Consider the following 57671-nt stretch of genomic DNA (forward strand, 5'->3'; position numbering starts at 1 on the left):
TTTCGTCTTTCCGTCCAAAGCCCCGGTCTGTCCGCCCGGCGGTGATAATTCGGGACGACCCTGAATACACTTGGTCATGAACGGTTGGATAAGCACTAGTTGCCGCCGGAAGCCATAAACGACCGGGAGGGGAATGGAGAGTCATGGAACAAAAAAGTTGGCACAGGCTCAGCAGCGAGGAGCTGCTGAAGACATTTGCGGTGTCGCCGCAGCGGGGGCTTGGGCCGGAGGAGGCTGAAGCCAGACTCAAGGAGCACGGCCCCAATGAATTGTCGGAAGGGGAACGGATTTCACCGCTTACGATTCTGCTCAACCAGTTCAAGGATTTCATGGTCCTTGTGCTCATGGGAGCGACGCTGGTATCGGGACTTCTGGGTGAATACCTGGACGCTATCACGATCGTCGCCATCATCGTGCTGAACGGCATTCTTGGCTTCGTTCAGGAATTTCGGGCGGAGCGGTCGCTGCGGGCGCTCAAGCAGTTGTCGGCGCCTTCCGCCAAAGCGCTGCGCGACGGAACGGTGGAGCATATCCCGGCCAGCCGGCTTGTGCCAGGCGATATCGTCCTGCTCGAGAGCGGAGACCGGGTACCGGCCGACGTCCGCTGGCTGGAATGCAGCGCGCTGACCTGCGAGGAATCGGCGCTGACCGGGGAGTCGCTGCCGGTCTCGAAGCACGCTGACCCTATTCCCGCCGAAGAGGTGCCGGTCGGCGATCAGAAGAACATCGGCTTCATGGGCACGATGGTCACTCGCGGGACCGGGCGGGCCATTGTCGTCCGCACCGGCATGGACACGGAGATGGGCACAATCGCCGATCTGATCCAGAACACCGATTCCCAGGAGACGCCGCTTCAGCGCCGCCTGGAGCAGCTCGGCAAAATCCTGATTTATTTATCGCTGGCGCTCACCGTGGTCGTCGTACTTGCGGGCATTCTGCACGGCCAGCCGGCCGTCTCGATGTTCCTGGCGGGCGTCAGCCTGGCGGTGGCAGCCATCCCGGAAGGACTGCCTGCCATCGTTACGATCGCATTGGCGCTGGGCGTCCAGCGGATGATCAAGCGCAATGCGATCGTCCGGAAGCTTCCTTCGGTCGAGACGCTGGGCTGCGCATCGGTCATCTGCTCCGACAAGACGGGGACGCTGACCCAGAACAAGATGACGGTAACCCGGGTCTGGAACGGCGGACGCGCGCTGGAGGTCACAGGAGAGGGCTACGCACCGACAGGGGCGGTGCTGGACAAGGGCAAGCCGGCGGATATGAAGCATGATCCCAGTCTACGCCGGCTCCTGCAGATCGGCGCCTTGTGCAACAACGCCGAGATTTACGAGACAGCTGCTGCTCAGGGGCAGGCCAAGAAGAAAGGGAAAGGCAAGGGCAAGGAGGAGCGTTCGGAGACGGTGCCTTCCGGAACTCAGGTCTGGGAGCTAAAGGGCGATCCGACGGAAGGCGCGCTCGTCACCCTCGCGGCCAAAATGGGTCTGACTACTTCATCTTTGTCCGCTTCCTATACACGGGATAAGGAGTTTCCGTTCGATTCCGAGCGCAAGCTGATGTCCGTCATCGTCAGCCATGCGGGCGGACGCACCGTCTGCACAAAGGGAGCGCCGGATGTGCTGCTGAGCCGCTGCGCCTATATGCTGTGGGAAGGCCAGGTCGTCCCCTGCACGCCCACGCTGCGGCAAAAAGCGCTCGACGCCAACGAAGCGATGGCATCGGACGCGCTGCGCGTGCTCGGTCTGGCATACCGAGATATAAGAACCGGAGAGCTGCCCGATTCGGACAAGGACGCCGAGAGCCAGCTGATATTCGCCGGTTTGGCCGGGATGATCGACCCGCCGCGGCGCGAGGTCCGGGATGCTATCAGCATCACCCGCCGGGCGGGCATTAAGACGGTGATGATCACCGGCGACCATGGCACCACGGCCGAAGCAATCGCCCATCAGCTCGGCATTCTGCAGCGCGGAGGCAAGGTGCTGACAGGCAGCCAGCTGACACGTATGGACGACGATGCGCTCGACAAGGTCTCGGATGACGTCTGTGTCTATGCCCGTGTCTCGCCTGAGCACAAGCTGCGCATCGTGAAGTCGCTGCAGCGCAAGGGCCATGTCGTCGCAATGACAGGCGACGGCGTCAACGACGCCCCGGCCATCAAGGCGGCCGACATCGGAATTGCAATGGGCATCACGGGCACCGACGTGACCAAGGAGGCGTCGGCGCTCATCCTGGGCGACGACAACTTCTCCACGATCGTTGCGGCGATCGAGGAAGGGCGGAGCATTTACGAGAATATCCGCAAATTTATCCGGTACCTGCTGGCTTCGAATGTCGGGGAAATCCTGACCATGTTCTTCGCCATGCTGATCGGCCTTCCGCTGCCGCTCGTGCCGATCCAGATTCTCTGGGTCAACCTCGTGACGGACGGCCTTCCCGCAATGGCGCTCGGGGTAGATCAGCCCGAGAAGGATCTCATGGAGCACAAGCCCCGCGGTGCGAAAGAGAACATCTTCGCCCGCCGGCTCGGCTGGAAGATCATCAGCCGCGGTCTGCTCATCGGCCTGTGCACATTGGCAGCCTTCTGGCTAACCCTGCGCGGTGCGCCGAATGATCCGGCGAAGCTTGTTCAGGCGCAGTCGGTTGCCTTCGCCACGCTGGTCATGGCCCAGCTGATCCATGTGTTCGACTGCCGGAGCTCGCGCTCCGTCTTTCACCGGAATCCGTTCCAGAACCGCTACCTGGTCCTTGCCGTCCTGTCGTCCGTCCTCCTGATGTTGGCCGTCATGTATATTCCGGCCCTCCAGCCGGTCTTCAAGACCGTGCCGCTCGGCTTCCGGGACTGGGCGCTGACGATTGTCGCCGCGGGCATTCCGACCTTCGCAATGGGGGCCGGCAGCGTCTGGGGAGGCAAGCGGAGCCGCAAGCACACCCGAAGCGGGGGAAGCGGCGGCGGATCATCCATGCTGAAAAGTACAAAAATTTCGGCATAGAATCAATAGCTTTGTCCCGTTCCTTGCGTTATGCTTGTGGCATAATATTTGGAGGAGTGGACCTAGCAATGGAATTTACCAAGATGCACGGACTCGGCAACGACTTCATCGTCGTCTTCGGCGAGCAGAAGCTGCCGGACAATGCGGCCGAGCTTGCCATTAAACTCTGCAACCGGTTCTTCGGCATCGGAGCCGACGGATTTGTCTATATTCTGCCGTCCGACCGCGGCGACTACATGATGCGTATCATCAACTCGGACGGCTCCGAAGCGGAGCAGTGCGGCAACGCCATCCGCTGTGTAGCCAAATACGTCTACGATCACGGGCATGTGAACTCGGAGGAGATCGTCATTGTCACGATCGGGGCCGGAGAGCAGAAAGTGAAACTGAAGGTCAAAGACGGAGTTGTTGAGACAGTAACCGTCGACATGGGTGAGCCTGTGCTGAACGGTCCGCAAATTCCCGTTAACGTCGATTCCAATCCAGTTGTGGGCCAGCCGATCGAAAGTGACGGCCGGGAGTTCACCTACACAGCCGTATCGATGGGCAATCCGCACTGCGTTATTTATGTGGATGATGCCGTATCCTTTGACCTGTTGACATGGGGGCCGAAGCTGGAGGTTCATCCGCTGTTCCCCCGCAAGGTGAACGTGGAATTCGCCACGGTCAAGGACCGCGGCCGGATTGATATGCGGGTGTGGGAGCGGGGAGCGGGACCGACGCTTGCTTGCGGAACCGGCGCCTGCGCAACGCTCGTCTCATCCGTGCTGAACGGAGTAAGCGACCGTGCCGCATGGGTGAGCCTGAAGGGCGGCGACCTCTTCATAGAATGGAATGAGGAAGACAATCATGTGTATATGACCGGCCCGGCGGAAGCGGTCTTCACCGGAACGGTCGAAGCATAAGAGAATCTAAGAGATTGATTATCAGTTTGTTCAGTCTATTTAGTCTGTTTAGTTTGTTCAGTATGTTCACATGGAAACGGGTGCCCCTCGTAAGAGGAAGGCGCCCGTTTCTTGTTATTTTGTCCGCATAATGAAGAGGGCTTCCGCAAATAATGGAAATAGTCACCCTGGTTTGAAGGAGCATGGATATGAAGAAATGGGGTTATTCCGGGTTCGGACGGACAAGCGTTGGAGCCGGCGGTTCGCCAGGAAGATCGCATCCGGTTCGCATGATCTCTGCGGATTTGGAACAGACGCTCTCCGCCATAATGAGTGAATTGGGAAACAGCGAAGATGTGAAAATCCGGCGGTTATCGGTCGGTATTCGTCCCGCTGTTGCCGTGGCGGTCGTTCGTCTGAGCACTCTTGCGGACAGCGTGACTATCAATGATTTCGTGATCGGCTCTCTTTTGAAATTCGACCGCATAATCCCGGAAGAATATGGGGAGAAGGCCGAAGGGCTTCAGAACATGATGCTCGAACGGATGCTGGAGTCAGGAGAAGCTACGGTCAAGGACGATTGGAACGATATGATCCTTGGCTTGCTGTCGGGGGATACAGCCGTGTTGTTGAACGGATGCGCCTCATCGATCATATGCGATACCCGGTCCTCGGAAGGCCGGGCGATTGAAGCGCCGACTACCCAGCTTGTCGTGCGGGGTCCCCGGGACAGCTTCGTGGAGTCCGTCGGCACGAATGTTATGCTGATCCGCCGGCGGGTCAAATCACCGAATCTATGGATGGAGCGCTTGACCGTAGGAGAAGTAACTAAGACCGATATCGCACTGCTCTATATTAAAGGAACATGCGACGACAAGCTACTGGATGAAGTCAAGGCCCGGATCGGCAAAATCAAAACCGACAGCATACTGGAATCCGGATATATTGAAGAATGGATTCAGGACAAGACGCTAACGCCGTTTCCTACTATTTATAACACCGAACGGCCGGATACAGTTGCGGCCAATCTGCTGGAAGGCCGGGTTGTTGTTGTTGTGGACGGCTCTCCTTTTGTCCTGATCCTGCCGGCTGTATTTTCCCAGTTCTTCGAATCACCTGCCGACTATTCTCAGCGTTTTGAAGTCGTAATTGTTATGCGCCTAATCCGTTATTTAAGCTATATTATCTTACTATTTGGTCCATCCATTTTCGTAGCACTGACAACCTTCCATTACGATATGATTCCGACAACGCTGTTGATCAGCCTGCTTGCCCAGCGGGAGAATGTGCCCTTTCCGGCTCTGGCGGAAGCGCTGTTGATGATCGGAGCCTTTGAAATCATGCAGGAGGCCGGTATCCGCATGCCCAGAGCCGTCGGTCAAACCGTATCTGTGGTTGGAGGGCTCGTTGTGGGGCAGGCAGCAGTGGAAGCGGGGATCGTCACTCCAGCCATGGTCATTGTGGTCGCACTGACGGGGATTGCGGTCTTTGCCATTCCGGCATATAACATGGCCATTGCGGGACGGATTATCAGTCAGGGGTTTCTTCTCCTTGGAGGGATGTTCGGATTCTACGGCATTACACTGGGGCTGATTTTGCTGACGGCTCACCTGAACAGCCTCCGTTCCTTTGGCTTGCCTTATTTGACGCCAGTCGTTCCCCTTTCAATAAATGGGCTTCGGGAGTCTCTGTTGAGGCTTCCGTCGAGCTTTAGCCGGTCGGGTTCCGTTTCAATGGGCAGCTCTGCAGACCGTTCGAATCCTGGCTCTGATAAGGACAGTTCAGCTCCTGAGGCTGATCAATCCCCCTCGATCCGTGTGAAAGACAGCGAGGCCAATAGGAGGAGCCGCGGCGCAGCGAAAAAGGGAGGACAGCAGGATGGGCATCTGTAAGCGGATCGCCGCTCTGGTCGCCGCGGTATGCTTAATCTTGCCGACTGCCGGGTGCTGGGACAGCGTTGAATTGAACCGGCGTGCGATCGTGTCGGGTGTGGCGGTTGATAGAGGGCCTGCTCCCGAACAGGCTTATGTCCTTACTTTTCAAGTAATTGTAGCCGATGAAATCTCCGGAAAAAACACGCGCGGAAATCCTCCCGTCGTCCTGTACACGGGTACGGGCCGATCCATGTTCGAAGCGTTATCGAATGCTTCCCGCAAAGTTTCGAGGTTCTTGTCACTGGCTCATATCCGGGTCATCGTCATCTCCGAGGAATGGGCAAGAAACGGAATCAATAATATTCTGGATGTCCTCGAACGGGATAATGAGTCACGTCTGACCACCAATATATTTGTGTCGAAGAAGCAATCGGCCAAAGACATTTTGTCCGTGCTGACTGTGTTCGGTAGAATACCTTCTATGGATTTAGTTGGCAAGCTGGAAACGACCTCCAGAACCTTCGGGTACAACTTTATTAAAGAAGTCGACGATGTAGTTCGTGATATTCAGATCGCTGGCGGAGGGGGACTTATCAATGGTGTTCATGTGACTGGAGCACTGGAGGAAGGACAATCGCTTGATAACCTGAAGAGGGTTAACCCCCATGCAATTTTGAACTTGAGCGGTCTTGCAGCATTCAAAGGCGACCGCCTGATTGCATGGCTGGACGGCAGTGAGGCGAGAGGTTCGGCTCTGCTTCTGAATAAGGTTAAACAGACTCCTGCTTTTGTCCGTTCACCAGAATATGGAATGATCTCTTTTGATATCTACAATAACAAAGTCAAGCTGGAGACAACAAGCACTGAATCCGGGCATCCCGCGTTTACAGTCCGGATATTGCAGCAGGCCTCAATCAAAGAAATCGCGAACGGTCCGGATCTGACAAATCCTAATACTTTGGTAAAGATTGAGAAACTGGTCGAGCAGTTTACGCAGAATCAAGTCGCAAGCGCGGTCTCCAGGGCCAAAGAGCTGAAAAGCGACTATCTCGGCTTCGGAGCGGCTTATGAGCGCAGTAATCCGAAAGGCTGGAAGAAGATAAAGGGAAGCTGGGATACCGTATTCTCCGGCTGTGAAGTGAAAATAAAGATCGACGCGGTCATACGTCACACAGATATGAGAACCAATTCGATCCATTAATATAGTAGGAGGGGCAGGCATGGGCAAGATAAAAATCGGGCACTTGCAGTTCTTCGCTTTAACTGTTTTGTTTGAGCTGGGAACTTCACTTGCCCTCAATTTGGGTTATCCGACGGGGAACGCTGCATGGGTTTCCATTCTTCTCGGCTGCCTGGCTGGAGTTGTTGCTTTTATCGGCTATATTTACCTATACCGGATGTACCCTGACGATCCTCTAAGCGGTTACGCAAGAAAGCTCCTAGGCAAGTATCCCGGCGGCATCGTCGCGGTTATGTATATCGTTTTATTTATAAATTTGGCAAGCCGCAATTTGCGGGACGGCAGCACGATGCTAGCCATTTCAACCATGCACCGGACGCCGATGTTCTTCCTCAGCGCATTGATGATAATTTCCTGCGCGTATATGATGCATAAAGGGGTTGAAGTGCTCGCCCGCACCTCCCAGCTGTTCGTGTTGTTTGTCGTAATAGTCGGCGTATTTTACACGATACTGCTGTTCTTCTCGGATGCGGTGCAGTTGTCGCGGCTTCGGCCGTTGTTTGAAAATGGACTGAAGCCTGTACTGATGACGGTTATACGTCAAGAGTACATGTTTCCCTTCGGTGAAATGATTTCTTTCACTATGCTAATGCCCTTTATGTTGGATTTGAAAAAGGGACCGCGTATGATCATAGCCGGAATGCTCGTTTCCGGATTGCTGTTAAGCTATACAACGGCGCTTAATCTTTCCGTTCTGGGCAGCGATATTGTGGAACGCTCTCCGCTGCCGATGATGTCAACGGTCAGCAAGATATCGATCTCCGATTTCATTCAGCGAGTGGACGTGTTGGCCGTGATGGTGCTGATTATCGGTATTTTTTTCAAAATATCCGTATTTTACGCGGCTGCACTTGTAGGCATTTCCGATCTGTTCGGCCTGCCGTACCGTAAAATGGTATATCCGTCCGCTCTGATTATTTTATTCAGCTCTATGCTTGACGCACGCAGTTTCATCGAGCACTTGGATCAGGGAGAAAAGCTTCTGTATACGGTGTATCCGGTCTTCACAATTGGAATACCCGTGCTTCTGATCGCGGCAAGCCTCATCAGGAATCACCGTTCCGCGTCACGCGATGACTGATTGCCTGCAATCCAGGCATACAGATCCGGAATAAGCAGGAACAGCAGCATGAACAAGGTGGCCAATTTCTCTTCTAGGGTAGACAATAAGTAGTTCAGAATATATGAAATGTTGCCAAGGCCGTAACCGAACAGCCAATCCTCAAAATAAAGATACGCAAGGCTGAGGCATCCCAGGAGCACAATCGTCCCGTATTTCCGCAGCAGTTGTTTTCGCATTGTATGATTGTTGTTCATCCAGGCTGCCCCTTTCCGCAACTGAAGTCAAAGACCGGTATTTCATCTAGTATGATGCTACTGACGCCAGAGCATTCACCATGATGCCGTGCAGCTTCAAATACCGCTGGAACATTGCTTATCTTTCCTGCCGATTTATGTTACATTAGTATGAAACACATGTCAGGGGAGGAGCTGCATTCGTGAAGCCGGATTTACGGACCGCTTGGGGCGCCAAGGTGCTGGTCGGCGATGGAGCGATGGGGACCTTTTTATATCAAAAGGGATTTCCGGTCGGAATATCATATGAAGAATTGAATTTGACCTCGCCGGAGGTTATTGAAGAGGTGCACCGCAGCTATATCGAAGCGGGTGCGCAGCTGCTGGAGAGCAACACCTACTCGGCGAACTACGATAAACTGTCCAAGTTTGGCCTGGAATCGAAGGTGGAAGAGATCAACCGGGCGGGGGTACGGATTGCCCGCAAAGCGGCGGGAGAATACGGCTATGTCGTCGGTGCCGTCGGCTCGATCCGGGCTGGCAAGCGCGCCAGTCTGTCCGCTTCGGAGCTGAAGCGCTATTTCAGCCAGCAGATCGGCGCCTTGCTTGAAGAGCAGGCTGACGGCATCATGCTGGAGACTTTCTACGATCTGGAGGAAATGCATCTGGCGCTGCGGACCGCACGCAAGCTGAGTCCGGATATCCCGGTAATCTGCCAGTTCGCAGTTGACGAGACGGCGATGACGATGGACGGCTTGACGCTGCCGGAAGCGTTCCGGATTCTGGAAGAGGACGGCGCCGACGTTATCGGCTTCAACTGCCGGACAGGCCCGTTCGGAATCAAGCGGGCGCTGCGCACGCTGCAGGACAGCCTGCACCTTCCGGTCTCCGTCTTTCCGAATGCAGGTTTGGCCGATTATGTGGACGGCCATTATAAATATGGAGCGTCTCCCGAATATTTCGGACAAATGGTAGAGAGCTTCGCCGATATGGGCTGCCGGATCATCGGGGGCTGCTGCGGTACGACTCCACAGCATATCGCCGAGATATCGGAAGCGATCAAGGATTATTCGCCGAAGCCGCTGCCGGAGCGCACAGAACGGAGCAAGATTAGCATCCGCATTCAGGAGAGCCTGGCGGAACATGACGGGGACGGCGGACAGGAGCCGACGCTCGTCGATCTTGTCAAGGAACGCCATACGGTCATTGTCGAGCTTGATCCTCCCCGGGATTTAGATATAACGAAGTTTATGACGGGAGCTGAGGCACTGCGCCGTGCTGGCGCTGATGCGCTGACGATGGCGGACAATTCGCTGGCTGTGACGCGCATGAGCAATATGGCGCTCGGTGCGCTCGTGCAGCAGAAGACGGGCCTTCGGCCGCTTGTCCATGTCACTTGCCGCGACCGCAATCTGATCGGCACCCAATCGCATCTGATGGGCTTCGATGCACTGGGCATTGATCATGTGCTCGCAGTGACCGGGGACCCTGCGAGATTCGGAGATTTGCCGGGCTCAAGCTCCGTGTATGATCTGACCTCTTTTGAAATCATCCGGATGATCAAGCAGCTGAACGACGGCGTCGCTTTTTCCGGCAAGGCGTTGAAGCAGAAGGCGAAGTTCGTAATAGGCGCAGCATTCAACCCCAATGTGAAGCATCTGGGCAAAGCGGTGGAGCGGCTTGAGAAGAAGCTGGCCTTCGGCGCCGATTATATTATGACCCAGCCGGTCTACGACAAGGCGCTTATCCATACCATAGCCGATGCAACAGCTCATCTTCATGTTCCGATCTTCATTGGCATCATGCCGCTGGCAAGCGGACGGAACGCCGAGTACCTGCACAATGAAGTGCCTGGCATTCAATTGTCCGACGAGGTGCGCAGCCGGATGAACGGGCTCGAAGGCGAGGCCGGCAGAGCCGAAGGCGTGGCGATCGCCAAGGAGCTGCTGGATGCGGCGATGGAACGCTTCAACGGCATCTATCTGATGACGCCTTTCATGTTCTACGGGATGAGCGTTCAGCTGCTTGAGCATGTATGGGCCAAGACCGGGCGTCAATTGTCCCCCTTGTTTCGCTAGAGAGAATCATTTACAATAGTGTAACGGATGTGATGCCGATGTCATTTAGCATGACCGGATACGGCCAATCGTCCAGGCCATACGGCGGAGGCGAGATCAGGTTTGAGGTGAAGACAGTGAATCACCGATATACCGAGATCTCTCTCCGGGTGCCGCGGGAATGGACGTGTTTCGAAGACTCGCTGCGCAAGAAAGTCCAGGAATATGTAAGACGCGGACGCGTGGATGTCGCCATTATCAAGGAGCTGCCTGAAGAATCGGGCGGACTGGTGCTGAACCGGCGCGCCGTGAAGGCATACCTGGATTCGGCGGAAATCCTCGCGAAGGAATTTGGCATCAGCGGTGAACTGGATATGCACAGCATCCTGTCTCTACCCGGTGTGATGGACCAACAAGGTGAGCCGCCGGTTGAGCCGATGAGCAGCGAAGCTCTGGAACAGCTGCTGACGGAAGGGCTTCAAGAGAGCCTGAAGGCTCTTAGCGAAATGCGGGCCCGGGAGGGGCGCTTCCTAGCCGGTGATATTGCCGCCAAGGTTGATGCGCTCGAGGAGCTGCAGCGGGAGATGAAGGGTCTCGCTCCTGCGGTGGTAACCGAGTACCGGGACAAGCTCCGCCAGCGGCTGGAACATCTTCGTGACGGCTCGTTCCCTTTCGACGAATACAAATTCGGAATGGAAGTGGCCATTTTTGCGGAACGCTCCAATATCGATGAAGAATTGACCCGTCTGCAGAGCCATTTTGAGCAGTGCCGGGCCCTTTTGCTGACCGACGAGCCGATGGGACGGAAACTGGATTTTCTCATTCAGGAGATGAACCGGGAGACGAATACAATCGGCTCCAAATGCAGTCATTTGGCAATCGGGAACCGTGTGCTGGAGATAAAGGCGCTGCTGGAGAAAATTCGCGAGCAGGCTGCGAATCTCGAATAGGACGGGGCAACCGAAGATGTAACTTATGGGGGGAACAACCGGATCATGGCAATCAAACTCATCAATATCGGCTTTGGAAATATTGTCTCGGCCAATCGGATTATTTCCATTGTCAGCCCGGAGTCGGCGCCGATCAAGCGGATTATCCAGGAAGCAAGAGACCGGCATATGCTGATCGACGCGACTTACGGGAGAAGAACCCGCGCCGTTATTATTACGGACAGCGACCATGTCATTCTATCGGCCGTCCAGCCGGAGACCGTAGCACACAGACTTTCCAGCAAAGACGACGATAATGACGAATAACAAGTAATGGAGTGTACTATGTCAAAAGGATTGCTGATCGTATTGTCCGGCCCTTCCGGAGTCGGTAAAGGAACGGTATGCACCGCACTGCGGCCCAGAATACCCGAGCTGATCTACTCCGTTTCGGCGACGACGCGGAATCCCCGCGCGGGCGAACAGGATGGAGTCAACTATTTTTTCAAGTCACAGGAGCAGTTCCGCGACATGATCGAGCGCGACGAACTGCTGGAATACGCGGAATACGTAGGCAACTATTACGGCACGCCGCGAGATTTTGTGGAGAAGACCTTGGCCAGCGGCAGGGATATCATCCTTGAGATTGAGGTTCAGGGCGCGCTTAAGGTGAAGGAGAAGTTCCCGGAAGGCATTTTTGTGTTCCTGCTGCCTCCTTCGATGGATGAACTGAAAGACCGGATCCGTGGACGCGGAACCGAGCATGACGATATCATCAACCACCGGATGACGGTAGCGGAGGACGAAATCAGCCTGATGCGCCATTATGACTACGGCGTAGTCAACGATGAGATCGATCTGGCCTGCAAGCGAATAGAAAGCATCATTATTGCCGAACATTGTAAAATCAGATAGACATTCGTGCCGCAACTCGCGGCTCATTAAATATTGAAGAGGTGTACCTGTGCTATATCCATCCATTGACGAAATGATGAACAAGGTTGACAGTAAATACTCTCTGGTAGTCGCGGCTGCACGCCGGGCGAGACAGCTTCGCGAAGGCAGCAAGTCCGAGCTCAAATCACCGCATTCCCACAAGTATGTAGGCGTTGCTCTTGAAGAAGTGTACAAGGATTATATCAGCGTTTCTCCGGTAGAAGACAAACCAGAGGAATAAAGGGTTCCCTTACATTTTTTCAAGCTACACTCAATTATGTCTGGCCCGGAGGGGCTACTAGTGACAACCGGAAGGTTGTCATTTTTTTCAAGTGCTTATGTTTGGTCTTACTATAGAGGTCCGCTACGCTTAATCGAAGACTCCTGGAATGGCTCTCTCTATAATATAGAAAGAACAAACCTTGTCCCTTGCGGAGTGTGCTTGACGGCGCTGCGATAGAGGGATACCGGGAACGGAGGGAAGCAAATGTTAAAAGGAAAAACCATTCTGCTCGGCATTACGGGCGGAATTGCAGCGTATAAGGCAGCGGCGCTGTGCAGCAAGCTTACCCAGAAAGGCGCCGAGGTTCATGTAATCATGACGGCGTCGGCGAAGCAATTTATTACTGAACTGACCTTACAATCACTGTCGAAACAGCGGGTATACAGCGATACGTTCCAGGAACGCGATCCGTCCTCGATTTCGCATATCGATCTCGCTGACGCAGCTGATCTGGTGCTGATTGCGCCTGCAACCGCCAATATCATCGCCAAAATGGCACACGGGCTTGCCGATGACATGCTTTCGACGGTTCTGTTAGCCGCTACTGCGCCCATTATGGTTGCTCCGGCAATGAACGTGCATATGTATCAGCATCCCGCCGTACTTCATAATATGAACATTCTGGCGGACCGGGGCATTCACTTTATCGAGCCGGGAGAAGGGCTGCTGGCCTGCGGCTATGTCGGCAAGGGCCGGATGGAAGAACCGGAGACGATCGTTAGCTGTGTCGAAGCTTTTTTCGAGCGGAAGTCGGAGACGAGCCGTAAGCTGGAGGGTAAAAAAGTGGTGATTACCGCCGGAGGCACGGTGGAGCGAATTGACCCGGTGCGCTACATCTCCAACGACTCCTCGGGCAAAATGGGCTTCGCCCTGGCGCGCGCGGCCAAAGAAATGGGAGCTGAGGTTACGCTGATCGCTGCCCGGACCGACGAAGCGCCTCCACGGGATATTCGCGTGATCCGCGTTCAATCAGCCGACGACATGCTTCAGGCAGTAACCGCCGAATGGGATGACTGCGATATTCTGGTCAAGGCGGCGGCCGTCGCCGACTATCGTCCGAAAGAAAGGGCCGAGACGAAGATCAAGAAGGCGGGCGATACAATGACGCTGGAGCTGGTCAAGACGGTGGATATTCTGGAATCGCTCGGCCAGCGCAAAACCTCGCAGGTGCTGGTTGGCTTCGCCGCAGAGACCGGCAATGCCGAGATGTATGCCAGAGACAAGCTTGTACGCAAAAATCTGGATCTGATCGTCGCGAATGATGTCGGTTTGCCCGGAGCCGGTTTTGGCGTTGATACCAACATCGTCTCGATTTATGACCGGAGCGGACTGGTGGAAGAGCTTCCGCTGCTCTCCAAGGATGAAGTTGCAGAGCGGATTCTGAGCGCCGCCGTAGATCGTCTGAAAGAAGAATGCCGGTAATGGATATCGCCAAGGTGATTGTTGATGTTCCCGTCCGCAGCACCGACCGGCCTTTTGATTATTCCATCCCCGAGGACCTCAAAGTCTGGATCGAGGTCGGCAGCAGAGTGGCGGTTCCCTTCGGACATCGCACGGTACAAGGTTTCGTTGTCTCCCTTGAATACGGCGATGTCCAGGCAGTCAAAGGGATCAAGCCCATTCAGGAAGTACTGGATCTCATTCCGCCGCTGTCTCCGGAGCTTGTGGAGCTGGCGGACTGGATGAGCGAGCGATATGCCTGCAGACGGATCTCGGCGCTGCAGGCGATGCTGCCGACGGCGCTTAAGGGCAAAGCCGAACGGCTTATTTCGCTTGGCGAAGAGCCGGAGTCGGCGCTACAAGGGGAGTCGTTATTCCCCGATGAGGAGTTCTTCCCGGTATTTCCGGGAATGGACCAGGTGGAACGGGCAATCATCGAGTTCGTCCGGCGCGGCGGTGAGGTGACCATGAAGCAGCTGACCCGCGCATTCCCGGAAGAAGCGGAGACGATCAAGTTCATGCTCCGGCGCGGCATTCTGCGGGAAAGCCAGTTCATCAAGGACAAGATGGGCAAAAAGAAGTTGAAGGCGGTGGACCTCGCAATGAAGCCGGAGTCCGCCCGTGAAGCCTTGAACAGCATGCCCGCCCGGTCGGCCAGGCAGAAGGAGGTGCTCAGCTTCCTGATCGAGATGGAAGCTGTGCTTCCGATGCCGCTGAAGGATGTGCTGGCCTCCTTGCAGGTTACAGCGGGTACCGTCAAGGGGCTGGAGGACAAAGGACTCATCGAGATTTCGGAGATCGAGGTATACCGGGACCCATACCGGGGACGAGATTTCAAGCCGAGTGAGCCGCTTCCGCTGACCGCTGAGCAGTCGGTGGTCTACGGCGCGGTCGCGCGGGCTGTAGACGAGCAGCGTCATGAAGTCTTTCTGCTGCACGGAGTCACCGGCAGCGGAAAGACCGAGATTTACTTACAGACCATCCGCCGCTGCATCGACCAGGGCCGGCAGGCTGTTGTGCTGGTTCCGGAAATTTCGCTGACCCCCCAGATGGTGGAACGGTTCAAGGGACGCTTCGGCAGTGGGGTCGCGGTGATGCACAGCCGTCTGTCATCCGGCGAACGCTATGACGAGTGGCGCAAAATCAGGGAAGGCAAGGCGATGGTCGCAGTCGGCGCGCGTTCGGCGGTATTCGCGCCGTTCACCAATCTCGGTCTTATCATTATGGACGAAGAGCATGAGACATCGTACAAACAGGAAGAGAATCCGAGATATCATGCCCGGGACGTGGCGGTCCGAAGGGCATTCCAGGGTGACGCCATCGTGATTCTAGGCTCCGCCACACCGTCGCTTGAGAGCTACTATGCGGCGCGCTCGCAGAGCGATGAGAGCTTCGCACCGGGTCTGTTGGAAATGCCGACCCGCGCCCTTGGCAATGAACTGCCGGCCGTTGACATTGTGGACATGCGCGAAGAGCTGAAGGAGGGCAACCGCTCCATGTTCAGCCGGAAGCTGCATGCGGCGCTTCAGGACCGGTTGGACCGCGGCGAACAGACGGTGCTGCTGCTGAACCGCCGTGGCTTCTCGACCTTTGTCATGTGCCGCAGCTGCGGCTATGTCGCCGGCTGTCCCGAATGCGATATTTCGCTGACTTATCATGCGCGCAGCAACAACCTGCGCTGCCATTATTGCGGGCATGCCGAGCCTTCGCCGGATACTTGTCCGGAATGCGGGAGCGAGCATATCCGGTTCTTCGGAACCGGCACACAGCGGGTGGAGGAAGAGCTAGGCAAGCTGTTTCCCGGAATGCGGGTAATCCGGATGGACGTCGACACGACGACAGAGAAGGGCTCCCATGAGAAGCTGCTGGGCCAGTTCCGGGACAAAAAGGCAGACGTTCTGCTCGGTACGCAGATGGTCGCGAAGGGACTGGATTTCCCCGATGTGACGCTGGTTGGCGTCATCACCGCCGATTCGGCGCTCAACCTGCCCGATTTCCGGGCGGCGGAGAAGACGTTCCAGCTGCTGACGCAGGTGGCCGGACGCGCAGGAAGGCATACGCTGCCGGGCGAGGTGCTGATCCAGTCCTATACGCCGGATCATTATTCCATCATTCATGCCGGCAAGCATGATTATCATTCGTTTATCAGAGATGAGCTGAAGCATCGCAAGGCTCTTCATTATCCGCCGTACTGCCGTTTGATTCTGGTGACGCTATCCCATGAACAGATGCCGGTGGCGCTGCGCATGGCGGAGAATTTCGCCAAGACGATCGAGGGCAAGGCCCGCCAGCGGAGATGGTTCGGCAGCCTGGATAAGCTGACGGCCGACGGGCTGGATTTACTCGGGCCGGTCGCTTCACCGCTGCCGAGACTCAAGGGACGATACCGGTTCCAGTGCATGGTCAAATGGCGGGGCGAAATCGATGCGATCGGACTTGTCCGGGAGGTGTCGGAGGAGCTGGAGGATTCGCTGCGTGATCCCGTGCTCCAGATCAGTATAGATGTGGACCCCCAAATGCTGATGTAGCGCAAAGTTGGCCCGCACGCATATTGCGGCATTTTGCGAATGACAGAACGGGATTGGCAAGAGATGGCGCAAAATGCGGTCAGATCACAGAGAATAGGAAGGTGTGGACCATGGCAATTCGTTTAATCGTTAAAGAACCTGATGAAGTCCTTCATAAAACGGCAAAGCCGGTGACGAAAATTACCCCCAACGTCCAGAAGCTGCTGGATGATATGGCGGACACGATGTATGACGCGGAAGGCGTCGGACTGGCAGCTCCGCAGGTCGGCATCCTGAAACGGCTGATTGTGGTGGACGCCGATGAGGAGCATGGACTGATCAAGCTGATCAATCCCGAGATCATTCACTCCGAAGGCGAACAGCTCGGACCGGAAGGCTGCCTCAGCATTCCCGGCCTTAACGGCGACGTGCGCCGCGCGGAGACGGTTACCGTGCGCGGACTTGACCGCGAAGGCAACGAGGTTGAGATCACGGGCAGCGGCTTGCTGGCGCGGGCGTTCCAGCATGAGATCGATCATCTGAACGGCGTGCTGTTCACGGATGTCGCGGAGAAGGTCTACGATATCACCGCTGAACGGAGCGGAACCGAGGAGTGAGCTTGTCATGAAAATCGTATTCATGGGCACGCCGCAGTTCGCGGTGCCCTGCCTGCGCATGCTGGTGGAGGAAGGCTACGAGGTGGCGGCGGTCGTCACCCAGCCGGACCGGCCGCAAGGGAGAAAGAAAATTCTGACGCCTTCGCCGGTCAAGGCGGCGGCTCTGGAGCTGGGGCTGCCTGTGCTTCAGCCTGAACGCATGCGCAGACCGGAGGCGGTGGCGGAACTGGCGGCCTATGAGCCGGAGCTGATTGTGACGGCTGCTTACGGCCAGATACTGCCGAAGGCCGTGTTGGACCTGCCGGCCCGGGGCTGTGTGAACGTTCACGGCTCGCTGCTGCCGAAGTACCGGGGCGGTGCCCCGATCCAGCGAAGCATTATCGAAGGTGAGAAAGTAACGGGCGTAACGCTGATGTACATGGCGGAAGGGCTCGATACCGGCGACATGATCGCCAGAATTGAGGTTCCCATCGGGGATGAGGATACGTCGGGAACGATGTTCGAGAAGCTGAGTCTCGCAGGAAGAGATCTGCTGAAGGAATGGATGCCGCGTCTGTCGGAAGGTCCGGTAGAGGCTGTTAAGCAGGATGACAGCCTTGCCACCTATTCGCCAAACTTGACCCGTGACGATGAGAAGCTCGACTGGAACGCGGGCTCGAGGGACATTTATAACCGCATTCGCGGCCTGGTTCCTTTCTCCGGCGGCTTCACCCTGTGGAATGGAGAGACCTTCAAGGTGTGGCAGGCTGCCAACCCCGATGAACAGGCGCTGTCCGGCAGCGTTCTGGTCGAAGAAGGCTCCGGCGAAGCGGAGACGGTGCCGGGAACGGTGCTGTCGGCCGGACCGAAGGGCATTGAAGTGAAGACTGGCGATGGAAGTCTGCTGCTGCTTCAGGTACAGCCTGCGGGCAAGAAAGCGATGAGCGCCGGCGACTTCGCCCGCGGCGGACTGATGAAGTCCGGCATGGTGCTGGAATGACCGGGCTCAGGGAGGACCGCCCCGGCGCGTCCCATGCTCCGGTCCGGAGGCTTGCGCCCGATTCCGGCGGAGGCCGGCTCCAGGACCGGTCCGGCCGAAAGGCAAGTCAGCCGCATGGCGGCCAGAGCCAGAGCCAGGCAAGCGGCAAGAACCAGGCAGGCGGAGGCGGCGGTAAAGGCGGGAGCCGGATCGGGAGCCATAAGGGCGGTCCGGCACGATCGGCCGCACATGCTGGCGCCGCGGCTGCTAAATCCGGCAGCGGTACGAGCGCCCGGCCGGGAAACAAGCCGTCCGCAGGCATGAAGCCTGCCGGGCACGGCAGATCCCCCGCAACGGCAAGGGGAACGGCGCTGGACGTGCTGCTCCGGGTGGAGCAGGAAGGGGCGTACAGCAATTTGCAGCTGAACAGCAGCCTGCAGAAGGCGGGATTAAGCCGCGAGGATGCGGGACTTGCGACAGAACTGGTCTACGGCACGCTGTCCCGGCTGAATACGCTGGATTATATGCTGGACCGGTTCGTCAGCAAAGGCGTCGCCAAGCTTCAGCCTTGGGTCCGTTGTCTGCTTCGCATGAGTCTGTACCAGATCGTCTATCTGGACCGGATTCCGTCTCATGCCGCCGTTAACGAGGCCGTCAATTTGGCGAAGAAGCGCGGCCACCAGGGCATCTCCGGCATGGTGAACGGCGTGCTCCGCAGCGCACTGCGCGCCGGCGAGCTGCCGGCGCTTCCGTCCGGGCTGGACGAGGCGGAGCGGATTTCGCTTCAGCATTCCCACCCTCTGTGGCTGGTGAAGGAATGGATCGGGCGCTTCGGCGCAGAGACCGCCGAAGCGATCTGCAAGGCCGACAATGAGCCGCCTGCGGTCAGTGTGCGCGTCAACATAACGATGACGACGCGGGACAAGCTGCTCCAGGAAATGCTGGAGCAGGGGCTGGACGCGGTTCCTTCGCAGCTGAGTCCCTTCGGCATTGTCGTGCGGGGCGGCGGCAATCTGGCGCTGACCGATTGGTACCGGGCCGGCGTCCTCTCGATTCAGGACGAAAGCTCCATGCTCGTGGCGGAGGCGTTGTCGCCGGAGCCGGGAATGAAGGTGCTGGACTGCTGCTCGGCTCCGGGCGGCAAGACGTCTCATATTGCAGAGCTGATGAAGGATCAGGGCAGCATTGTTGCCTGCGACCTGTATCCGCATAAGACGGAGCTTGTGGCGCAGCAGGCGGAGCGGCTTGGACTCGGATCGGTCGAGACCATCGCTATGGATGCCCTCGAGCTGCCGCAGCGGTATCCGGCCATGAGCTTTGACCGGATTTTGCTGGACGCGCCTTGTTCGGGATTAGGTGTAATCCGGAGGAAGCCCGATCTGAAATGGAGCAAGACTCCAGGGGACGAAATCGAGATCAGCCGTCTCCAGCGGAGACTGCTGGACGGCGCTGCGGAATTGCTGAAGCCGGGCGGAATTCTCGTCTACAGCACCTGCACAATCGGAAGCGCCGAGAACGAGGAGAATGTGAAGGACTTCCTGAACAGTCATCCCGGTTTCACAAGTTCGGATAACGCTTCCCCGTTGTCCGAACGGCTTGGTTCTCTCATATCGGCCGATCGGCCGGGCGTCCAAATTCTGCCGCAGCATTTCGGAAGCGACGGCTTCTACATCGCCGTGCTAAAGCGCTTGAATTAGTTGAATGTTCCCGCGAGGTGGGAAACCGCCGAGCGGGTTTTTTACGTGTAAAGTGAAGGTTGCGATATTGCGGTTCGCGGGTGCAGTCCAATGTGACAAGCCGTCTGTAAATGCCCGTCCCTAAAGGGGATTGCGGGCTTTCTTTTACCGGCTCTTTGATTTATGTTAAAATAGGCAGGATGATAAGTTCAGACAACAATAGAAAGATCAGGTGCGAGCATATTAATGAAACCTTTAATATATGATTTAACATTGGAAGAGCTGTCCCAGTGGGCCAAGGAGAACGGTGAACCGGCCTTCCGGGGCGGGCAGATTTTTGACTGGCTGTATGTCAAGCGGGTGAGTGCTTTTGAAGAAATGAGCAACCTGCCGAAGGGGCTGCGCTCCAAGCTGGACGAGCAGTTCACTATCGACGGGCTGAAGGAAATCACGAAGCTGGAATCGAAGGACGGAACGGTCAAATTCCTGTTCGGGCTTCACGACGATCATGCGATCGAGACGGTTATTATGAAGCATAACTACGGCAACAGCGTCTGTGTGACTACTCAGGTGGGCTGCCGGATCGGCTGCACGTTCTGCGCTTCCACACTGGGCGGACTAAAACGCGACCTTACTCCGGGTGAAATCGTGGCCCAGGTTGTGCGCTCCCAGCAAATTCTGGATGCGCGCGGCGAACGGGTAAGCAGCATCGTCATCATGGGAACGGGCGAACCGTTCGAGAACTATGATGCAACGATGAAATTCCTTCGTCTGATGATTCACGAAAAAGGCCTTAACATCGGGCAGCGGCATATTACGGTATCCACAAGCGGTATCGTGCCGAGCATTTATAAATTCGCGGAAGAAGACACCCAGATCAATCTGGCGATATCGATCCATGCACCCAATGACGCCCTTCGCTCCAAGCTGATGCCGGTTAACCGCCGCTATCCGTTCGACGATGTGATGGAGGCGCTCCGCTACTATCAGGCGAAGACTGGACGCCGCATCAGCTTCGAATACGCCCTTATCGGGGGAGTCAACGATCAGCCGGAGCACGCCCAGGAGCTGGCAGGCGTTCTGAAGACCATGCTGTGCCACGTCAATCTGATCCCCGTCAACCATGTGCCGGAGCGCAAGTATGTCCGCACATCCCGCAACGATATTTTTCAATTTCAGCGGATTCTGGCGGACAATGGCGTGAATGTGACCATCAGACGGGAGCAGGGGCATGATATCGCCGCAGCATGCGGCCAGCTGCGCGCCAAACATATGGAGTTGAGGTGAGGTCTTTGATCAATACGGTTCATGTCAGCGATATTGGACGGGTGCGCTCCGTCAATGAAGATTCGGTGTGGACCGGCGTAACCCGTCACGGATATACGCTGGCCATTATCGCCGACGGCATGGGAGGCCATCTGGCGGGCGATACCGCCAGCCGGCTTGCGCTCGAGACGATTCGCGGGGAGCTGGAGGAACTGGCTCCGGACCTGACGGGCGAAGAGTTGAAGGATGCGCTCCTGAATGCGGTTATCAAGGCGAATGCTACGGTCTTTGAACAAGCGGGCAGCGACGAACGCTATCATAATATGGGAACGACCGTCGTATCCGTTCTGATGGGTGAACAGTCGGGATGCATCGGCCATATCGGCGACAGCAGAGCCTACATAATCAAGGATGGCATAGCGAAGCAGCTTACCGAGGATCATACGCTGGTCAATGAACTGTTCAAGAACGGCCAGATCAGCCAGGAGGAGCTGGGTACCCACCCGCGCCGCAATGTGCTGATCCGCGCTCTTGGCACGGACCAGGAGATCCAGGTCGATCTGCTTCCCATAGAGCTGGGACCGGGAGAAGTGCTGCTCTTGTGCAGCGACGGTTTGAGCAATTTTGTCAGCGCCGAGCATCTGGGGAAGGTTGCCGGGCTGCAGGAGATTTCGCTAGAGGAACGGGCGGACCGATTGCTTCAGCTGGCACTGCTTGCTGGCGGCGGCGATAATATCAGCGTCGCCATGTTGGAACATCAAGAGGAGGCCGCTGTGCCCGAATCAAAGGAGTGGGATAGATGATCGGTCACGAGTTGGGAGGCCGTTACCAAGTCATCGAGAGAATCGGTGGAGGCGGTATGGCTCTGGTCTACAGGGCGCATGATATTCTGCTCAACCGTAATGTCGCCATTAAAGTACTGCGCAATCAATTTGTACATGATGAAGAATTTATACGCCGGTTCCGGCGTGAGGCCCAATCCGCGGCTTCCCTCTCTCATCCCAATGTGGTCAGTATTTATGATGTGGGGCAGGAAGATGAAATTCATTATATTGTCATGGAATATGTGGAAGGCAAGAATCTGAATGAAATCATCAAGGAGAGGGCTCCGCTGCAGGTGGATGAAGCCGTGCGGATCGCGACCCAGATCTGCGATGCGCTGGACCATGCCCATCAGAATCAGATTATTCACCGGGATATCAAACCGCATAATATTCTGATCGGCCGTAATGGACGGGTAAAGGTGACGGATTTCGGGATCGCCCGTGCGGTGACCTCTACGACAATTACCCAGACGGGATCGGTCGTCGGTTCGGTTCATTACTTCTCTCCTGAACATGCAAAAGGCGTTGCAACCGGAGAGAAGTCGGATCTCTACTCGCTTGGCATCGTTATTTATCAGATGCTGACCGGAAGTCTTCCTTTTCTCGGCGAGAGTCCCATCAGTGTGGCGCTGAAGCATCTCCAGGAAGAGTTCGAGGAGCCCCGCAAGCTGAACTCGATGATTCCGCAAAGTGTGGAGAATATCATTCTGAAATCGATGCGGAAAAATCCCGAGGAACGGTACCAGTCGGCCAAGGAAATGCTTGAAGATCTGGAGACCTGCCTGCTCCCGGAGCGGCGGAGCGAGCCCAAGCTCGCCTTTACGGATGATGATGAGGACCGAACACGGGTTATGCCGGCGATTAAGCCTGTTCAACGGAACGGAGGTTCCAAAGGCCGAGCGGAGGACCGGATGGTCAAAGAGGAAGATACGCCGGTCAGGAGAAACAAGACCTGGGCAAGGCCGGCTCTGTGGATCGGACTGACGCTTGTACTGCTGCTGGCGATGATCGGCGTTGTATGGTATGTGAACGCCAAGCTTGTCGTTCCCGATGTGAAGGTGCCTAAGCTGGTCAACCTCCAACTGGCAGATGCCAAAGCTAAGCTGGCCGAGGCCGGACTGACGCTTGAGGAGCCGGTTACGAGCGAGTACAATCCGAACTTTGCCGAAGGCGAAGTGTTCGAGCAGAGCAAGGAACCGGATATGACGGTCAAGAAGGGCAGCAGCATTGCGCTCAAGGTAAGCATTGCGAAACCATTAACCCAGATGCCGGATTTGACGGGGCGCACATACGATGACGCCGTCAAGATATTGACGGATCAAGGTGTCGATCCGAGCCGGATTACCCCGGACAGCGAATTTAGTCCCGATGTACCATCCGGGCAGGTTATCCGTCAAAATCCGCTTTCCAACAGCCAGTACGACCCGGATACGGTCAATATTACGATCGTGGTCAGCAAGGGACAGGAGAGTGTAACAACGCCTGACTTGAGCGGTTTGACTCAGGACGAAGCCAAAGCCAAGCTGGAGGGAGTCGGCCTGGAACTGGGCGACGTTAAGTCAGAATCCAGCTTCACGGTAGAGAAGGGCAAGGTAACGAAGCAGTGGCCGTACGAAAAAGGCACCAGCGCGCCGCCAGGTGAGAAGATCACCATTTACCTGAGCAATGGATATCCGCCTGAAGCCCTTGAGTACACGTTCAACTTCCCGGTTTCTCCGGTGCAGGAAGGCAAAAAAACGAAGATCACCATTCAATATGCGGATGCCCGCAATAATGGAGAGAACCAGGACTGGGGCACGCGCACGATCAGCCGGACACAGGAGATGTCGGTGAATCTGGTGCTCGCTCCGAACAAGGATGGCGCGGTTATCGTGTACAGAAACGGCGAATATTACGATACCTATACTATTCCCTACAATGATGCCAAGAATGGGACGGTAGCGGTTCCGGAGCCTTCTCCGGTTAATCCACCCTCTTCCCCTTCTCCTTCGCCAACTCAGACGCCGGCCGAAACACCTGTCAACGCTGAACCGTCCGCCGACCCGACCATGACGGCTCCAGTCGGTGAACAACCGGCAAGCGATGCCGGAGGGGAGCCAAATGCGGACACGGCAAGTGCTACAGTGGGCAATAACGGAAAGGGACATGATAAGGGCAACGGCAATGATAAGAAGCAGTAGCTTCAATGCTATTCGGTTGGTTCCCGCCAAATCGAGGAGAGGAAGGCTTAAACCATGCCTGAAGGCATAATCGTCAAAGCTTTAAGCGGCTATTACTACGTGAGTCCGCTCCGAGAGGGGGAAATTGCCTCCGTAGTTGAGCCTGTTCAATGCCGGGCCCGTGGGATATTCAAGAAAAGGGGCCAATCACCGCTTGTCGGAGATCGGGTTGTGTATTCGCTGACCGAGAACGGCGAAGGGATGGTTGACGAGATCGGACATCGGGATTCGGAGCTGATTCGTCCCCCGGTGGCCAATGTCCAGCTTGCCGTACTGCTGTTCTCGATCCGCGAGCCGGACCTGAATCTCCAGTTGCTCGATAAATTTCTGGTCCACATCGAGCATGCTGGTCTGGAGACCTTGATCGTGCTGACCAAACGGGATCTTGCAGAAGACGAAGAGGAAGGAACGGCACTTGTGAAGCGTCTGTACGAAGAGATCGGTTACGAAGTGCTTGTGACCAGCTCACGTACAGGTGACGGCAGCGAGGATCTGCGGAAGAAGCTGGAAGGCAAGGTCAGCGTATTCGCCGGCCAGTCCGGCGTCGGCAAATCCTCGATGCTTAACCGGATAGTTCCGGGGCTCACGCTGGAGACGAGCGAGATCAGCATGCGGCTTGGCCGCGGGCGGCATACAACGCGCCATGTAGAGCTTATGGATATCGGCGGCGGGGGATATGTGGCCGATACGCCGGGTTTCAGCCAGCTGGATTTCCTGGAGCTGGGCGTGGAAGAGCTGTCCTCCTGCTTCCGGGAATTTATCCCTTACTCCGAGGAATGTAAATTCCGTGGCTGCACCCACACGCATGAGCCGGGATGCCGGGTTGTGGAAGCCTGGGAGAATGGCAAGGTTGCGGACAGCCGTTATCAACATTACAAGCTGTTCTTCAATGAAATGAAAGACAAGAAGCGGAGGTACTGACAACGATGATCAAGATTGCTCCTTCCCTATTGTCGGCAGATTTTGCCGCTCTGGGCGCCGAAGTGGCCGAAGCGCAGGCGTCCGGTGCAGACTGGATTCATGTCGATGTGATGGACGGCCATTTTGTACCCAACATTACACTTGGACCGGCGATTGTCAAAGCGGTTGCAGCCCATACGACCCTTCCGCTTGACGTTCATCTGATGATGGAGAATCCGGAGAGCTATATTGCCGATTTTGCCGCAGCCGGTGCAGCGGTTATAACGGTCCATGCCGAAGCCTGCGTGCATCTGCACCGGGTTATCCATCAGATCAAGGAACATGGCATTATGGCAGGCGTGGCGATCAATCCGGCAACACCTGCAACTGCCATCAAGGAAATTTTGAGCGATGTTGATCTGGTGCTGGTGATGACGGTCAATCCAGGTTTTGGCGGACAAGCCTTTATACCGGGAACGATGCATAAGATTCGGGAGATCCGGGAATGGGCAAATGCAATCGACCATGACCTTCGCATTGAGGTTGACGGGGGAATCGCCGAGTCTACGGCACCGCTCGTTGCAGAAGCGGGCGCCGATGTCTTGGTCGCCGGAAATGCTGTGTTCGGCCGGAAAGATCGGGCAGCGGCAATATCTGCAATACGTGCGGCGGCCGAGAGCCAGTAACAAAGGCAAACTTTGGGCGCATCCTATAAGGTCCTATAAGGTATAGGCCAAGTTGCATCCGCATAGATATGGTTACATGAGCAGGAATCTCATGTAGCCTTTTTTGCGTGGAGAGAAAGGCTGCAGCACTGATCGGAGGGTGAAACATGAAATTTTATACATTCAAGCTGCCAAGATTTTTGGGTGGGTTTGTGAAGGCGATCTTGAATACTTTTCAAAAAAACTGACGGCCGGCAGCACAATAGGGGAACATGAAAAAAAGCACCTTACGCAATGTAAAGGGTGCTTTTTGAAATATAAGAGACTATAGGCGTTAGCTTATAAAGGCATCTTATATTTGACGAGAAACGCTCGGGCGTCTGATAGGCGCCGACAGGCGTTTCTGCTCATTGAATTTCATAATGGAAGCGGTAAGCGGCGGATTAAACGCGCTCTACTTTACCGGATTTCAGGGCACGGGTACTTACGTATACACGCTTCGGCTTGCCGTTCACCAGGATGCGAACTTTCTGAACGTTAACTCCCCAGGAGCGACGGTTGCGGTTGTTGGCGTGGGATACGTGGTTGCCACTGCTTGGCTTCTTGCCAGTTACAGCACATTTACGGGACATCATTACACCTCCTTATTGCTATCACCTGCAATAAAACAATACCCAACTATAATATCATAATGAAAAATGCTTCGTCAACCGACCCAAAAACATTTATTTCTCTTTGCCGTTATAGTACAATATAGATTAGTGCATTATGTCCTATTTAGGTCACTTATGTTAGGCACGAAGGTTAGGAAGGGGAATTCTCATTGACAAAGCGTTCGATTAACGGGATAGATTTTACCGCGATGGTGCTAGCCGGCGCGGACAAACTGCAGCAGCATGCGGAGCACGTCAATTCCCTGAATGTTTTTCCGGTTCCGGACGGGGATACGGGTACCAATATGAATCTGACCATGACGGCGGGAGCAAGAGAGCTTCGAAGCAACAACTCCGCGTCGATCGGCCAGTGCGCCGGCGTTCTGTCCAAGGGGCTTCTGATGGGCGCCCGCGGTAATTCGGGAGTTATTCTGTCCCAGCTGTTCCGGGGCTTTGGCCGCTATGCCGCTCAATATGAGGAGCTGAACTCCCAGCAGTTCGCAGCCGCGCTGCAGACAGGGGTGGATACGGCCTACAAAGCGGTAGTCAAGCCGGTAGAAGGAACCATTCTGACTGTGGCCAAGGAAGCCGCCCGTCATGCCGTATATTTGGCTAGAAGGACTACGGATATTACTGAAGTCATGACCGAGACGCTTGCCAAGGCGAAGGAAGCCCTGGCTTCGACCCCGGATCTGCTGCCGGTGCTTAAGCAGGTTGGCGTTGTGGATTCCGGCGGACAGGGTCTGGTCTATATATATGAAGGCTTTTTTGAATATTTGACAGGCGGCATGGCTGGACTGCCAGCTGCAGGACAAGCCGCCGCTGCCGATCCTGCAGTGTCTGCACCGGCTGTTGTATTGATCAAGCCGGAAGCGAATCACGCGCATGCACAGGCCTCGGCGCAGGCCCAGTTATCGACGGAAGATATTGAGTTTCTGTATGACATGGAATTCTTCATTAACCGTCAGCTCGGTGCCGGACCAACCTCGCGCTTCGACGAAGACGAATTCCGGAAAGCGTTGTCTGTGAACGGCGACTCCATCATCGTCATCTCCGATGACGAAACCATCAAGGTTCACGTTCATTCCAAGGCGCCGGGGGAAGTATTGAATCTGGCTCTCTTGTATGGCGAAATTACCCAGATCCATATCCTGAACATGCGGGAGCAGCATCGGGATTTGCTGACTGCAGGCATGGACATTGCGCCGAGCCCGGAGGTGTTCGCAGACATTCCGGAGGAGAAGAGTCCGGCACCGGCACCGGCTGTTCCGCCGGCCGATGACCTTGCGCCGTATGGATTCATCGCAGTCTCATCGGGAGACGGCATCTCGGAAATCTTCAAGAGCCTCGGGGTCGATGTGGTGCTGGCCGGCGGCCAGACAATGAACCCGAGTACAGAGGATTTCGTGAACGCGATCTCATCGATATCGGCGAAGCATGTGTACATTTTGCCGAACAATTCGAACATCGTGCTTGCCGCTCAACAGGCGAAGGAACTGCTGGAAGGCGAGCGCGAAATCACCGTCATACCGAGCAAGAGCATTCCTCAGGGTATTGCCGCTGCATTCGCCTTCCAGGAGGATGAAACGGTGGACAGCAATACTTCCGGCATGCTGGAGGCTCTGTCCCGGGTGAAATCCGGACAGGTAACCCATGCGGTGCGGGATACGAAGTTTGAAGAGATGGATATCAAAGCCGGACAATATATCGGCATTTCCAATTCCAAGATTGTGGCTGCAGCAGAGGATATACTGGGCGCCAGTCAGGCACTGCTATCCCATATGCTGGAGAATGGCGATGAGATCGTGACGATCCTGATCGGACAAGATGCCGATTCTGCTACCACTGAGGCGCTGACAGGCTGGATTTCGGACAACTATCCGGACGCCGAGGTCGAGGTTCATGAAGGCGGCCAGCCGATCTATTACTACCTGTTCTCCGTTGAAGCCTAAACGGTTAAGCCTGTATTCCGAAGGGGAGGATAACTATGAATCGAACCGTTATCGTTACGGACAGCACCTCCGATATTCCGCCTTCAATGGCAGTTGAGCTCGGAATTGAAGTTGTACCGCTTACGCTCATGTTCGGAGAAGAGTCTTTCCGTGACGGCATTGACATGACGCCGGAACAGTTCTATGAGCGCCTTCCCCGTGCCTCCCAGCTGCCGACGACGTCGCAGCCTTCTCCGGTCGAATACATGAATGTATACCGCCGGATTATGGAACAGTATCCGTCCAGCCCGATATTGTCCTTTCATATTTCCTCGGGTCTGAGCGGCACATATCAATCCGCACTCCTGGCCAAATCGATGCTAGAAGAGGAAGGCGAACGGATTACCGTGTATGACTCGCTCTCCGCTTCCTACGGCTTCGGGCTGCTGGTCGTTCATGCAGCCCGTCTGTCCGCAGAAGGCAAATCACCCGAGGAAATTCTGGAATCAGTTGAAGCTCTGCGCCAGTCGCGGAAGCTGTATTTTCTGGTGGATACCTTGGAATATTTACAAAAAGGCGGCCGGATCGGCAAAGCCTCGGCGGTTCTCGGTACTCTGCTCAACATAAAGCCGATCCTGTCCATCGATCAGGAAGGTATTATTTATGCGGTAGAGAAAATTCGCGGCCGAAAAAAAGCGGTGGCCCGGATGATCGAGCTGTTCAAAGCCGATCTTCCCGGAGTCAGCAGCATCAACGCGGCTGTCGGTCATACCGCAGAGCCATCTTCGGCTGAGGAGTTCCTGCAGGAGCTCTCGCAGCATTTTACGATCAGGGAAAGAGTGCTGACCAATGTAGGGCCTGTCGTAGGCAGTCATGTCGGGAACGGCACGCTTGCCGTTTTTATCTGGCCGGCTTGAGCTTAAGGGATGATGAATCATATGACCATTTCACTGGATCGCATAGAGGTTAATCAAATCAGCGGCGTGAGCGCTCAAAAGAGACTTGAGCTTCACGCCTTTAGTATCTATACCGTACAGGATCTGTTGGAGTACTTCCCGTTCCGATACGAGGACTACCGACCGAAATCGCTCAGCGAAGTGAAGCATGGGGACAAAGTTACCGTTGAGGCCAAAGTGATGGGGGTTCCGGTTCTGCAGCGGTTCGGGGGGAAGTCCAGAGTCAGCTGCAAAATGATGGCTGAGCCGTGGATGTTCACCGCGACCTGGTTCAACCGGCATTATGTGCGGGAACAGCTGACGCCCGGGCGGCATATCGTCATCAGCGGCAAATGGGATCAGAAGCGTTCGCAGATTACGGTTACCGACTACGAGTTCCCGGATCGCGGCGAGGGCAAGACGGGGACGCTGCAGCCGGTGTATTCCGTAGGCGGGAAGATTACGCAGTCCTGGCTTCGCAAAATGATTGCCCAGGCGCTGCTGCAGTACGGCGATCTGGTTCCGGAGATTATGCCTCAGTTCATTATGCAGAAGCATGATCTGATGCCCCGCAAACGGGCGATCGCCACGATTCATCAGCCGGAGGATTCCCGGGAAGGGCAGCAGGGGCGCCGCCGCATGGTATACGAGGAGCTATTCCTGTTTCAGCTGAAGGTACAAGCCTTCCGCACCTTGAACCGAGGCCGGATGGACGGTGTTGTTCATACGGTGGACAACGCGACAGTCCGTCAGTTTGTGCGCAGCCTTCCATTTGAATTGACGAATGCGCAGAAGCAGGCCGAGCTGGAGATTTTGCACGATATGCGTTCACCGTACTGCATGAACCGGCTGCTGCAAGGCGATGTCGGGTCCGGTAAAACGGCGCTCGCCGCTATCGCGCTGTTCGCGACGGTCCGTTCCGGCTTCCAGGGAGCGCTGATGGTGCCGACAGAGATCCTGGCCGAGCAGCACAGCCGTTCCCTCCAGGCCATGTTCGAGCCTTTCGGCATTACCGTCGCGCTTCTGACAGGCAGCGTAACCGGCCGGAAACGGAAGGATCTGCTGGCTTCGCTGCAGATGGGGCTCGTGGACGTCGTTGTCGGAACGCATGCGCTGATTCAGGAGGATGTGTTCTTCCGGGAGCTGGGCATGGTCGTGACCGACGAGCAGCACCGCTTCGGCGTCAATCAGCGGAGCGTCCTCCGCCGGAAGGGGTACAATCCCGATGTGCTGACGATGACCGCTACACCGATTCCGCGAACGCTCGCGATTACCGTCTTCGGCGATATGGATGTATCCACCTTGTCCGAGCGGCCGAAGGGGCGGATACCAATTACAACATATTGGGTCAAGCCGGACAAGATGGAGCGGGTATTCAATTTCATCCGCCGCGAGGTCGACCAGGGGAGACAGGCCTATGTCATTTGTCCGCTGATCGAAGAATCGGACAAGCTCGATGTGCAGAACGCAATTGATCTCCATATCCAGCTTAGCGAAGCCTTTCCAGGCTACCATGTCGGTCTTCTGCACGGGCGGATGACAGCGGCTGAGAAGGATGAGGTGATGCGTGCCTTCTACAGCAACGAGGTGCAGGTGCTCGTATCCACTACCGTCGTCGAAGTCGGCGTCGACGTGCCCAACGCCACCCTGATGATTATTGTGGACGCCGATCGGTTCGGCCTGTCCCAGCTTCATCAGCTCCGCGGCCGGGTGGGACGAGGTGAACATGCCTCCTACTGCGTGCTGGTGGCTGATCCCAAATCGGAGCAGGGCCGGGAGCGGATGACCGCAATGACCGAGACCGACGACGGATTCGAGGTGTCGCGCCGGGACCTGGAGCTTCGGGGACCGGGTGATTTCTTCGGCACGAAGCAGAGCGGCCTGCCGGAATTCAGACTGGCCGATCTGACGGCCGATTTCGCCGTGCTGGAGCAGGCGCGCGACGATGCAGCCGCACTGCTCAGGGACGGTTCCTTCTGGACTTCGGCCGAATACGCGCCGCTGCGCGGATATTTGCAGAAAGAACAAATTTTTCAGGGCGATCTGATCGATTGAAGTCAAACGGCGGCCCGGCCCTCATATACTGGGAAAGATGGATATGAGGGGAGGTGCTACCGTTTGGGATATTTACAATATGGAATCAGCCCGCAGCTGGTGGATCGGATCAAGACGAAAATGAAAAATCCGTCAATCAAGGAGCGGGTTAAAAACTTGATCAACGGGGTGAACAAGCAGCATCTTCAGGACCCTGGCACGGTGCGCAGACTGGTCCGAAACGCCACTGGCATAATGGGAGAACGGCTGACTCCAGGCCAGGAAGATGCTATTGTCCGGTTCGTCATCGATCAGAAGATCGATCCGAACAATACGTTTCATCTGCTTCGCCTATGGGGGATGTTCCGTTAACCGGTGGTGAAGGGGCGCCACGTATTTCGTATGAACGATAAAAGCGTTCCGGCTATTGCCGGAACGCTTTTATCTTGTAAGAATTTGCCGGGACCTCTAGCGGAGTCATCCAGCTATGAATCGTGCCATGTCTATCTTAACGCCATGTGTGTCTTAGCGCCATGCCTGTCTTAGCGTATTACGAATATCCGAGGTGGTCCAGGGCCGCTATAGATTAGGCGATACCCGAGCAGGAGCGGAACACTTCGGGTTATCAGCGCTCATGACTTCACTCATGACTTCGCTCATGACTACGCTCAAGGGTCAGCCTGAGCGTTCTCGGGTCAGCCGCTTAAGGGCTAACCAACCGCTCAACTCTCCGCTCAGCTCTCCTCTGTGACGGTGTTCCGTTTCCGTTCCAGTCGTCTCTTATGCCGGCTTTCGAACTTGAACAGCCGGTTAAGCGCGAGATAAATGACCTTCGATTCCTTCGTCAACAGCGGCCCGAGTATCGCGAGAATCAGCACATACATGGCAGCGAAAGGCTGGAGAATGGCGAGCAGTCCGCCTGCTTTGCCCAGATTAGCCATGATAATGGAGAATTCTCCCCGCGAGACGATGGTGAGACCGATATTGGAGGACGCCCGGGGATTCAGATTCGCTGTACGTCCCGCCAGCATGCCGGCGATGAAGTTGCCGATCAGGGTGACAACAACGGCCGCGAGCGCATACCACAGCGCTTCACCGCCGAGCGTCAGCGGGTCGATGGACAGCCCGAAGCTGAAGAAGAATATGGCTCCGAAGAAGTCCCGGAACGGAATGATCAGTTTCTCAATGCGCTTGGCATGCTCCGTCTCGGCCAGTACAAGCCCGATCAGCAGAGCGCCGATTGCTTCGGCGACATGAATCGTCTCCGAGAAACCGGCTACCAGGAAGAGCGCGGCGAATACGACAATGGCGAACAATTCGCCCGAACGGATATTCAGGACCCGGTTCAGAACCGGAACCAGCTTGCGGCCGACAATCAGCAAGCCCAGCATATAGACGAGCGCGATTCCCGCCGACATCAGAACGCCGCCTATCGATGAGGAATCGCTTAGCACGAGACCCGAGAGAATCGAGATGTAGACGGCGAGGAAGACGTCCTCGAACATGATGATGCCGAGGATCATTTCCGTCTCGGGATTGGCGGTCCGTTTGAGGTCGACGAGTACCTTGGCCACAATGGCGCTGGATGAAATGGTAGTAATGCCGGCGATAACCAGCATTTCCTTAACCGGAAAACCCAGTCCCAGGCCAAGAAGCATCCCCAGTGAGAAATTGATCAGGATATAGATGGTTCCCCCGACCGCAATTGATTTGCCCGCTTTGAGCAAGCGGCCGACCGAGAATTCCAGACCGAGGTAGAAGAGCAGGAACAGTACACCGATCCGGCCCATAAATTCAATGAGCTCGGCACTTTCAATAAAGCGGAAGTCCAGATGCCACAGCTTGAATGCATGAGGGCCAACCGCCATGCCGATCAAAATATAGAAAGGGATGACGGAAAACCGAAACTTGGCGGCAATAAGTCCGGACAGAGCAATCAAAGCGACGGCCAACCCTACTTCAAATACGATGTGATTCATCCATTAACCACATCCATTCCGCAAAATTTCTTTGAGCTGCTTATGCTGTTCCCGTTCTCCGGCAGCAACGACCATAGAATCCGCCTGCAGGGTGAGCTCGGGACCCGGATTGATGTGTTTGTTATGGTTCTTGTCAATCACGGCGATGACTGTAGCTCCGGAGCGGGCGCGGATATCCAGTTCTCCGATCGTCAGGCCGACACAGCGGTAGCCCGGCTCCAGCCGGTACCATTCGATTACGAGATCGTCCAGCGCCACCTCGATGGATTCCAGCGCTCTTGGCTTGTACGTGACGCCTCCGACGATCGCTGACAGAAAGCGGGCTTCATCATCGTCCAGTGTGACCATCGAAATGCTGTGATCCGGGTCCTCATACTCGAAGTGATACAGCTCCCGTCGTCCGTCGTCGTGAACGATCACGACTACCTTGTCGCCGCTGCGGGTTTGCAGCACAAATTTTTTCCCGATGCCGGGAAGATCCGATTCTTTATAGTTCATTGAGTTCAAGCCTCCAGTAACTTGTTGTGGTTATTTCTCTTGCATCCTTTAACGCATTTAGCGGACAGACGGTAAGAAAGCCACAAATCTGGAGTTGTATTTAAGCGGGATTAGGAGCAGACGTTTTAGACGGATGTGGAACTCTCGGGCATGACGCGCGAATATAAGGGGGAGTCCAATAGACTCCTCCCGCGCGTAATCAAAGGAGGCGGCGATGCCTCGCGGAAGAAGCGAGGGATGCTGCTGCAAGGGATTGACTCTGTGCGAAGGCGCGATCAGATGGCGCTCCATGCTTTCGATCCCTTTTTTTCCGGTGTCGCGCAATTCGGGGTGATGAGCATTCATCAGGGGGGCGGCGGGAAACATCAGCGCGATCACAAGTGCAAAGAGCAGCATAAACGGCCTTCTTCGCCTATCGATAACTAGATATGGATTCAAAGCGGCTCCCCCCTCCCTGATGTAGTATTAAAATCATAACACAGAGCCCAAGGTAAGCCAAATCGATCACAACGTTATCAGAATACCCGCCGCATATCGAGAATGACACCGTTCCAGTATCCGGAATCCAGCTCACTGATTTGAACGCCGGGATTTCCCCAGGTATGAATGAACTTGCCGTCTCCGATATAGATGCCAACATGTCCGGGTATGGTATCTTTCTCAAAGCGTCCTGGAACCGTGAAGAAGATCAGATCGCCAGTTTCAAGCTGTTGTCGGGTGACCTTCTGTCCGATTTTGTCCTGGTCTTTGGCAAGACGGGGAAGATCTTTCCCGAATTTCTTAAAAACATGGCGTGTGAAGGACGAGCAGTCAAAGGTTTTGGATTCCTCATAGGGAGCGGCGCCGAATTCATACGGAACCCCGAGAAATTGTTTGGCGTAGGAGACGAGCTTGACGGCATCGGCTGAAGAGAGGTTCTGAATGCGCAATAGGTCGCTCTCGGATTTGAGACGTACCCCGTGGCTGTCTTGAACCATTCCGGACCCTTCACCAGCCGCTTTAGGCGTGATAACTCCGGTTCGCCCCGCTGTACCGGTCTGTCCGGATTCATTGCCGTTCTTCGTGGTGGAATGGTCCGTTACCTTCTGATCCTTCGGTGTCGTGAGATAAACTTCTCCCGTTCCTGGCGTGATGCTGACCCGGGAGTGAAACAATTTGGACAAAGCCGCTGCGGTCATGTAGAGTTTACCGTTCTTCAGATCGGGTGCATCCGGCAGCACGCATGGTTTACCCCAGGAGAAGGCATTCGGCGAACCTGCCCGCACTTTGTAGAGCACATCGCTGTAGCCAATTTTGACATAGCCGCCTCCGCCCGGTTCCTCCACAACGCGATAGCCGAGAGAATTGGCCGCCGGCTCAAGAGGTAGCCAGGTTCTTCCGGATGAGTCGTAGACGGGGAGACTCTCGATGTAGGTCTTGGTGTGAAGAGCGGATTTCTGCGATGCGGACCGGGTCTGGACATTACTACCGGTACTGCACCCCGATGCGGTTAAGAGAATCGCGGATATAGCGCCCAGCAGCAATTTGCGGGAGTGGATGGGAATCATTACACACGCTCCATTTCTGAAAAATATAGCTTCAGTATGCGAGGGTGCGCCTCCTTTTATGTGGAGCATGTTCAGGAAATGGATGACAGTTCGGCAGGATTACGGATTGACGTATGAGTTAGCCACCATTTAATATAGTTTCATAGAGCGCAAGTAGGAGAGCAATATCTGTATGTTCGCTTTATTGCTTTTGTCTATAAAAGCGACAAAGCTGCGGCGCATCTTCCTGCGTCCGCGCTGATACTATGACGAGAAGAGGGTTACTGATGAAGAGAAAGAGTATTTGGCTGGGGATCAGTTTGTGTCTTATGCTCGTAGCCGCCGGCTGCGGCAGCAATAATAACAATTCGGGAGGAGCGGGAGCTTCCTCCGCACCAGCAGGCTCCGCCGGAGCGGCCGGCACCGCCGCACCGGATACCAAAACCTACAAGATCGCGGTTTCGCAGTATGTGGAGCATCCGTCTCTGGATGCCACCTATGACGGAATCATTGCCGCGCTGAAGGATGCCGGTATTGAAGAAGGCAAGAACCTGAAGATCGATTTTGAGAACGCGCAGGCAGACCAGTCTAATAACCTGTCCATTGCCCAGAAGATCGCATCCGAGAAGAACGATCTGGTCATCGGCATCGCAACACCGCCGGCACAGGCGCTGGTTCAGTCGATCAAGAACGATACGCCGATTCTTTTCGCAGCTGTAACCGATCCGCTGGACGCCAAGATCGTGACTAATCTTGAACATCCGGGCGGCAACGTGTCCGGCGCTTCCGATACGAATCCGGAAGCAATCACGCGTCTGATGGATTTTATAGCCGCACAGTTCCCGAACGTGAAGAAGCTGGGACTTATTATCAATGAAGGCGAGCCGAACGCCGTCGTGATGGCGGAGAAAGCGAAAGCTGCGCTGGACAAGCATGGCATCGAGCTGGTCAAGGCGCCAATTACGAATACCTCCGAAGTGAAGCAGGCCGCAGAGTCGCTCGTTGGACGCGCCGACGCACTGTATATCACTCTCGACAACTCGGTTGTGAGCGGCGTTGATTCCATTATCCAGGTAGCGAACGAGAACAAGCTGCCGTTCTTCTCCAGCGATCGCGACACGGTGGAGAAGGGCGCGATTGCAACAGTGGGCTTCAAGTATTATGACCACGGCTACCAGGTCGGCCAGATGGCGGTCGATGTGCTGAAGAACGGCAAGAAGATCGGTGATCTGCCGGTTACGGTTCAGCAGAAGCTCGACGTCATCCTGAACTTGAAGGCCGCAGCCGCGCAGGGCGTTGAAGTAACGGACGCCATGAAGGCGGCAGTCACCGATCAAGCGAACGACATTATTCAATAACAGCAAGCTTTGAAGAGGGGCGATCCTATGAGAGACGCCCCTTGCCGTTTGAGGGAGGAAGTTAGTTATGGTTGATTCATTGCTTGGAGCGGTTGAGATGGGGCTGCTCTACGCGTTCATGGCGCTTGGCGTCTATATTACATTCCGGATTCTGGACTTTCCGGATCTTACTGTGGACGGGAGCTTCACAACGGGCGGCGCCATCGCTGCGGTTATGATTGTCCACGGATATTCCCCGTGGCTGGCGACACTGGCCGCTCTGGCAGGAGGTATGATAGCGGGCCTGTGCACGGGCCTGCTGCACACGAAAGGCAAGATCAACGGACTCTTGTCCGGGATTCTGATGATGATCGCGCTGTACTCCATTAACCTTCGGATATTGGGCAAGCCCAATGTGTCCGTAATGGGCGAGGATACGCTGACCTCCTTGGTCAGACCGCTGTATGTCATGCCGGTAATTGTCATTATTGTGAAGGTCCTGATGGATCTGTTCCTCCGTACGGACCTCGGGCTCGCGCTGCGGGCGACCGGCGACAATTCCCGGATGATCCGCAGCTTCGGCGTAAATACCGACACTACAACCGTTCTGGGCATCAGCCTGTCGAACGGGTTGGTGGCATTGTCCGGAGCCCTGATCGCCCAGTATTCATCCTTCGCTGATGCTTCCATGGGTATTGGAATGATCGTCATCGGTCTCGCTTCGGTCATTATCGGCGAAGCGATCTTTGGCTCGGGCAGCGTCTTCCGGGCGACACTGGCCGCGGTACTCGGCTCGATCGTGTACCGGATCGTCGTGGCGCTTGCGCTGCGCGTCGAATGGCTGGATGCATCCGATCTGAAGCTGATTACGGCGATTATCGTTATTATCGCCCTCGTATTCCCTTCGATCCGGCGGCATTACAAGCAGAGAAACAGCGCCCGCAAGCGGACCGCCGTGCTGGCGCAGCAGGTCTTGAACTCTCAGAGAGGAGGTGCCGGTGATGCTGAAGCTCGATAAGGTCTCCAAGCTGTTCAATCCGGGCACCCCGGACGAGAAGATCGCTCTGCTCGGCATCGATCTCCAATTAAACGCCGGCGATTTCGTGACGATTATCGGCAGCAACGGCGCCGGTAAATCCACGTTGATGAATATCATTTCCGGCGTCATGAAGCCGGACCTCGGCGAAGTGCAGATCGAGGGAAGCTCGATCAGCGGACTGGCCGAACATGAGCGGAGCCGCTGGATCGGCCGGGTCTTCCAGGACCCTATGGCCGGAACCTCGCCGCGCATGACGATCGAAGAGAACCTTGCCATGGCGTACAAACGCGGCAAGGGAAGAGGGCTGTCGCTTGGCGTGAACGCCGCCAAGCGGAAGCAGTTCCGCGAGGAACTGGCCCGTCTTGGAATCGGGCTGGAGAACCGGCTGCGCGCGAAGGTCGGGCTGCTCTCAGGCGGCGAACGTCAGGCGCTCAGCCTGTTGATGGCTACCTTCACGAAACCACAGATTCTCCTGCTCGATGAGCATACGGCGGCTCTGGACCCGGCTCGTGCGGAGCTGATCACGAAGCTGACCGAGTCCATTGTACGGGAGATGAAGCTGACAACGCTTATGGTCACCCACAACATGGAGCAGGCAATCCGGCTCGGCAACCGCCTCATTATGATGGACAAAGGGCGGATTATTCTCGACATCGACGAGAAACGCAAGAAGGACCTCACTGTCGAGCGCCTGCTCGGTGAATTCGAGACGATCAGCGGACACAAACTGGCAGACGACCGGGTCGTTCTTGGTTAACCGGACCGTACTCTATACGGAAGAACAGATAGACCGGGGCTTCACCTGCTAAAGGGCGAAGCTCCGGTCTTTTGCGGCATAATGAACTTTTACGTTGGCATATAGGCAAGTACTTGTTCTAAGGCGGAATGAAACGCGATAAAATGATATCAGACATCATCCAGGCTCCACAGTAGTGGAGTTTTTTTTCATCCAAAGAACTCAGAAGAAAGACCTGTTTCTTACCCGGGCAATGTCTATTCGAGGGTTCAAGGCTCCCCGCGCACAACGGATAAATCCGGCTTCCATGAATCGAACATGCTATAATAAGTCTACATTTTAGAGAGAGGAGTAACGGCGATGGGTATGCATTTGGAATCTATGATCAAATTGCTGATAGCCCTGCTGTTCGGACTGTTCATCGGAATTGACCGGCAGTTGAAGCAGAAGCCGCTGGGAATTCGGACCAGTATGGTTATCAGTATCGCGAGCTGTCTTGTCACCATCGTATCCATCCGGGCCTTTGACAAGTTCTCCGGTCCCGACCACCCCAACATGGACCCGATGCGTCTGGCGGCGCAAATCGTCAGCGGCATCGGTTTTCTGGGAGCAGGCGTCATTCTGCGCAGAGGCGGCGACGCTATCTCGGGACTCACTTCCGCGGCATTGATCTGGACGGCCTCGGGAATCGGCATAGCCGTTGGAGCGGGATTCTACGTGGAAGCGGGAATGGCGGTCATTCTGCTGATGTTCGCGGTCAACGTCGTTCCCTTTCTGATCCGTGCCATCGGTCCGCAGAAGCTGAACAAGCATGACGTCTCGGTCAAGATTATTATGGTGCCCAACGGCGCCATGACCGAGGTCATCCAAAAAATCGAGAACCGGAAAGGGCGCTCCAAGGACAGATCCAGGGAGAAATCGACCGAGCGGATTATCCGGCGGATGAAGATCAAGGATCTGGAGGATGGCAGGCAGATGATCGACATGGTGCTGTCCGCGGCGGACAGAGATTTTGCAACGAAAATTTACTATGATCTGAAAGGCATTGACTATATCACCAACGTCGAAGTCGAGCAGTTGTAAGAACAAGATCATCTCAATCTCGTGAAGTTGTAAAAACAAGTTACATCAGAACCTGAATCTATGGTAATCTAGTTCTGGTGAAAACAGTTACAATTATAGAGAGGAGAGATCGTCTGCATGGAGGTTAAGGCTTATGCAGGAGAATATGAAGGGGAGTCCGCGGTCTGGCTGAAGGCTGGACGCTATGAAGCGGCTGTGATTCCCGGAATCGGAGGAAATCTGGTTGCATACCGCGATACCGAGAACGGCTATCGCTTTCTTCGGGAACCGGGCGCGGACGGAATCGAAACCTTCAAACAGAGTCCCGGCGTATACGGCATTCCGGTGCTCTTTCCGCCGAACCGTTACGAGGATGGCAAGTTCCCGTGGAAGGGACAAGTCTATCAGCTGCCGGTGAACGAGGTGGCAACCGGCAATCATCTGCACGGTTTCCTGCATACCATTCCTTGGAAAGTTGAAGATTACGGAACCGGCAAGAACGATAGCTATGTGGTGGTCTCCGTCAAGATCGATGAGAACCATCCGTCTTATCAGTATCTGCCGCACCAATATACGGTGAAGCTGCGGTACACTCTGTCAGAGGACGGACTGGCCCAGCAAATTCTGATCCGCAATGATGGCAGTACGGAAATGCCATGCCTGCTGGCGTTCCACACGGCGATCAATGCGCCTTTTGCCGAGGGAAGCTCGCCGGAGGATTACAAAGTGAAGGCGACGATCGGCAGCCGTTGGGAGCTGGGCGAACGCATGCTTCCGACCGGAAGCTTTCAGCCTCTGTCTGCACAGGAGGAGCAGCTGAAGGGAGAAGGCGTCAGCCCTTATTTCGAGCCGCTCGATAATCACTATACGGCTGTTCCGCAGAATGGACGGAACCGGATGGAGCTGACCGACACGAAGCTGGGCGTTACGCTGGTGTACGACGTCGGCACCTCGTACAAGCAGTGGATGATCTGGAACAACGACGTTTCCCGTCAGTTCTTCTGCCCGGAACCGCAGATGAATCTTGTAAATGCTCCGAACGTCAACCTGCCGGCTGATGAAATCGGTCTGTTCGGCCTTCAACCGGGCGAATATTGGGAAGAGCACGCCCGTCTGTATGTGAAATAGCATAATATTGGTGCTCTGATTTTTGAGCTCTTGTCCTGGCAAGCGCCTGTTTCCTTTCATGGAGACAGGCGCTTTGTGTGTATTGATGAATGTTATGCGGCTTGCTTTGGCAGAATGAAGCGGAGATAATAATACAAACCGGAGGCCGCGGCTCGGCGGCTACCTTCACCCCAAGACAAGGGAGGACAAGTATGCAGCTGATCGCCATGCTTACCATGCTGATCGACCACATCGGTTATATCTTTTTTCCGCAGGAACCGGGATGGAGGTATATTGGACGGATTGCCTTTCCCATCTATTGTTATACTCTGGTCCAGGGTCATCTTCACACCTCGTCGCATCGCCGCTACTGCCTCCGCCTGCTTGTTATCGCTATTCTGGCACAACTGCCCTTCAATTTGGCGCTTGATCCAGGAGGATTGAATGTCGTCTTCACATTACTGCTGTCCGAGCTGGTGCTGATTGTATTGGACCGGCTGCGCACACCCTGGATTGGCGCCATCGCCGTGCTGCCCGCACTGTGGATCATGGACCAGCTGCCTCTCGATTACAATGCGTACGGACTTCTGCTTGTCCTGATCTTCCGTTACGCCCGTTCCTATTGGCTGGTGCTGCTTCATGCGCTTCTCAATGTGATTTATTTGTTCTACTATGGCTGGACCGTGCAGATGCTCAGCGTGGTGCCAACTCTGTTGATCGCCTTCGGGCCAGAAGTGTGGGAGCGCCTGAAGAGACGGAAGATGCCCCGCCTGGTCTGGTGGTCGTTCTATCCCGCGCATTTGGCTGTTCTTGCCTTGATCCGGTTTGTATACTACGGATATGTGTCGCTGCCTGATTGGGGGGCTCTGTTGGCCATATAGCATGCGTGCTGCCGGAGGGTGCTGTTCATAAGCGTTAACATTATTTTAATGAAAATGAGTGAATTCGTTTACAGATTATCCCTTTCCTGAGATAATAAATTGGACTGCCAATATCAGGAGGAAAGAGGGATTCAATGAAATTGAGGAACAAGAAAGTCAAATGGCTGCTTCCCATCCTCGCGCTGCTGCTGGTGCTGGCGGGCTGCCAAACCGTCGGCGGGCTGGACGTGAACAAGGCGCTGCTCGGAAATCTGGATGTGAAGTCGGCGGAGGAGAGTGTAACGTTCTCCATGAAGGCGGTACCCGCAGCGGGAATCAGCGACGAAGACCGCAAGATTGTCGATCTTATCAATTCCTTTTCGGTTCAGGTGAACAGTCTGAAACTGCAAGAGAATGGTGATATGTCCGCAAGCGGAGCGTTGGCTCTGAAAGGGAAGACCGTTCCATTCAGTCTGTACATAAACAAAAGTGTGCTTGCGCTTAATGTAGAGGGAGCGAAGAAGCCTTTCTATTATCCGCTGGAGGACTATAACAGCGTTCTGTCCGAGTCCGGAGTGGATCTTGAGAAGGCTGAGAGCCTGAACAAGCTGCTAACCTCTTTTGTGGTCAAAAACCTGCCGAACCCGTCGGCTATCAGCGCTTCTGCGGTTACCGACACCGTGTATGGGGAACAGCTTAATCTGATGAAGCTGCATGCCGAAGTTACAGGCGAGGAGCTTCCCGCACTTCTGAAGTCTTTCCTGAAATCCGTATCGCAGGATTCGGAAGGCTTCAAGCAATTCCTGGGAGGTCTGTACGACTATCTGCTCCCTGTTCTGAAGTCGGAAGAAGCAACGGATCTTCTGGATGAATACGGATTTGGCGACGTTCCGCTTGACGACAAGGAGCAGGTCGTTACCGTAGCGCATGATGCGGCGAAGCTGGCGATCGATACCGTTCTGCTGATGTATGACAAGAAGCAGCAGGAGCTGTACGACAACATACCGGAGATCAAGACCGTTCTGGGCAAGGATACCAACCTCAAGGTCGACCTGTTCGTGGACAGCTCGCTTCATGTTCGCAAGGAACAGATGAGCCTGAATGTTGCGCTTCCTCAGGACGATTCTATTCCAATCACCTCCATCTCTTTCCAGTCGGAGGCGCAGGTCTGGAATATCAATGGCCCGGTGAAAGCCGATGTTATTGATACGGCGGGAGGATTTAATGCTTCCGAATCGTCCATGTCTCCAGGCACACTTCTCCAGAATCTCAACTCCGATTCTGCATTGTATCGGCTTCTGAAAGAGGATCTGGGTATTACCCGCAGATCGATTGCTATTGACCCTGAATTCAAGAAATACATTATTGAATACAAGGGGAATACGGCGATGGTCTCGGCGAATTATCTGGCAGCCTTCCTTGGCGCCAATCTGGAATGGGACGAGAAATCGCGCGGGATTACAATCACGGACGATTTATTCGGAACTACGATCGCACTGAAGGTCGGATTCAAACAGGCCACCGTGGACGGAGCAGTTATCAAACTGCCGCAAGCGGTCTACATTGACGAATACGGCCGCGGAATGGTGCCGCTGAGAACCGTTGCGGAGGCGCTTCACGCCAAGGTATCCGTTGAAGAGGACGGAACCATCAACATTACGCGGGACTAGGAAGAAACATAGTTCGATAGAAGCTCTGTCGTACTCAGTATTCACAGCTGAGGCGGCAGAGCTTTTTCTATGCATGATGCCAGAACAGGGTGGATGATAGGGGTTGAATTATCGAAGCAAATGTATTAAGATATAAAAAAGTAAGTACCTAAACAATTTGGAGGTAATTATAATATGTCGAACGGTTACTTTGATGCAGTGAAGAAAAGACGTTCTGTTTATGCGATCAGCAAGGAGCTTCCGGTATCCCAGGAGCAAGTGCAGGAAATCGTGGAGCAGGCTGTTCTGCACAGCCCAAGCTCTTTTAACTCCCAAAGTTCCAGAGCTGTTGTTCTGTTCGGGGCTGCTCACGACAAGCTGTGGGATCTGACTTCCGACACGCTGCGCAAAATCGTACCGGCTGAGCAGTTCGAAGGCACTGCACAGAAGATGGCTTCATTCAAAGCTGGAGCGGGCACGGTGCTCTTTTTCGAAGATGAAGCAGTTGTGAAGAGACTTCAGGAGAACTTCGCGCTGTATGCCGACAACTTCCCGGTATGGGCCAACCAGGCATCCGCTATTTTGCAGCATGTGGTATGGACCGGACTGTCAGAAGCCGGCGTTGGTGCTTCGCTGCAGCACTACAACCCGCTGATTGACGATGAAGTGAAGTCGACCTGGGGACTTCCGGCAGAGTGGAAGCTGATCGCGCAAATGCCATTCGGCGGCATTGTAACTCCTCCGGGCGAGAAGGAATTCGAGCCTGTTGAGAAGCGGGTCAAAGTCTTTAAATAATAGGAAACACCGGCTTGATGAGAGCCGACAAGAAGAGCCGTCCCTTTGGGATGGCTTTTTTCATTGGAGCCATACTAGCTATATTGCCATATGTCAGGACGCTTTGTCCGGCTGCCACTGCAACCAGAAAGGAAGATGTCCACATGATGAAACAACTCATACTGTATCCGTTTCTCTGGCTGATAGGTCTGTCTATGCTGTTTCTTGTCGACAGGGTGATAGGCCTGAGCATCGGCGATACGGTAGTTGCCTTTCGTTCGTACTTTACCTCGTCCAGCATTGAAGAGACGATTGCAGTGATTCTGTTGGGCTGCGCGCCAATTGCGGTTCCATTCTTCTCTCTTGTGAGCAAATAACCCGGCTACTGCCGGTAAAGAGCAAACCGACGGCGTATCAGGTGAACGAGAAACAAGAGAAGCGGTATAAATGCAGCCACGATCAGGACAATCATAATAGAGACTCGCCCTTCAATGAGATGCTCCGGATAATTCTCGGCGCTCATGACAGACAGGAACAGAACGACAATCCCGACAGGCAAAACCGCCTTGCGGGAGTCCTGTATCTTGAGCAGATCGGTGGCAATGGCTGACACAGCATAGCAGTAGATAGTCAGCTTGAAGAACACCCCGATTATCAAAGTCAGGAAGACAAAGGCGTCCAGTCGCTGTATGAAATCTGCCAGATTCACGAGAGCAATGGTTGTAAACAAAGGGAAAGTTGCTCTGGAATAGATATCTTCGCCTAGAACGGAGATTTCTATAGCATGTGTGATCGTTAGCAGGAAACCGCTCAATATCATTGCTATCATACCGGTCTTGCCTGCACGACCGCTTTTGTTCAAGTGGGGAATGATCGTTGTAAAGACGACTGTTTCAAGAAAAGGAAAGACCCAAACATTCGGATAAGCGGATATTACTGCGGTCTTCCAATCCCTGAGATGCAGAGGGAACAGATTCGACATATCGGGAAGGCCGGAGACGATGACAACAAAGTTGCAGCTGACCCCCATTAGAATCATGATAACGAAGTAAATCTCCGCGGTACGCCCAAGTACCGTCGTTCCCTTGTTCAGTATATATATGACGGCGATGATCATGAAGGCGTTAGTGAAAATGATCGGGGTTCGGTCATAAGAAGCAGCTGTCAGCAGACTGCCTGCTTCGCGCAAATTGCGAGATCCATTATAAAGAAACTGCGCGATGTACAGCAGATTGACGGGCCAGGCGATCCACTTGCCCAAAATGTTCACCGTAATCCCGCTGAGTATTTTGCCAGGGAACTGGCGGGACAAATAGACATAGATGAGGTAGAACAGAACACCCCCCGGAACAGCCATTAAAATAGACAGCCATATCGTCCGCTTGCTTTCCAGTCCGATGGGCACAACCAGCGCCGTTCCCAGCTCGAACAATACCATCATTGCAAATAGTTGATTGGACGTGAGACGTTCTTTATTCATCGGCATTTTCCCCTCGGTTCCTTGCACATTATTTCATGTGAGACTTATACGGATTGAGCCTCATCCCGGTGTTGCGGATATACACCTCGACCTTAACATCAAGCTCACCCTTGGCGAAGACTTCGGGCCAATTGTCCTTGACGCGATCCCACTGCGAGGGATTGCTGCGCTTCAGTTCATTTCCGAAATTTAACACATCGGCTTGCAACCGCTGGGCCGCCCGTATGCCATCTTCAACTTCCTTAATGGTCTGCTTCTTTACTTTTTCTTGAAGTATCTTTATGGTCTGCCCGTTCGCGAAAGGTACCGAGCTGTGACTTTCGAGTATTGTGCCTTCTTCACGGATTGATATATGAAAGACAGGGGTTCCGTCTCGAAGCTCGGTATGGATATGGGTAATGGCCGAAAAAATATTAACCGCAATCTCTCCCTCGTCTTCATCTGTTTTGACATTAAGCACCGTCTCGCTAATCTTATTCGTTACCCATTGGATGCCTCTTGCTTCAGATCCATCGATCCATTCAGCCAGCTTCTCATCCTTGAACAGACCCATTCCTTTCATTATGAGCGTCTCGGAAGGCTCGGTCTGCTCCAGATTTGATTTGCTGCCTCCCTGATTACGGTTGCCGCCTGTCATGATACCGCTTAGAGCGATTTCTCCTTCGCCGGTAATTCCCTTTACGAGATCGACCACCCGGATATGCTGTGTTTCTCCCCATACCCTGGCCGAGTTTTCACTCTTCCGGACCAAGCCTATTGAGGAGATGTTCTCTATTGGAATCAGAACCTTCAGAATGGACTCGGCATCCGACTCTCTGGCCAGCAGAACCGGCGTATTGAGGCGCAGTTCATGTGAGCGTTCAAAAATATCGAATATTCTATCGATTCCCTTGCGGGCCATTGACTCGCCGATCACAAGCAGCTGTGTGTGAGCGAAGAACAGCTGCCGGCTTGTCTTTCTGGACGCCTTGCGAAGAGCGCCGAACAGGGTAGGGTCGCTAACTGTAGCCAAATACACCCCCGGCTGCTGTGTGGTTGCGCCTTTTCTGGTCGACGTCGCCGATGGAATTACGATCTGGAAGGTAACCTTATAATCCTTGCCGTTCGGAGCCAGGTCGATACCAATTCCGCTGACGATGGCAAGCTTGTTCAATTCACGGCTGTTCCAGCAGCCGGACAGGGTCAAGGTTGTCACAGACAGAAGAATAAGACATAGAAGACCGCGATTAATCCTCACTTGGAGAGTTCCCTCCGCTTCGCCCCTGACTGGAAAGGGATTTCGCGCGTCGCGAATTACGCATGAAGTACAGAGGCGCGCGGAAGATCATGTCCTTCTGGTCCTTGACGATAAATGGTGCGGCCGGCGACATAAACGGCGATCCCAGCGAATTGAGGCTGCACAAGTGTGCGGTCAGGATCAGCGCCATGATCGTAATGCCGTAAAGTCCCATAAAGGCGGCCATGAAGATAATGACGAAGCGGAGCATCCGGATGGACAGCGCCATATTAAAAGCCGGCATCGCGAAGCTGGATATCCCCGTAAGCGAGACGACAATGACCATGGCGGGGGAGACGATCCCGGCTTCCACCGCTGCTTGGCCCAGCACGAGCCCGCCGATTATCGAGACTGTCTGTCCGATCGTGGAAGGCAGGCGAATCCCGGCTTCACGGATGATTTCGAACGTAAGCTCCATCAGAAGAGCTTCGATAAAGGTCGGGAAAGGCACACCCTCGCGCTGTGAAGCCAGATTGATCAGCAGAGGGGTGGGAATCATCTCCTGGTGAAAATTCAGGGCCGCTACGAACAAGGCGGGGCCGAACAGGGAAATAATCAGGCAGATCAATCGTAAAATCCGGATCAGCGTCGAGAAATCAAACCGCTGGTAATAGTCCTCAACCGTATGAAGAAACATAAAAAAGTTGGCGGGTGCGATCAGGACAAAAGGTGTGCCGTCGACGAATACAGCAATCCGTCCATCCAGCAGGTTGCCGGCAACACTGTCAGGGCGTTCCGTATTGAACAAGGTGGGGAAGGGGGAATACTTCTTCTGCTCGATCAACTGCTCGATATATCCTGACTCCAGAATGGAGTCGGTCTGTATCGACTGAAGTCTTAGTCGAAGCTCATCGATCTTGGCGTCTTCGGCCAGGCCATGCACATACATCATGGTGACAGTCGTCTGTGTTACACGGCCAATCTGAAAGCTCTCCGTCCACAAATCCCGGCTCTTGATTCTTCTCCGGACGAGAGCGACATTCGTCCCGATTGTCTCGGAAAAGGATTCTTTAGAACCCCGAATAGATACCTGAGTTGCCGCTTCCGATATAGGACGGGTCTCGCCGCCGCTCATTTCAGCGCTGATCCCACGCTCAAGCCCATCGATGATCACGATCGTACAGCCCGACAGAAGCGCGGTATACAGACTGTCCCAATCCTGAACCTCCTTCTGCTTGGACATACTGATAGCCTTCTCTTGGGTAAAAGAGAAAAAGCTCTCTGCTATCGGCACTACGCTTTCGGGCTCTCCATACTCTTTGAATGAGGTCAAGTGACTGACGAAACTGTCAGCCAGCGCCTTGTCCACAATTCCATCGATATAGACGGCGCCTATTTGCAAATCCGCTCCGGCTAGCTTGATGGTGCGAATGGTCACATCGGAGCTGCCGCCTAGATCCTGACGGATTCGGTTCATATTCTCTTCAAGTGAGGAGGACAGAGGGGTGTTTCGTGTTCCGGAGCTTTCGGATGGGTCTGATTGATTGTGAGATTGTCGACGGGTAGGCATTTCACTAGCACCTCCTGTCTAATACTTTTTGCGCGGTATTCCTTTTTTATACAGCGAACTGGAAGCGGCATACATCTACAAGTTGAGAAACACCAAAAAAGTCCTTCCGAACCACGAGGTTCGAAAGGACTTGTCCGTCCCGGCAGGACGGTTAATCGGGCTTCCTTATTTGGATGCTGCGCTGGCTGCAGGTGCAGCCGAGCTTGCAGGAGATGCGGAAGCTTCCGCTTTCTTGGCGTCCGTCAGCGTGTTGGTGATCTTGGCTCCCGAAGTCAGAGTCTGCATCCAGGTCGAGGACATTTCGGAAATCTTCTGGGTCACCAGTGTCTCGCGGATCTTATCCTTGGAGTTCTCCAGAGTCGGCGTAACGGCATCCTTGTGGTCGGTCACCTTGATAATGTGATAACCGTATTCCGTCTTGACCGGTTCGCTGGTTTCTCCAACCTTCATCTTGAACGCGGTATCCGAGAATTCAGCCACCATGTCGGCTTTCTTGAAGAAGCCGAGGTCGCCGCCTTTATCCTTGGAGCCTGTATCGGAGGATTTCTCCTTAGCCAGTGTGGCGAAGTCGGCGCCATCTTTCAACTGCTTCTCGATGGCATCGGCTTCTTCTTTGGTAGCGACCAGGATGTGGGAAGCGCGAACTTCTTCTTCGCTGCCGAGTGAAGCTTTGTTCTCGTCATAGTATTTCTTGATATCGTCATCGGTGATGGTTACTTTCGGCTCGAGCAGCTTGCGGATTTTGACCTGCAGCGGCATTTGCTCCTTCAGGTCGTCCATCGTCATGCCGCTTTGGGACAGAGCGCTTTCGAGGCCGGACTCACCGCCGAACTGCTCTTGAAGATCCTTGATTTCAGCTTGAATATCGGCATCGGTAACCGTAACCTTGTTCTTATCGGCTTCCTGGTCAACCAGTTCCTGTGTAATCATCGATTGCAGCGTGGATTCGCCGCCAGCTTTGATCAGCTTGTCATACAGTTCTTCCTTCGTAATATCCTTGCCGTTGACCGTTGCGACCGGAGTGTCGCTGTCAGATTTCTGAAACGGCGGCTTGATCAGAACAACAATAAGCGCAATCGCCAGTACGATAGAGGCGATCATCCAGCTTTTGCTGCCACGGGGACCTGCCGGAACGCCTGCAGGCGGTTCACCGGCCTTGTCCATCACCGGAATTGCTTCTTTTGTGTTATCGACTGCGGTATCCTCCGCACTCGTCGTGTCGTTCCTTTGTTCATTCTTGTCTAGATTCTTCTCGTCCATTGCTACAATGACTCCCTTCAATATAGGTGATGCCTGTCTTCAACCACTTTACCAGAAAAAACGCCTCTAAACCTTAAGAGAGCATAAAAAATGCGCTTTCTTTGTAAAGAAAGGCTCCATAACGCGGCAAAAGGCCGGAAAACACGGATTTCCATGTCTTCCGGCCTTTTGCCGCTTAGAAGTCTGTAACCGCTTTAGGAAATACGGGTGTTGAGGAGCTGACGGATATGATCCTGCTTTCTTCTCGGGACGCGAACCCGTTTGGCGTACCAGCTCTTGTCTCCAAAATACACGCTGTCGTCTTCGATGGAAGTGACTTTGTTCAAATTAACGTACACGCCGCCTTGTACATGATAGTAGCTCGAAGATTGCAGTAACCGGTTTAGTTGTTCGGCAGACATTCTCTTTTTAATATTGTAGTTTCTGCCGTGAAAAATGACCAGGTCGTGATCTCCGACCTTAAAGAACAGAACGTCCGTTTCCACCTCGAAGTCCTCATACACATTTCTGGCTTCCAGTAGAATGCTGCTCATTCCTGTTCCCCCTCATAAAATTATAATTAATGTTAGCGCTTTCATTATAACATAGCAATCAGGCGTTGAAAAGACTTATTTTTAAAATATTTAGTGACTTTTTGATTGTTGAATTTGTCATTGACGGTGAAAAAATGTACATTAAATAAGAATCACGGGACATGCCATACCGTAGTTGGAGCCCGATACCGAGGAGGAGAGCGAAATGAATGATCGTACTCAGCTGCTGTTGTTAGTGGGGTCATACTCCCCATCTGATAAGGATGGAATTCATGTATACCGTTTGATCGCAGAGGGCGGAGTGAAGCTTGAACGGTTGAGCGGAGTGGACGGCATCGCGAATCCGACATTTCTGAATGTCGACGCTGATGCAAAGCGCCTCTACGCCATAGGCGAACATGTAAATGCCGAAGGGATTAAAGAAGGAGAAGTCGCTGCTTACTCGATTGATTTCGAGACCGGTGAATTAGGAGAGCTGAGCCGTACAGGTACAATGAAGGCCGAGGGTGGAATCCAGACGACGACCTGTCACATCAACCGGGATTCCGGAGGCCGGTTCTTGACCGTTGCGAGCTATCATGGCGGCAAGATTGGAATTGTCGAACTTGATGCAGAAGGACGGACGGTCCGGCTGACGGACACAGCCGTTCATACAGGTCATGGAGCCGACCCTGTGCGCCAGGACCGGCCGCATCCACACTGCGTCGTATTCAGTCCGGACGAACGCTATTTGTTCGCATGCGACCTTGGACTCGATCTGATTCGGGCTTACCGGGTGGACCGGGATACGCTCAAGCTCGAGAAGCATGGCGATACGAAGCTGCATCCGGGCTCGGGACCCCGGCATTTCGCATTTCATCCGGATGGTCATTCCGCATATGTCATCAACGAAGTCGATTCGACCATCACCGCTTTTACATATGACGCTGACAAAGGGCAGTTGTCGGTGTCGGCAACATATCCGGCCCTTCCGTCAGGCTTTGAGGGAGAGAACACCTGTGGTGAAATCACGCTTTCTCCGGACGGACGGTTCCTGTATGGCTCCAACCGCGGTCATGACAGCATTGTCGTCTATGAAGTGAAAGGTCCTGCTGAGCTCGAATATGTAGAGCATGTGTCCACCCGCGGGGGCCATCCAAGGCATTTTGCACTGACGCCGGACGGAGCTTACTTGATCACCGCTAACCGGGACGGAAATAACCTTGTCGTATTCCAGAGAAATGCCGCAAGCGGCAAACTGGATTTCACCGGTATTGAAGCCGGGGTATCCAAACCGGTCTGTGTCAAACCGGTCGAGATCCGGGTGTGAATCCATTCCTGCTTCCATTGGAACGCTCAGCGCAGCGACACCGGCTTAAGCGGAACAATGGTCGAGACGGCCGACTTGAACAGAACGTTCTGTCTGCCGTCATTCTGCCCTTGCAGCGTAAGGGTGTAAGCATCGTATGAGGTCATGATCCCCTGAATTTTGACTCCGTTGGTCGTGAAGATTGTCAACGGCACTTTGTTTTGGACGAATTGGCTCAGCATGCGCTCCTGAAGCTTTTGATTTTCCACTTTGGCAGCACTCCAGTTTAATGGGATGGGTTACTGCATCAAGTATAGCATGGAAGAGGGACATACCGGAAACGGCCTCCCTCTTCCATACATTACATAGGAGGATAGAAAGAATGATTTGGGGCCGGAGGTCTAGAGGTTTCAAGCTGTTTCTTCTGTTTACAGGCATTTTTGGGGTCATCGCCTTACTGGTGGCCTACAATTTGACGGGATCATGGGATTCGTGGATAATTACCAACGTTCAGTCCGCAGAATCTCCGGGTCTGACATCCCTGGCTAAAGCGCTATCGCTGGTGGGGTCTTCGAAAATCGTGGTTCCGCTTTCGCTAGCCATTATAGTTGCGCTGTTCCTGCTGTTCAAGCACCGGCTTGAACTGGTGCTCTTTCTCTGGACCGGCACGACTTCACACCTGTTGAACAGCGTTCTGAAGGATCTGTTTCGCCGCGAGCGTCCCAATATCCACCGGATTATCGAAGAGGCCGGCTACAGCTTTCCAAGCGGACACTCGATGGCGGCTTTCACTGTATACGGGACACTTACATTTCTGCTGTGGCGCCATATCCCGTCAAGGTCCGGTCGCGCTCTGCTGGTCATCGTCTGCTTCCTGCTGACAGCAGCGATCGGATGGAGCCGGATTTATCTCGGCGTTCATTACCCCAGCGACGTTATCGGAGGCTACGCCGCAAGCTGCGCCTGGCTGATGCTGTCTATCGTTCTGTTCGAGTTATGGAGAAGCTCTCTGAATAAGCGTCAGTCGAACAAGAAGATTGCCTGAAGGAGAGGCGCATCTCCCGGAAAGCGGCAAGCGGGAACAGTCCAAAAAGCCGGACACTCGCCGCTGAAGGCGATGTCCGGCTTGTGTAAGCCTGAAGGCTGTGGCTAGCCTATGAGCTTTGGCGCTTGCCCGGGTTTTGGTGCCCGTCATGTCCGAAATCGGTACACTTGCGGTTGACCTTGGCCTTGAGCATGGCGGGAAGGCCCGCCTTGAGCTTGGCCCCTTCCTCACTGGTGAGCCGTCCGCCGGTTACCGCCTCATCGATCCGGGTGCCCGCTTTCTCGGTAAGCTTCTGTACATACTGGTCCTCGCTCCAGCCCTTTTTCTCTTTGGCGACTTCCGCAAGGCTTTTGCCGGATTTCAGGGCCTGGTGTAGTTCCTGGCCCTCCATCCCGAACAGCAGGGCGCTTTCCCGGAATATGAAATGCCCTCTGCCCCGGTGCTTCTCCGGTTGTCTTGACACATCCTGAGGGTCCGCAGGCGCTGAAGCCGCGTCCGAAGTCTGCTTAGCATGATCTTCCGGGCAGGCGGCGGCAGATGCCTCCGCAGACAATGCGATGCAGAGGACAGCTGATAGAACGGCCGCTTTTACTGTAAGTGATTTCATCCTTGTCACCTCTTTTCCGTCAGGAATTGGACTGCATCCTACAGTATTTCCAGATAAACGGAAAGAAACGCGGGTAATAATAAAGAACTGACAGGATCGATCTCGGCATTTAGAAGACAAAGGAGGGATGAGCCTTGAATTTTGGCGCACGCGTACTAAAAACGGGGCTGGCTGTCACGCTTGCCCTATACGCAGCCGCGCTGTTGAAGTTCCCCTCGTCCACGGGAGCGGGAATTGCGGCCATCTTTGCGATGCAGCCCTCGATCTACCGTTCCTGGCGCCATTTCCTGGACCAGGTTCAGACAAGTACGATTGGAGCTATCATCGCCCTTGGCGGCGGGATGCTGCTGTCCAGCCAGCCCATCGCTATCGGCATCGTATGCGTTCTTGTGATTATGCTCAGCATGAAGATGAAACGGACGGACACCATCGGACTAACGCTTGTCACCGTCATTTCCGTAATGGAAGCCTCGGGACAGTGGCAGTTCGCGCTGAACCGGTTCCTGGTTCTGATGACGGGCATCGTCTCGGCTTTTATCATCAATATTCTCGTCTTTCCGCCCAAGCCCCGCAAGCAGTACATCAATCAGATCGAAAATGTGTTCAGCAGCCTGTCCTTGCTCATGAGGACGGCTGTATCCCATGAAATGAAAGAGAGCGTGTTCAGGGACGAGAAGAATGCGCTGGAGGGCTCGATCCGCTCACTTGCCGATAAATACGCGCTGTTCGAGGAAGAGCAGAAGAAGCTGCTGCGTCCCAAATACAGCCAGACAAGGGAACTGGTTGTCTACAAGAATATGCTGGCATCGCTGCAAAAGGGTTTTGAGGTGCTGGATGCGGTGGACCGGCATTATTTCCAGGCGGAGCGGGGAGATGACACCGATGAGGCGTTCGACCGCCATCTGGAGCTTCTGATCCGGTATCATGAGCATATCCTGCTGAAATTCCAGAACAAGATCAAGCCTGGACTGAATGATACAGACCCGCTGGGTGAAGACAATGACCGGTTCCTGGAATCGGTTGTGGTGGGCTATCAGCAGGGAAACACAAGCCGGTTGAGATTGGCGGTTATTGCGGGGGCCGTATATGATTACGGCTACCAGCTGGAGAGGCTGGACCGGGTTGCCGAACAGATCAACCGTGCCGCGGACGACAAAAAGTAAGGTGAAAATAGCCATAAAAAAATCCGGTTCCTCAAGGGAACCGGATTGTTATCTTAATCAAGAATTCTACGTCAATACTTGATATGACAGTCGAAAATTGATAAAATTGAAAAATGCTACAGCTGTTTCTTTCAAAAAAGCACAATAACTCTAATATATTTTATCATGAATGAGATATGGTGTCAACCTATTAAAGGGGATGAATTTCGTGTCCAACCATGAGGCCGAATGGAAGGCAGAACAGAAAAGAGTAGACGGGGTGACCGGGCTTCTGAAGAAGCATATCCGGGTGCTGTCCGAGGAGCTTGGGCTGCACCGCAGCGATGTTGTCGAGCTGCGGAAGGACTTCTGGGAAGAGGTTACCGTCAACTTCAGCAGCCCTGACGATCTCGGCGAGACATCGACCAGCCTGCGGCAGCAGGCCCAGGTGCTCTCCGAGCGCGAACGCCATCACCTGCAGTCCAGCAAGGCGCTGAAGAAATATAAGAAGCTGGTGGTTTCGCCCTATTTCGGGCGTATCGATTTCGCAGAAGCGCCGGACGGAGAGACTGAACGGATCTATCTCGGCATCGGCTCACTGATGGAAGATGACGGAACGTTTCTGATCTATGACTGGCGTGCTCCGATCTCCAGTCTGTATTATGACGGAGCTCCGGGGACGGCCTCCTTCGAAACTCCGGCGGGAACGATTAACGGTGAGATGAGTCTCAAGCGGCAGTTCGTCATAGCGGACGGTGTCATTGAGGTCATGTTCGACACCGGCGTCACGATTGGCGATGAGCTGCTGCAGCAGGTGCTCAGTCACAGCGCAGACGACCGGATGAAATCGATTGTCGCGACGATCCAGAAGGAACAGAATGCCATTATCCGGAACGACCGGAGCCGGATGCTTGTCGTTCAAGGAGCGGCCGGAAGCGGCAAGACATCGGCCGCCCTGCAGCGAGTTGCCTACCTGCTCTATAAATACAGAGACAATCTGCAGGCCGATCAGGTGCTGCTGTTCTCGCCGAACCCGCTGTTCAACAGTTACGTCTCCACTGTACTGCCTGAGCTTGGCGAAGATAACATGCAGCAGACGACTTTCCAGATGTATCTGGAGCACAGGCTCGGCCAGGAATTTCAGCTGGAGGACGTGTTCAGCCAGACAGAGACGCTGCTGAACAGTCCAGACGGTCCCGAGACCGATGCACGCCGGGACGGGATTGCCTATAAATCCTCCGTCGGCTTCCTGGACGCCATCCGCCGGTATGCGACCCGGCTCGAGCAGGAGGGGATGCTGTTCAGGCCTCTGACCTTTCAGGGGCGGGCGGTTGTAGGTAAGGAGGAGATGGAGCGTCAGTTCTACAGCTACGACTCCACGATCCGGCTGGCGAACCGGATCGAGCTCATGAAAGGCTGGCTGCTGAAAAAAATCGCCGAATTCAGCCACAGCGAGCGGGGCGCGGCCTGGGTCGAGGATCAGATGGAAGTGATGGATACGGACGACTACCACCGCGCCTATCAAATGATGCGGCGCAAGCAGCGGGGCAAGAAAGAAACATTCGATGATTTCGACACCGAGAAGGAAATGCTGTCCCGCTACCTCGTCAGCCAGCGGCTAAAGCCGCTCAGGGGCTGGGTCAAGCGCAACCGGTTCGTGGATGCCAAAGGCCTGTATTCCCGTCTCTTTCAGGATCGCGATCTACTGGAGGAGCTGAATCAGGGGATTTCGCTTCCGGACAGCTGGGGCTCCGTCAGCCGTCAGACGCTGGACGCCTTGTCCGAGGGCTGCCTGGCATATGAAGACGCGACACCCTTCCTGTATTTGAAGGAGCTCAGCCAGGGCTTCGTTACCAACACAGCGATACGGTACGTATTCGTAGATGAAGTACAGGACTACTCACCGTTCCAGCTTGAATTTCTCCGCCGCCTGTTCCCACGGGCCAAGATGACGGTACTGGGCGATCTCAATCAAGCTATCTATGCCCAGGGGGAAGCACTCGGGGAGCTGGGCGGTCTCGTCAGCATTTACGGCGAAGAGAATACGGAAGTGGTCTCCCTAACCCGAAGCTATCGCTCAACCTACGAGATTGTAGAGTTTACCCGGTCGATGATATCGGGAGGGGAACGAATTGTTCCATTCAACCGGAAAGGTGAGGAACCTCTGGTCCGGGAGGTCGGCAGTGGAGAGGAGCTGCTGGCCGATGTGGAAGCCGATATCCGGAATTTGCATGCCCAGGGCTATCACTATGCTGCGGTTATCTGCAAGACGGCGGAGGAAAGTGCAATCGTCCATGGCTTGCTCAAGGATCGCCTTGACGTTCAGCTTGTCACCAAGGATACGCCGAATTTCCAGAAAGGGACGCTTGTCCTGCCAGCCTATCTCGCCAAAGGCGTCGAGTTCGATGCCGTCATCATTTACGACGGTTCTGCCGATCGCTACAACCGGGAGAGCGAACGCAAGCTGTTCTATACGGCCTGCACGCGCGCCATGCACGTTCTGCATATTTTTTCTGAGGGGACGCCAAGCCCGTTTATACCGGTTACGACGCCGGATGGTGGTATACACGCGAAATCACTGCAATAACGCCTGTTCATCCGAATCCCGTGCGCATCTGACGACGCTGCGGCCAGAATCAAAAGAGCCTTCTCCGATCTGCGGGGAAGGCTTTGCTATAGGCATGGGATGCATAATCGGCCCGCCCGAACCACATTATAGAGGTGCCGTGTATTTCTCGTTATTGAGGTGCCGTGTATTTCTCGTTAAAGGTGGGCCGTTCATGAATACCAAAAAATGGGACATGCTGGCGCTTGCCTCTATCCCTCTGATCATGACGCTTGGGAACTCCATGCTGCTTCCGGTGCTGCCGCAAATTTCGCGTGAACTGTCTATCGGCTCTTTTCAGGTCAGCATGATCATCACCATTTATGGAGTCGTAGCCATTATTATGATTCCAATCGCCGGGTATTTATCGGACCGGTTCGGCCGCAAAGCCGTTATTCTGCCCGCTCTAATCATCGCCGCGCTTGGCGGAGCCGTATCGGCAGCCGCTGCTTGGCTGATGAGCGGAACATCCGCTTACTGGACCATTCTGGGAGGGCGGCTGCTGCAGGGGATCGGCGCTGCGGGGGCTTTTCCCATTGTCATTCCATTCGTGGGGGATTTGTTCGATGATGAGGAAGAAGTCAGCCGAAGTTTGGGACTGATCGAGACTTCCAATACGTTCGGTAAAGTGCTGAGTCCAATTCTGGGCGCCTTTCTGGGCGCGCTCCTGTGGTTTCTTCCTTTTATCACCATACCGGTGCTGTGCCTGATTTCATTTCTGCTCGTTCTGTTTCTGGTCAAGAGCCCGAAGAATAAACCCAAGAGCAAGTCAACGGTTAAGGAATTCCTCTCTGAAAACCTGAAGATTCTCCGGCAAAAGGGGCGCTGGCTATACGCGATCTTCGCGGCCGGCTGCATCTGCATGTTCGTCACTTTCGGTGTGCTGTTCTATCTGTCAGAGACCCTGGAGGTCAAACATGGCATGCATGGTTCGCTGAAAGGACTGGTGCTTGCGATTCCGCTGGCGCTTCTGTGTCTGGCGTCCTACGGTTCGGGCAAGATCATCGGCGAGAATAAGAAGCGGATGAAATGGCTCGGAGTTGCCGGCATGGCGCTGCTGACGGCGGCGATGGCGGCGGCGGGGTTCTTCAAGGGAATTATCGCGATTGTAGGACTCTTGGGCGCGGGAGGTGTCGGGATCGGAATCACGCTGCCTTGTCTGGATGCGTTGATTACGGAGGGGATCGACAAGGAGAACCGGGGAACCATTACATCGCTGTATAGCAGCATGCGGTTTATCGGCGTAG

Annotated in this window: 52 protein-coding genes (1 of these 52 cut by a window edge); 39 read left to right on the forward strand and 13 right to left on the reverse strand. The window is 54.6% G+C overall.

Features of this window, described 5'->3' with window-relative positions; all coding sequences use genetic code 11:
• Window positions 1–143 precede the first annotated feature (143 nt).
• The 5 genes from KIH86_RS19310 (at window position 144) to KIH86_RS19330 (ending at window position 8066) form a co-directional block, all read left to right on the forward strand.
• Window positions 144–2987 (forward strand): calcium-translocating P-type ATPase, SERCA-type, encoded by a 2844-nt coding sequence (locus KIH86_RS19310; RefSeq protein ID WP_223088261.1) that lies wholly within the window; start codon window positions 144–146, stop codon window positions 2985–2987.
• A 68-nt stretch (window positions 2988–3055) separates the two neighbouring features.
• Complete coding sequence (gene dapF, locus KIH86_RS19315; protein WP_223088258.1) at window positions 3056–3892, forward strand: diaminopimelate epimerase; 837 nt, start codon at window positions 3056–3058, stop codon at window positions 3890–3892.
• Window positions 3893–4080: 188 nt separating this feature from the next.
• A complete protein-coding gene (locus KIH86_RS19320; RefSeq protein ID WP_235775492.1) occupies window positions 4081–5763 on the forward strand; it encodes a spore germination protein in 1683 nt (560 codons plus the stop codon).
• Window positions 5750–6946, forward strand: a complete 1197-nt coding sequence (locus KIH86_RS19325; protein WP_223088253.1) for a Ger(x)C family spore germination protein — start codon at window positions 5750–5752, stop codon at window positions 6944–6946. The genes KIH86_RS19320 and KIH86_RS19325 overlap by 14 nt, the downstream gene beginning before the upstream one ends.
• A 19-nt stretch (window positions 6947–6965) precedes the next feature.
• Window positions 6966–8066, forward strand: a complete 1101-nt coding sequence (locus tag KIH86_RS19330) for a GerAB/ArcD/ProY family transporter (protein WP_223088251.1) — start codon at window positions 6966–6968, stop codon at window positions 8064–8066.
• On the opposite strand, the gene KIH86_RS19335 is transcribed toward KIH86_RS19330, so the two are convergent.
• Window positions 8039–8302, reverse strand: a complete 264-nt coding sequence (locus KIH86_RS19335; protein ID WP_223088248.1) for a hypothetical protein — start codon at window positions 8300–8302, stop codon at window positions 8039–8041. The two genes, KIH86_RS19330 and KIH86_RS19335, sit on opposite strands and share 28 nt — an antisense overlap.
• A gap of 182 nt (window positions 8303–8484) precedes the next feature.
• Here KIH86_RS19335 and KIH86_RS19340 point away from each other — a divergent pair, with 182 nt between their 5' ends.
• From KIH86_RS19340 to spoVM, 16 genes are all read left to right on the forward strand, one after another.
• On the forward strand, window positions 8485–10359 hold the full coding sequence (locus KIH86_RS19340) for a bifunctional homocysteine S-methyltransferase/methylenetetrahydrofolate reductase (protein ID WP_223088246.1): 1875 nt from the start codon (window positions 8485–8487) through the stop codon (window positions 10357–10359).
• 38 nt (window positions 10360–10397) lie between these two features.
• A complete protein-coding gene (locus tag KIH86_RS19345; RefSeq protein ID WP_223088244.1) occupies window positions 10398–11288 on the forward strand; it encodes a YicC/YloC family endoribonuclease in 891 nt (296 codons plus the stop codon).
• Between the two features lie 45 nt (window positions 11289–11333).
• Complete coding sequence (gene remA, locus KIH86_RS19350) at window positions 11334–11594, forward strand: extracellular matrix/biofilm regulator RemA (RefSeq protein WP_006209218.1); 261 nt, start codon at window positions 11334–11336, stop codon at window positions 11592–11594.
• A gap of 18 nt (window positions 11595–11612) precedes the next feature.
• Window positions 11613–12182: a guanylate kinase gene (gene gmk / locus KIH86_RS19355; RefSeq protein ID WP_223088241.1), complete on the forward strand. Its 570-nt coding sequence runs from the start codon at window positions 11613–11615 to the stop codon at window positions 12180–12182.
• Window positions 12183–12231: 49 nt separating this feature from the next.
• The gene (gene rpoZ / locus KIH86_RS19360) at window positions 12232–12444 is read left to right on the forward strand and encodes a DNA-directed RNA polymerase subunit omega (protein ID WP_223088239.1); all 213 of its coding nucleotides are present in this window, start codon (window positions 12232–12234) and stop codon (window positions 12442–12444) included.
• 246 nt (window positions 12445–12690) lie between these two features.
• Window positions 12691–13908, forward strand: a complete 1218-nt coding sequence (coaBC, locus tag KIH86_RS19365; RefSeq protein WP_223088235.1) for a bifunctional phosphopantothenoylcysteine decarboxylase/phosphopantothenate--cysteine ligase CoaBC — start codon at window positions 12691–12693, stop codon at window positions 13906–13908.
• Window positions 13908–16454: a primosomal protein N' gene (priA, locus tag KIH86_RS19370; RefSeq protein ID WP_223088232.1), complete on the forward strand. Its 2547-nt coding sequence runs from the start codon at window positions 13908–13910 to the stop codon at window positions 16452–16454. The genes coaBC and priA overlap by 1 nt, the downstream gene beginning before the upstream one ends.
• A 110-nt stretch (window positions 16455–16564) precedes the next feature.
• Window positions 16565–17050, forward strand: a complete 486-nt coding sequence (def, locus tag KIH86_RS19375; RefSeq protein WP_038695543.1) for a peptide deformylase — start codon at window positions 16565–16567, stop codon at window positions 17048–17050.
• A gap of 7 nt (window positions 17051–17057) precedes the next feature.
• A complete protein-coding gene (gene fmt / locus KIH86_RS19380) occupies window positions 17058–18029 on the forward strand; it encodes a methionyl-tRNA formyltransferase (protein ID WP_223088229.1) in 972 nt (323 codons plus the stop codon).
• A gap of 299 nt (window positions 18030–18328) precedes the next feature.
• Window positions 18329–19705 (forward strand): 16S rRNA (cytosine(967)-C(5))-methyltransferase RsmB, encoded by a 1377-nt coding sequence (rsmB, locus tag KIH86_RS19385; RefSeq protein ID WP_235775497.1) that lies wholly within the window; start codon window positions 18329–18331, stop codon window positions 19703–19705.
• Between the two features lie 225 nt (window positions 19706–19930).
• Window positions 19931–20971, forward strand: coding sequence for a 23S rRNA (adenine(2503)-C(2))-methyltransferase RlmN (rlmN, locus tag KIH86_RS19390; RefSeq protein WP_223088225.1), 1041 nt, complete (start codon window positions 19931–19933; stop codon window positions 20969–20971).
• 5 nt (window positions 20972–20976) lie between these two features.
• The gene (locus KIH86_RS19395) at window positions 20977–21753 is read left to right on the forward strand and encodes a Stp1/IreP family PP2C-type Ser/Thr phosphatase (protein WP_223088223.1); all 777 of its coding nucleotides are present in this window, start codon (window positions 20977–20979) and stop codon (window positions 21751–21753) included.
• Window positions 21750–23954: a Stk1 family PASTA domain-containing Ser/Thr kinase gene (pknB, locus tag KIH86_RS19400; RefSeq protein ID WP_223088220.1), complete on the forward strand. Its 2205-nt coding sequence runs from the start codon at window positions 21750–21752 to the stop codon at window positions 23952–23954. Before KIH86_RS19395 ends, pknB begins: the two co-directional genes overlap by 4 nt.
• Before the next feature lie 54 nt (window positions 23955–24008).
• Window positions 24009–24914, forward strand: coding sequence for a ribosome small subunit-dependent GTPase A (gene rsgA / locus KIH86_RS19405; protein ID WP_223088219.1), 906 nt, complete (start codon window positions 24009–24011; stop codon window positions 24912–24914).
• A gap of 5 nt (window positions 24915–24919) precedes the next feature.
• The gene (gene rpe / locus KIH86_RS19410) at window positions 24920–25579 is read left to right on the forward strand and encodes a ribulose-phosphate 3-epimerase (protein WP_223088216.1); all 660 of its coding nucleotides are present in this window, start codon (window positions 24920–24922) and stop codon (window positions 25577–25579) included.
• A gap of 146 nt (window positions 25580–25725) precedes the next feature.
• Window positions 25726–25806 carry a stage V sporulation protein SpoVM gene (gene spoVM, locus KIH86_RS19415; RefSeq protein WP_223088398.1) on the forward strand — a complete coding sequence of 27 codons (81 nt, stop codon included), beginning with the start codon at window positions 25726–25728 and terminating at the stop codon, window positions 25804–25806.
• A gap of 195 nt (window positions 25807–26001) precedes the next feature.
• Here spoVM and rpmB read toward each other — a convergent pair whose 3' ends face one another.
• Window positions 26002–26190, reverse strand: coding sequence for a 50S ribosomal protein L28 (rpmB, locus tag KIH86_RS19420; protein WP_025334690.1), 189 nt, complete (start codon window positions 26188–26190; stop codon window positions 26002–26004).
• 191 nt (window positions 26191–26381) lie between these two features.
• Here rpmB and KIH86_RS19425 point away from each other — a divergent pair, with 191 nt between their 5' ends.
• From KIH86_RS19425 to KIH86_RS19440, 4 genes are all read left to right on the forward strand, one after another.
• Window positions 26382–28163, forward strand: coding sequence for a DAK2 domain-containing protein (locus KIH86_RS19425; protein WP_223088214.1), 1782 nt, complete (start codon window positions 26382–26384; stop codon window positions 28161–28163).
• Window positions 28164–28198: 35 nt separating this feature from the next.
• Window positions 28199–29059, forward strand: a complete 861-nt coding sequence (locus KIH86_RS19430) for a DegV family protein (protein ID WP_223088212.1) — start codon at window positions 28199–28201, stop codon at window positions 29057–29059.
• A gap of 21 nt (window positions 29060–29080) precedes the next feature.
• Entirely contained in the window at window positions 29081–31132 is a 2052-nt protein-coding gene (gene recG / locus KIH86_RS19435) for an ATP-dependent DNA helicase RecG (protein WP_223088210.1), read from the forward strand.
• A 63-nt stretch (window positions 31133–31195) separates the two neighbouring features.
• Window positions 31196–31483: a stage VI sporulation protein F gene (locus KIH86_RS19440; protein WP_223088207.1), complete on the forward strand. Its 288-nt coding sequence runs from the start codon at window positions 31196–31198 to the stop codon at window positions 31481–31483.
• 362 nt (window positions 31484–31845) lie between these two features.
• Here the strand turns inward: KIH86_RS19440 and KIH86_RS19445 are convergent, their stop codons facing one another.
• The 4 genes from KIH86_RS19445 to KIH86_RS19460 all read right to left on the reverse strand — a co-directional run bounded on the left by KIH86_RS19445 (window position 31846) and on the right by KIH86_RS19460 (window position 35135).
• Window positions 31846–33090 carry a cation:proton antiporter gene (locus tag KIH86_RS19445; protein ID WP_223088205.1) on the reverse strand — a complete coding sequence of 415 codons (1245 nt, stop codon included), beginning with the start codon at window positions 33088–33090 and terminating at the stop codon, window positions 31846–31848.
• 3 nt (window positions 33091–33093) lie between these two features.
• The gene (locus tag KIH86_RS19450) at window positions 33094–33588 is read right to left on the reverse strand and encodes a cation:proton antiporter regulatory subunit (RefSeq protein WP_223088203.1); all 495 of its coding nucleotides are present in this window, start codon (window positions 33586–33588) and stop codon (window positions 33094–33096) included.
• 57 nt (window positions 33589–33645) lie between these two features.
• Entirely contained in the window at window positions 33646–33984 is a 339-nt protein-coding gene (locus tag KIH86_RS19455) for a hypothetical protein (RefSeq protein WP_223088201.1), read from the reverse strand.
• Between the two features lie 119 nt (window positions 33985–34103).
• A complete protein-coding gene (locus tag KIH86_RS19460; RefSeq protein WP_223088198.1) occupies window positions 34104–35135 on the reverse strand; it encodes a C40 family peptidase in 1032 nt (343 codons plus the stop codon).
• 266 nt (window positions 35136–35401) lie between these two features.
• On the opposite strand from KIH86_RS19460, the gene KIH86_RS19465 reads away from it, so the two are divergent.
• From KIH86_RS19465 to KIH86_RS19505, 9 genes are all read left to right on the forward strand, one after another.
• Window positions 35402–36472, forward strand: a complete 1071-nt coding sequence (locus KIH86_RS19465; protein WP_223088196.1) for an ABC transporter substrate-binding protein — start codon at window positions 35402–35404, stop codon at window positions 36470–36472.
• Window positions 36473–36539: 67 nt separating this feature from the next.
• On the forward strand, window positions 36540–37469 hold the full coding sequence (locus tag KIH86_RS19470) for an ABC transporter permease (RefSeq protein ID WP_223088194.1): 930 nt from the start codon (window positions 36540–36542) through the stop codon (window positions 37467–37469).
• Window positions 37453–38247: an ABC transporter ATP-binding protein gene (locus KIH86_RS19475; RefSeq protein ID WP_223088191.1), complete on the forward strand. Its 795-nt coding sequence runs from the start codon at window positions 37453–37455 to the stop codon at window positions 38245–38247. Before KIH86_RS19470 ends, KIH86_RS19475 begins: the two co-directional genes overlap by 17 nt.
• Before the next feature lie 360 nt (window positions 38248–38607).
• The gene (locus KIH86_RS19480) at window positions 38608–39309 is read left to right on the forward strand and encodes an MgtC/SapB family protein (RefSeq protein ID WP_235775493.1); all 702 of its coding nucleotides are present in this window, start codon (window positions 38608–38610) and stop codon (window positions 39307–39309) included.
• 117 nt (window positions 39310–39426) lie between these two features.
• A complete protein-coding gene (locus tag KIH86_RS19485; RefSeq protein WP_223088187.1) occupies window positions 39427–40416 on the forward strand; it encodes an aldose 1-epimerase in 990 nt (329 codons plus the stop codon).
• 191 nt (window positions 40417–40607) lie between these two features.
• On the forward strand, window positions 40608–41276 hold the full coding sequence (locus tag KIH86_RS19490; RefSeq protein WP_223088185.1) for a TraX family protein: 669 nt from the start codon (window positions 40608–40610) through the stop codon (window positions 41274–41276).
• A 134-nt stretch (window positions 41277–41410) separates the two neighbouring features.
• Window positions 41411–42925: a copper amine oxidase N-terminal domain-containing protein gene (locus KIH86_RS19495; protein WP_223088183.1), complete on the forward strand. Its 1515-nt coding sequence runs from the start codon at window positions 41411–41413 to the stop codon at window positions 42923–42925.
• 174 nt (window positions 42926–43099) lie between these two features.
• Window positions 43100–43699 (forward strand): nitroreductase family protein, encoded by a 600-nt coding sequence (locus tag KIH86_RS19500; RefSeq protein ID WP_223088181.1) that lies wholly within the window; start codon window positions 43100–43102, stop codon window positions 43697–43699.
• A gap of 146 nt (window positions 43700–43845) precedes the next feature.
• Window positions 43846–44055 carry a hypothetical protein gene (locus KIH86_RS19505; RefSeq protein ID WP_223110617.1) on the forward strand — a complete coding sequence of 70 codons (210 nt, stop codon included), beginning with the start codon at window positions 43846–43848 and terminating at the stop codon, window positions 44053–44055.
• A gap of 5 nt (window positions 44056–44060) precedes the next feature.
• On the opposite strand, the gene KIH86_RS19510 is transcribed toward KIH86_RS19505, so the two are convergent.
• The 5 genes from KIH86_RS19510 to KIH86_RS19530 form a co-directional block, all read right to left on the reverse strand.
• Window positions 44061–45158: a GerAB/ArcD/ProY family transporter gene (locus tag KIH86_RS19510; RefSeq protein ID WP_223088174.1), complete on the reverse strand. Its 1098-nt coding sequence runs from the start codon at window positions 45156–45158 to the stop codon at window positions 44061–44063.
• A gap of 28 nt (window positions 45159–45186) precedes the next feature.
• A complete protein-coding gene (locus tag KIH86_RS19515) occupies window positions 45187–46395 on the reverse strand; it encodes a Ger(x)C family spore germination protein (protein WP_235775494.1) in 1209 nt (402 codons plus the stop codon).
• Window positions 46385–47944 carry a spore germination protein gene (locus KIH86_RS19520; protein WP_223088169.1) on the reverse strand — a complete coding sequence of 520 codons (1560 nt, stop codon included), beginning with the start codon at window positions 47942–47944 and terminating at the stop codon, window positions 46385–46387. The genes KIH86_RS19515 and KIH86_RS19520 overlap by 11 nt, the downstream gene beginning before the upstream one ends.
• 165 nt (window positions 47945–48109) lie before the next feature.
• Entirely contained in the window at window positions 48110–49204 is a 1095-nt protein-coding gene (locus KIH86_RS19525; protein WP_223088166.1) for a peptidylprolyl isomerase, read from the reverse strand.
• A 194-nt stretch (window positions 49205–49398) separates the two neighbouring features.
• Window positions 49399–49737 (reverse strand): LytTR family transcriptional regulator DNA-binding domain-containing protein, encoded by a 339-nt coding sequence (locus tag KIH86_RS19530; protein WP_223088164.1) that lies wholly within the window; start codon window positions 49735–49737, stop codon window positions 49399–49401.
• A gap of 205 nt (window positions 49738–49942) precedes the next feature.
• Here KIH86_RS19530 and KIH86_RS19535 point away from each other — a divergent pair, with 205 nt between their 5' ends.
• A complete protein-coding gene (locus KIH86_RS19535) occupies window positions 49943–51046 on the forward strand; it encodes a lactonase family protein (protein WP_223088161.1) in 1104 nt (367 codons plus the stop codon).
• 26 nt (window positions 51047–51072) lie between these two features.
• Here the strand turns inward: KIH86_RS19535 and KIH86_RS19540 are convergent, their stop codons facing one another.
• Window positions 51073–51294, reverse strand: a complete 222-nt coding sequence (locus tag KIH86_RS19540) for an RNA chaperone Hfq (protein WP_223088159.1) — start codon at window positions 51292–51294, stop codon at window positions 51073–51075.
• 113 nt (window positions 51295–51407) lie between these two features.
• On the opposite strand from KIH86_RS19540, the gene KIH86_RS19545 reads away from it, so the two are divergent.
• Window positions 51408–52070 (forward strand): phosphatase PAP2 family protein, encoded by a 663-nt coding sequence (locus tag KIH86_RS19545; protein ID WP_223088157.1) that lies wholly within the window; start codon window positions 51408–51410, stop codon window positions 52068–52070.
• Window positions 52071–52179: 109 nt separating this feature from the next.
• On the opposite strand, the gene KIH86_RS19550 is transcribed toward KIH86_RS19545, so the two are convergent.
• On the reverse strand, window positions 52180–52677 hold the full coding sequence (locus KIH86_RS19550; RefSeq protein WP_223088154.1) for a hypothetical protein: 498 nt from the start codon (window positions 52675–52677) through the stop codon (window positions 52180–52182).
• Window positions 52678–52811: 134 nt separating this feature from the next.
• Here KIH86_RS19550 and KIH86_RS19555 point away from each other — a divergent pair, with 134 nt between their 5' ends.
• The 3 genes from KIH86_RS19555 to KIH86_RS19565 form a co-directional block, all read left to right on the forward strand.
• A complete protein-coding gene (locus tag KIH86_RS19555; protein ID WP_223088152.1) occupies window positions 52812–53840 on the forward strand; it encodes an FUSC family protein in 1029 nt (342 codons plus the stop codon).
• A gap of 208 nt (window positions 53841–54048) precedes the next feature.
• Window positions 54049–56406, forward strand: coding sequence for an RNA polymerase recycling motor HelD (gene helD / locus KIH86_RS19560; RefSeq protein ID WP_223088150.1), 2358 nt, complete (start codon window positions 54049–54051; stop codon window positions 56404–56406).
• Between the two features lie 193 nt (window positions 56407–56599).
• Window positions 56600–57671: the 5' portion of an MFS transporter gene (locus KIH86_RS19565; protein WP_223088147.1), read on the forward strand. The gene runs 230 nt beyond the window's last position; the window shows 1072 of its 1302 coding nt (coding positions 1–1072); the start codon lies at window positions 56600–56602; the stop codon falls past the right edge of the window.

Source organism: Paenibacillus sinensis (genome assembly GCF_019904155.1).
Lineage (GTDB): Bacteria > Bacillota > Bacilli > Paenibacillales > Paenibacillaceae > Paenibacillus_AQ > Paenibacillus_AQ sinensis.

Coding starts and splice junctions, on each gene's coding strand:
- KIH86_RS19310 (WP_223088261.1), top strand. CDS start 144: ATGGAACAAAAAAGTTGGCACAGGCTCAGCAGCGAGGAGCTGCTGAAG.
- dapF (WP_223088258.1), top strand. CDS start 3,056: ATGGAATTTACCAAGATGCACGGACTCGGCAACGACTTCATCGTCGTC.
- KIH86_RS19320 (WP_235775492.1), top strand. CDS start 4,081: ATGAAGAAATGGGGTTATTCCGGGTTCGGACGGACAAGCGTTGGAGCC.
- KIH86_RS19325 (WP_223088253.1), top strand. CDS start 5,750: ATGGGCATCTGTAAGCGGATCGCCGCTCTGGTCGCCGCGGTATGCTTA.
- KIH86_RS19330 (WP_223088251.1), top strand. CDS start 6,966: ATGGGCAAGATAAAAATCGGGCACTTGCAGTTCTTCGCTTTAACTGTT.
- KIH86_RS19335 (WP_223088248.1), bottom strand. CDS start 8,302: ATGAACAACAATCATACAATGCGAAAACAACTGCTGCGGAAATACGGG.
- KIH86_RS19345 (WP_223088244.1), top strand. CDS start 10,398: ATGTCATTTAGCATGACCGGATACGGCCAATCGTCCAGGCCATACGGC.
- remA (WP_006209218.1), top strand. CDS start 11,334: ATGGCAATCAAACTCATCAATATCGGCTTTGGAAATATTGTCTCGGCC.
- gmk (WP_223088241.1), top strand. CDS start 11,613: ATGTCAAAAGGATTGCTGATCGTATTGTCCGGCCCTTCCGGAGTCGGT.
- coaBC (WP_223088235.1), top strand. CDS start 12,691: ATGTTAAAAGGAAAAACCATTCTGCTCGGCATTACGGGCGGAATTGCA.
- priA (WP_223088232.1), top strand. CDS start 13,908: ATGGATATCGCCAAGGTGATTGTTGATGTTCCCGTCCGCAGCACCGAC.
- def (WP_038695543.1), top strand. CDS start 16,565: ATGGCAATTCGTTTAATCGTTAAAGAACCTGATGAAGTCCTTCATAAA.
- fmt (WP_223088229.1), top strand. CDS start 17,058: ATGAAAATCGTATTCATGGGCACGCCGCAGTTCGCGGTGCCCTGCCTG.
- rsmB (WP_235775497.1), top strand. CDS start 18,329: ATGAAGCCTGCCGGGCACGGCAGATCCCCCGCAACGGCAAGGGGAACG.
- rlmN (WP_223088225.1), top strand. CDS start 19,931: ATGAAACCTTTAATATATGATTTAACATTGGAAGAGCTGTCCCAGTGG.
- pknB (WP_223088220.1), top strand. CDS start 21,750: ATGATCGGTCACGAGTTGGGAGGCCGTTACCAAGTCATCGAGAGAATC.
- rsgA (WP_223088219.1), top strand. CDS start 24,009: ATGCCTGAAGGCATAATCGTCAAAGCTTTAAGCGGCTATTACTACGTG.
- rpe (WP_223088216.1), top strand. CDS start 24,920: ATGATCAAGATTGCTCCTTCCCTATTGTCGGCAGATTTTGCCGCTCTG.
- spoVM (WP_223088398.1), top strand. CDS start 25,726: ATGAAATTTTATACATTCAAGCTGCCAAGATTTTTGGGTGGGTTTGTG.
- rpmB (WP_025334690.1), bottom strand. CDS start 26,190: ATGTCCCGTAAATGTGCTGTAACTGGCAAGAAGCCAAGCAGTGGCAAC.
- KIH86_RS19430 (WP_223088212.1), top strand. CDS start 28,199: ATGAATCGAACCGTTATCGTTACGGACAGCACCTCCGATATTCCGCCT.
- recG (WP_223088210.1), top strand. CDS start 29,081: ATGACCATTTCACTGGATCGCATAGAGGTTAATCAAATCAGCGGCGTG.
- KIH86_RS19445 (WP_223088205.1), bottom strand. CDS start 33,090: ATGAATCACATCGTATTTGAAGTAGGGTTGGCCGTCGCTTTGATTGCT.
- KIH86_RS19450 (WP_223088203.1), bottom strand. CDS start 33,588: ATGAACTATAAAGAATCGGATCTTCCCGGCATCGGGAAAAAATTTGTG.
- KIH86_RS19455 (WP_223088201.1), bottom strand. CDS start 33,984: ATGCTGCTCTTTGCACTTGTGATCGCGCTGATGTTTCCCGCCGCCCCC.
- KIH86_RS19460 (WP_223088198.1), bottom strand. CDS start 35,135: ATGATTCCCATCCACTCCCGCAAATTGCTGCTGGGCGCTATATCCGCG.
- KIH86_RS19465 (WP_223088196.1), top strand. CDS start 35,402: ATGAAGAGAAAGAGTATTTGGCTGGGGATCAGTTTGTGTCTTATGCTC.
- KIH86_RS19470 (WP_223088194.1), top strand. CDS start 36,540: ATGGTTGATTCATTGCTTGGAGCGGTTGAGATGGGGCTGCTCTACGCG.
- KIH86_RS19475 (WP_223088191.1), top strand. CDS start 37,453: ATGCTGAAGCTCGATAAGGTCTCCAAGCTGTTCAATCCGGGCACCCCG.
- KIH86_RS19480 (WP_235775493.1), top strand. CDS start 38,608: ATGATCAAATTGCTGATAGCCCTGCTGTTCGGACTGTTCATCGGAATT.
- KIH86_RS19485 (WP_223088187.1), top strand. CDS start 39,427: ATGGAGGTTAAGGCTTATGCAGGAGAATATGAAGGGGAGTCCGCGGTC.
- KIH86_RS19490 (WP_223088185.1), top strand. CDS start 40,608: ATGCAGCTGATCGCCATGCTTACCATGCTGATCGACCACATCGGTTAT.
- KIH86_RS19495 (WP_223088183.1), top strand. CDS start 41,411: ATGAAATTGAGGAACAAGAAAGTCAAATGGCTGCTTCCCATCCTCGCG.
- KIH86_RS19500 (WP_223088181.1), top strand. CDS start 43,100: ATGTCGAACGGTTACTTTGATGCAGTGAAGAAAAGACGTTCTGTTTAT.
- KIH86_RS19505 (WP_223110617.1), top strand. CDS start 43,846: ATGAAACAACTCATACTGTATCCGTTTCTCTGGCTGATAGGTCTGTCT.
- KIH86_RS19510 (WP_223088174.1), bottom strand. CDS start 45,158: ATGAATAAAGAACGTCTCACGTCCAATCAACTATTTGCAATGATGGTA.
- KIH86_RS19520 (WP_223088169.1), bottom strand. CDS start 47,944: ATGCCTACCCGTCGACAATCTCACAATCAATCAGACCCATCCGAAAGC.
- KIH86_RS19525 (WP_223088166.1), bottom strand. CDS start 49,204: ATGGACGAGAAGAATCTAGACAAGAATGAACAAAGGAACGACACGACG.
- KIH86_RS19530 (WP_223088164.1), bottom strand. CDS start 49,737: ATGAGCAGCATTCTACTGGAAGCCAGAAATGTGTATGAGGACTTCGAG.
- KIH86_RS19535 (WP_223088161.1), top strand. CDS start 49,943: ATGAATGATCGTACTCAGCTGCTGTTGTTAGTGGGGTCATACTCCCCA.
- KIH86_RS19545 (WP_223088157.1), top strand. CDS start 51,408: ATGATTTGGGGCCGGAGGTCTAGAGGTTTCAAGCTGTTTCTTCTGTTT.
- KIH86_RS19550 (WP_223088154.1), bottom strand. CDS start 52,677: ATGAAATCACTTACAGTAAAAGCGGCCGTTCTATCAGCTGTCCTCTGC.